The sequence below is a fragment of the Pseudomonas sp. GW822-FHT03F08 genome (assembly GCF_058801265.1).
The window spans coordinates 1-52376 of sequence record NZ_JBXANC010000018.1 but is presented as its reverse complement, the minus strand read 5'-3'; the positions used below and the strand labels follow the sequence as shown (position 1 = coordinate 52376).

The 52376-nt window shown below is 60.4% G+C and carries 50 protein-coding genes and 1 pseudogene; 21 read left to right on the top strand and 30 right to left on the bottom strand.

Annotated elements, in window-relative coordinates:
- Nucleotides 1-235 precede the first annotated feature (235 nt).
- Nucleotides 236-1006 (top strand): annotated as a pseudogene (locus AC1RME_RS29490) (MCP four helix bundle domain-containing protein); the annotation flags it as partial.
- On the top strand, nucleotides 998-1861 hold the full coding sequence (locus AC1RME_RS29485; protein ID WP_493092120.1) for a methyl-accepting chemotaxis protein: 864 nt from the start codon (nucleotides 998-1000) through the stop codon (nucleotides 1859-1861). The pseudogene AC1RME_RS29490 and the gene AC1RME_RS29485, both read left to right, overlap by 9 nt.
- A gap of 74 nt (nucleotides 1862-1935) precedes the next feature.
- Here the strand turns inward: AC1RME_RS29485 and AC1RME_RS29480 are convergent, their stop codons facing one another.
- From AC1RME_RS29480 to AC1RME_RS29465, 4 genes are all read right to left on the bottom strand, one after another.
- Nucleotides 1936-2343, bottom strand: a complete 408-nt coding sequence (locus AC1RME_RS29480) for an HvfA family oxazolone/thioamide-modified RiPP metallophore (protein ID WP_096820884.1) — start codon at nucleotides 2341-2343, stop codon at nucleotides 1936-1938.
- A gap of 214 nt (nucleotides 2344-2557) precedes the next feature.
- Nucleotides 2558-3856: an NAD(P)/FAD-dependent oxidoreductase gene (locus tag AC1RME_RS29475; protein WP_096820885.1), complete on the bottom strand. Its 1299-nt coding sequence runs from the start codon at nucleotides 3854-3856 to the stop codon at nucleotides 2558-2560.
- Between the two features lie 66 nt (nucleotides 3857-3922).
- Entirely contained in the window at nucleotides 3923-4096 is a 174-nt protein-coding gene (locus AC1RME_RS29470) for a DUF3094 domain-containing protein (RefSeq protein WP_096820886.1), read from the bottom strand.
- Nucleotides 4097-4240: 144 nt separating this feature from the next.
- The gene (locus AC1RME_RS29465; protein WP_493092119.1) at nucleotides 4241-4867 is read right to left on the bottom strand and encodes a DUF1780 domain-containing protein; all 627 of its coding nucleotides are present in this window, start codon (nucleotides 4865-4867) and stop codon (nucleotides 4241-4243) included.
- 133 nt (nucleotides 4868-5000) lie between these two features.
- Between AC1RME_RS29465 and AC1RME_RS29460 the strand changes: the two genes are divergently transcribed.
- Complete coding sequence (locus AC1RME_RS29460) at nucleotides 5001-5690, top strand: energy-coupling factor ABC transporter permease (RefSeq protein WP_096820887.1); 690 nt, start codon at nucleotides 5001-5003, stop codon at nucleotides 5688-5690.
- A gap of 65 nt (nucleotides 5691-5755) precedes the next feature.
- On the top strand, nucleotides 5756-5971 hold the full coding sequence (locus tag AC1RME_RS29455; protein ID WP_096820888.1) for a hypothetical protein: 216 nt from the start codon (nucleotides 5756-5758) through the stop codon (nucleotides 5969-5971).
- An 8-nt stretch (nucleotides 5972-5979) separates the two neighbouring features.
- Here the strand turns inward: AC1RME_RS29455 and yacG are convergent, their stop codons facing one another.
- Genes yacG through pilB form a run of 5 tightly spaced genes read right to left on the bottom strand, consistent with a single transcriptional unit; the run spans nucleotide 5980 to nucleotide 10591 of the window.
- Nucleotides 5980-6180: a DNA gyrase inhibitor YacG gene (yacG, locus tag AC1RME_RS29450; RefSeq protein WP_096820889.1), complete on the bottom strand. Its 201-nt coding sequence runs from the start codon at nucleotides 6178-6180 to the stop codon at nucleotides 5980-5982.
- Complete coding sequence (gene coaE, locus AC1RME_RS29445; RefSeq protein WP_096820890.1) at nucleotides 6177-6800, bottom strand: dephospho-CoA kinase; 624 nt, start codon at nucleotides 6798-6800, stop codon at nucleotides 6177-6179. Before coaE ends, yacG begins: the two co-directional genes overlap by 4 nt.
- Entirely contained in the window at nucleotides 6797-7669 is an 873-nt protein-coding gene (locus AC1RME_RS29440) for a prepilin peptidase (RefSeq protein WP_273539013.1), read from the bottom strand. Before AC1RME_RS29440 ends, coaE begins: the two co-directional genes overlap by 4 nt.
- Nucleotide 7670: 1 nt before the next feature.
- Complete coding sequence (locus tag AC1RME_RS29435; protein ID WP_493073027.1) at nucleotides 7671-8888, bottom strand: type II secretion system F family protein; 1218 nt, start codon at nucleotides 8886-8888, stop codon at nucleotides 7671-7673.
- A 2-nt stretch (nucleotides 8889-8890) separates the two neighbouring features.
- Nucleotides 8891-10591, bottom strand: coding sequence for a type IV-A pilus assembly ATPase PilB (gene pilB, locus AC1RME_RS29430; RefSeq protein WP_096820893.1), 1701 nt, complete (start codon nucleotides 10589-10591; stop codon nucleotides 8891-8893).
- A gap of 226 nt (nucleotides 10592-10817) precedes the next feature.
- Between pilB and AC1RME_RS29425 the strand changes: the two genes are divergently transcribed.
- Nucleotides 10818-11258, top strand: a complete 441-nt coding sequence (locus tag AC1RME_RS29425) for a pilin (RefSeq protein ID WP_096820894.1) — start codon at nucleotides 10818-10820, stop codon at nucleotides 11256-11258.
- A 298-nt stretch (nucleotides 11259-11556) separates the two neighbouring features.
- Complete coding sequence (locus AC1RME_RS29420) at nucleotides 11557-11913, top strand: BON domain-containing protein (RefSeq protein ID WP_096820895.1); 357 nt, start codon at nucleotides 11557-11559, stop codon at nucleotides 11911-11913.
- A gap of 167 nt (nucleotides 11914-12080) precedes the next feature.
- Here the strand turns inward: AC1RME_RS29420 and AC1RME_RS29415 are convergent, their stop codons facing one another.
- The 15 genes from AC1RME_RS29415 to dksA all read right to left on the bottom strand — a co-directional run bounded on the left by AC1RME_RS29415 (nucleotide 12081) and on the right by dksA (nucleotide 32193).
- Nucleotides 12081-12377: a DUF2845 domain-containing protein gene (locus AC1RME_RS29415; protein ID WP_493073028.1), complete on the bottom strand. Its 297-nt coding sequence runs from the start codon at nucleotides 12375-12377 to the stop codon at nucleotides 12081-12083.
- Complete coding sequence (locus tag AC1RME_RS29410) at nucleotides 12377-15328, bottom strand: DUF748 domain-containing protein (RefSeq protein ID WP_493092118.1); 2952 nt, start codon at nucleotides 15326-15328, stop codon at nucleotides 12377-12379. Before AC1RME_RS29410 ends, AC1RME_RS29415 begins: the two co-directional genes overlap by 1 nt.
- A gap of 122 nt (nucleotides 15329-15450) precedes the next feature.
- Nucleotides 15451-16467: a class I SAM-dependent rRNA methyltransferase gene (locus AC1RME_RS29405; RefSeq protein ID WP_096820898.1), complete on the bottom strand. Its 1017-nt coding sequence runs from the start codon at nucleotides 16465-16467 to the stop codon at nucleotides 15451-15453.
- A 54-nt stretch (nucleotides 16468-16521) separates the two neighbouring features.
- Nucleotides 16522-17391: an oxygenase MpaB family protein gene (locus AC1RME_RS29400; protein WP_102621084.1), complete on the bottom strand. Its 870-nt coding sequence runs from the start codon at nucleotides 17389-17391 to the stop codon at nucleotides 16522-16524.
- A gap of 50 nt (nucleotides 17392-17441) precedes the next feature.
- Nucleotides 17442-19379 (bottom strand): acetate--CoA ligase, encoded by a 1938-nt coding sequence (gene acs / locus AC1RME_RS29395; protein ID WP_493092117.1) that lies wholly within the window; start codon nucleotides 19377-19379, stop codon nucleotides 17442-17444.
- A gap of 114 nt (nucleotides 19380-19493) precedes the next feature.
- The gene (gene pgi, locus AC1RME_RS29390) at nucleotides 19494-21158 is read right to left on the bottom strand and encodes a glucose-6-phosphate isomerase (protein WP_096820901.1); all 1665 of its coding nucleotides are present in this window, start codon (nucleotides 21156-21158) and stop codon (nucleotides 19494-19496) included.
- A gap of 358 nt (nucleotides 21159-21516) precedes the next feature.
- Nucleotides 21517-22377 (bottom strand): pantoate--beta-alanine ligase, encoded by an 861-nt coding sequence (gene panC, locus AC1RME_RS29385; RefSeq protein ID WP_493092115.1) that lies wholly within the window; start codon nucleotides 22375-22377, stop codon nucleotides 21517-21519.
- On the bottom strand, nucleotides 22374-23174 hold the full coding sequence (gene panB, locus AC1RME_RS29380; protein WP_096820903.1) for a 3-methyl-2-oxobutanoate hydroxymethyltransferase: 801 nt from the start codon (nucleotides 23172-23174) through the stop codon (nucleotides 22374-22376). The genes panC and panB overlap by 4 nt, the downstream gene beginning before the upstream one ends.
- Nucleotides 23175-23494: 320 nt before the next feature.
- Complete coding sequence (folK, locus tag AC1RME_RS29375; protein WP_102621081.1) at nucleotides 23495-23980, bottom strand: 2-amino-4-hydroxy-6-hydroxymethyldihydropteridine diphosphokinase; 486 nt, start codon at nucleotides 23978-23980, stop codon at nucleotides 23495-23497.
- A 3-nt stretch (nucleotides 23981-23983) separates the two neighbouring features.
- On the bottom strand, nucleotides 23984-25384 hold the full coding sequence (locus tag AC1RME_RS29370) for a polynucleotide adenylyltransferase PcnB (RefSeq protein WP_493073033.1): 1401 nt from the start codon (nucleotides 25382-25384) through the stop codon (nucleotides 23984-23986).
- A 734-nt stretch (nucleotides 25385-26118) separates the two neighbouring features.
- Nucleotides 26119-27555 carry a sigma-54-dependent transcriptional regulator gene (locus AC1RME_RS29365; protein WP_096820907.1) on the bottom strand — a complete coding sequence of 479 codons (1437 nt, stop codon included), beginning with the start codon at nucleotides 27553-27555 and terminating at the stop codon, nucleotides 26119-26121.
- A 22-nt stretch (nucleotides 27556-27577) separates the two neighbouring features.
- A complete protein-coding gene (locus AC1RME_RS29360; RefSeq protein ID WP_173861356.1) occupies nucleotides 27578-30532 on the bottom strand; it encodes a sensor histidine kinase in 2955 nt (984 codons plus the stop codon).
- Nucleotides 30516-30692 (bottom strand): hypothetical protein, encoded by a 177-nt coding sequence (locus AC1RME_RS29355; RefSeq protein WP_003176118.1) that lies wholly within the window; start codon nucleotides 30690-30692, stop codon nucleotides 30516-30518. Before AC1RME_RS29355 ends, AC1RME_RS29360 begins: the two co-directional genes overlap by 17 nt.
- 77 nt (nucleotides 30693-30769) lie before the next feature.
- Nucleotides 30770-31666 carry a tRNA glutamyl-Q(34) synthetase GluQRS gene (gluQRS, locus tag AC1RME_RS29350; protein ID WP_096820909.1) on the bottom strand — a complete coding sequence of 299 codons (897 nt, stop codon included), beginning with the start codon at nucleotides 31664-31666 and terminating at the stop codon, nucleotides 30770-30772.
- Nucleotides 31667-31749: 83 nt separating this feature from the next.
- Nucleotides 31750-32193, bottom strand: a complete 444-nt coding sequence (gene dksA, locus AC1RME_RS29345) for an RNA polymerase-binding protein DksA (protein ID WP_085712147.1) — start codon at nucleotides 32191-32193, stop codon at nucleotides 31750-31752.
- 333 nt (nucleotides 32194-32526) lie between these two features.
- Here dksA and AC1RME_RS29340 point away from each other — a divergent pair, with 333 nt between their 5' ends.
- Nucleotides 32527-33699 (top strand): pyridoxal phosphate-dependent aminotransferase, encoded by a 1173-nt coding sequence (locus tag AC1RME_RS29340; RefSeq protein WP_096820910.1) that lies wholly within the window; start codon nucleotides 32527-32529, stop codon nucleotides 33697-33699.
- Nucleotides 33699-34412: a DNA/RNA nuclease SfsA gene (gene sfsA, locus AC1RME_RS29335; protein ID WP_493092114.1), complete on the top strand. Its 714-nt coding sequence runs from the start codon at nucleotides 33699-33701 to the stop codon at nucleotides 34410-34412. Before AC1RME_RS29340 ends, sfsA begins: the two co-directional genes overlap by 1 nt.
- Here the strand turns inward: sfsA and AC1RME_RS29330 are convergent.
- Entirely contained in the window at nucleotides 34409-34726 is a 318-nt protein-coding gene (locus AC1RME_RS29330; protein WP_493092112.1) for a Rieske (2Fe-2S) protein, read from the bottom strand. The two genes, sfsA and AC1RME_RS29330, sit on opposite strands and share 4 nt — an antisense overlap.
- Before the next feature lie 162 nt (nucleotides 34727-34888).
- Between AC1RME_RS29330 and AC1RME_RS29325 the strand changes: the two genes are divergently transcribed.
- The 4 genes from AC1RME_RS29325 to AC1RME_RS29310 are packed head-to-tail and all read left to right on the top strand — an operon-like array spanning nucleotide 34889 to nucleotide 38432.
- Nucleotides 34889-35761 (top strand): heme/hemin ABC transporter substrate-binding protein, encoded by an 873-nt coding sequence (locus AC1RME_RS29325; protein ID WP_493092111.1) that lies wholly within the window; start codon nucleotides 34889-34891, stop codon nucleotides 35759-35761.
- Nucleotides 35762-35811: 50 nt separating this feature from the next.
- Nucleotides 35812-36795, top strand: a complete 984-nt coding sequence (locus tag AC1RME_RS29320) for a FecCD family ABC transporter permease (protein ID WP_170931651.1) — start codon at nucleotides 35812-35814, stop codon at nucleotides 36793-36795.
- On the top strand, nucleotides 36795-37562 hold the full coding sequence (locus AC1RME_RS29315; protein WP_493092109.1) for a heme ABC transporter ATP-binding protein: 768 nt from the start codon (nucleotides 36795-36797) through the stop codon (nucleotides 37560-37562). Before AC1RME_RS29320 ends, AC1RME_RS29315 begins: the two co-directional genes overlap by 1 nt.
- A gap of 21 nt (nucleotides 37563-37583) precedes the next feature.
- The gene (locus AC1RME_RS29310) at nucleotides 37584-38432 is read left to right on the top strand and encodes a ChaN family lipoprotein (RefSeq protein ID WP_493092108.1); all 849 of its coding nucleotides are present in this window, start codon (nucleotides 37584-37586) and stop codon (nucleotides 38430-38432) included.
- A gap of 227 nt (nucleotides 38433-38659) precedes the next feature.
- Here the strand turns inward: AC1RME_RS29310 and AC1RME_RS29305 are convergent, their stop codons facing one another.
- The 4 genes from AC1RME_RS29305 to AC1RME_RS29290 all read right to left on the bottom strand — a co-directional run bounded on the left by AC1RME_RS29305 (nucleotide 38660) and on the right by AC1RME_RS29290 (nucleotide 41952).
- Entirely contained in the window at nucleotides 38660-39451 is a 792-nt protein-coding gene (locus AC1RME_RS29305) for a Crp/Fnr family transcriptional regulator (RefSeq protein WP_493073039.1), read from the bottom strand.
- Nucleotides 39452-39466: 15 nt separating this feature from the next.
- A complete protein-coding gene (locus AC1RME_RS29300) occupies nucleotides 39467-39739 on the bottom strand; it encodes a TfoX/Sxy family protein (RefSeq protein ID WP_003228231.1) in 273 nt (90 codons plus the stop codon).
- Nucleotides 39740-39959: 220 nt separating this feature from the next.
- Complete coding sequence (locus AC1RME_RS29295) at nucleotides 39960-40304, bottom strand: pentapeptide repeat-containing protein (protein WP_096820917.1); 345 nt, start codon at nucleotides 40302-40304, stop codon at nucleotides 39960-39962.
- Nucleotides 40305-40395: 91 nt separating this feature from the next.
- Complete coding sequence (locus AC1RME_RS29290) at nucleotides 40396-41952, bottom strand: bifunctional aminoglycoside phosphotransferase/ATP-binding protein (protein ID WP_493092107.1); 1557 nt, start codon at nucleotides 41950-41952, stop codon at nucleotides 40396-40398.
- A 117-nt stretch (nucleotides 41953-42069) separates the two neighbouring features.
- Here AC1RME_RS29290 and mrcB point away from each other — a divergent pair, with 117 nt between their 5' ends.
- Genes mrcB through AC1RME_RS29275 form a run of 3 tightly spaced genes read left to right on the top strand, consistent with a single transcriptional unit; the run spans nucleotide 42070 to nucleotide 45492 of the window.
- Nucleotides 42070-44394 carry a penicillin-binding protein 1B gene (gene mrcB, locus AC1RME_RS29285; protein WP_493092105.1) on the top strand — a complete coding sequence of 775 codons (2325 nt, stop codon included), beginning with the start codon at nucleotides 42070-42072 and terminating at the stop codon, nucleotides 44392-44394.
- Between the two features lie 16 nt (nucleotides 44395-44410).
- A complete protein-coding gene (locus tag AC1RME_RS29280; RefSeq protein WP_493092103.1) occupies nucleotides 44411-45157 on the top strand; it encodes a tetratricopeptide repeat protein in 747 nt (248 codons plus the stop codon).
- Nucleotides 45157-45492, top strand: a complete 336-nt coding sequence (locus AC1RME_RS29275; RefSeq protein ID WP_249483681.1) for a YqcC family protein — start codon at nucleotides 45157-45159, stop codon at nucleotides 45490-45492. The genes AC1RME_RS29280 and AC1RME_RS29275 overlap by 1 nt, the downstream gene beginning before the upstream one ends.
- 18 nt (nucleotides 45493-45510) lie before the next feature.
- Here the strand turns inward: AC1RME_RS29275 and AC1RME_RS29270 are convergent, their stop codons facing one another.
- Complete coding sequence (locus AC1RME_RS29270) at nucleotides 45511-45927, bottom strand: DUF4124 domain-containing protein (protein WP_493092101.1); 417 nt, start codon at nucleotides 45925-45927, stop codon at nucleotides 45511-45513.
- A 400-nt stretch (nucleotides 45928-46327) separates the two neighbouring features.
- Between AC1RME_RS29270 and AC1RME_RS29265 the strand changes: the two genes are divergently transcribed.
- The 6 genes from AC1RME_RS29265 to msrQ all read left to right on the top strand — a co-directional run bounded on the left by AC1RME_RS29265 (nucleotide 46328) and on the right by msrQ (nucleotide 52316).
- Nucleotides 46328-48052, top strand: a complete 1725-nt coding sequence (locus AC1RME_RS29265; protein ID WP_493092100.1) for an acetolactate synthase 3 large subunit — start codon at nucleotides 46328-46330, stop codon at nucleotides 48050-48052.
- A 2-nt stretch (nucleotides 48053-48054) separates the two neighbouring features.
- Nucleotides 48055-48546, top strand: a complete 492-nt coding sequence (gene ilvN / locus AC1RME_RS29260) for an acetolactate synthase small subunit (protein ID WP_003205610.1) — start codon at nucleotides 48055-48057, stop codon at nucleotides 48544-48546.
- Nucleotides 48547-48594: 48 nt separating this feature from the next.
- Nucleotides 48595-49611 carry a ketol-acid reductoisomerase gene (gene ilvC / locus AC1RME_RS29255; RefSeq protein ID WP_003228216.1) on the top strand — a complete coding sequence of 339 codons (1017 nt, stop codon included), beginning with the start codon at nucleotides 48595-48597 and terminating at the stop codon, nucleotides 49609-49611.
- Between the two features lie 147 nt (nucleotides 49612-49758).
- A complete protein-coding gene (pssA, locus tag AC1RME_RS29250) occupies nucleotides 49759-50616 on the top strand; it encodes a CDP-diacylglycerol--serine O-phosphatidyltransferase (protein ID WP_096820923.1) in 858 nt (285 codons plus the stop codon).
- Between the two features lie 63 nt (nucleotides 50617-50679).
- Complete coding sequence (msrP, locus tag AC1RME_RS29245; protein ID WP_493073043.1) at nucleotides 50680-51693, top strand: protein-methionine-sulfoxide reductase catalytic subunit MsrP; 1014 nt, start codon at nucleotides 50680-50682, stop codon at nucleotides 51691-51693.
- Entirely contained in the window at nucleotides 51693-52316 is a 624-nt protein-coding gene (gene msrQ / locus AC1RME_RS29240; RefSeq protein WP_096820925.1) for a protein-methionine-sulfoxide reductase heme-binding subunit MsrQ, read from the top strand. The genes msrP and msrQ overlap by 1 nt, the downstream gene beginning before the upstream one ends.
- The last annotated feature ends 60 nt before the right edge of the window (nucleotides 52317-52376 follow it).

The following is a 52376-nucleotide window of genomic DNA, read 5'->3' as shown; positions in this document are numbered from 1 at the left end:
GGGGTATAGCGCAGTCCGGTAGCGCGCCTGCTTTGGGAGCAGGATGTCAGGAGTTCGAATCCCCTTACCCCGACCATATTAAAAATCCTCGTATCGAAAGATACGGGGATTTTTTTTGCCCTCCAAAAATGTTTCATTCAAGTCATCGTACAACTTGCCGATAGCCCGCTAACGAAAAGGGGCTGCCGTCGATCGCCCCTTGAATCCGGCCAATACAAGAAAAAGGGCGTTCGTCATGTTGCTTCGTCAGTTGAATATTGCTCCCCGTGCCGCCCTGGGCTTTGCCCTGATCGCTGTGCTGGTGGCGTTGCTCGGCGTGTTTGCCCTGGGGCAGATGTCGAGCATCCGCGAGAGCGAAGTCGCCGTGGAGAATCAGTGGCTGCCGAGCATCCGCGGTGGTGACGAGATCCGCGAAATCATGCTGCGCATCCGCACCATCTCCCTGCGCATGGCCCTGGATCAGGACCCGAACAACGTCGCCACCTACCGCAGCCAGATGGACACCCGCGACAAGGAGTTGAGCGAAAAAATCGCCGCGTACGACCGACTGGTCACCACCCCGGAAGGCCAGCAGTTATACGATCAGTTCAAGAAAACCTTCGCGGCCTACCGCGCCGGCATCACTCAATCTTTCGCATTGGCTGAGCAAGGCAATCGTGACGAGCTGACCAAACTGCTGCTGGTCGACATGAAAACCGTGGTCGACGGCTCCGGCAAGCAACTCAACGACCTGGCAGATCTGTTCGCCAAACAGGTCGCCGCAGAAAGCCGCAACTCCGCCGCGCACTACGAAACCTCACGCACCATCGTCAGCCTGTTCATCGCACTGGCGGCATTGGCGACCGTGGCCCTGGCGATGCTGCTGACGCGCAGCATCGTTCGCCCCCTGAGCGTCGCTGTGGATGCTGCGGAAAACGTCGCAAGAGGCGATCTGACGCGTCCGATCGAGACCGATGGCAATGATGAGGTCAGCCGTTTGCTCAAGGCGCTGGCGACCATGCAACAGAACCTGCGTGAAACCCTGCAAGGCATCAACGGTTCGGCCACGCAACTGGCGACCGCCGCCGATGAACTCAATGCCGTCACGCTCGACAGCACCCAGGGCCTGCAACAACAGAACAACGAAATCGAACAGGCCGCCACCGCCGTCAACGAGATGACCACGGCGGTCGAGGAAGTCGCACGCAATGCAGTGTCGACCTCCGACGCGACGCGCCAGTCCAGCGAATCGGCGCATCTGGGGCAAGAGCGGGTCAGTGAAACCGCCAGCGCCATCAACGCGCTGGCCAGTGAGGTGCAACACACCGGCGAGTTGGTGCAATCACTGGCCAATCAATCTCAAGACATCGGCAAGGTGCTGGACGTGATCCGGGCGATCGCCGAGCAGACCAACCTGCTGGCGCTCAACGCCGCCATCGAAGCCGCGCGAGCCGGGGAGAGCGGACGCGGTTTTGCCGTGGTCGCCGACGAAGTCCGAGCACTGGCCTATCGCACGCAGCAATCGACCCAGGAAATCGAACAGATGGTGCAGGGCATGCGCAACGGCTCGAGCCGGGCACTGGAATCGATGCAGGCCAGTGCCTCGCGTGCGTCCACCACGCTGGTGCTGGCCGAACGGGCCGGTGAGGCGCTGCAAACCATCACCGCGTCGGTGCATGAGATCCACGAACGCAACCTGGTGATCGCCAGCGCCGCCGAAGAGCAGGCGCAAGTCGCGCGGGAAGTGGATCGCAACCTGGTGAATATTCGTGACCTGTCGGTGCGTTCGGCGGCCGGCGCCGATCAAACCAGCGCTTCCAGTCATGAGCTATCGAAACTGGCCAATGCATTGCAGGGCATGGTGCGACGCTTCCAGCTGTAATCCCGGCAGACGTAAAAAAGCCGCGCTCCTCGTGAGAGAAAGCGCGGCTTTGTTTTGTCGGGACAGAATGAAAATCAGGCACCGTCCTGGTCTTTCAGGTGTTCGAACAGGCCTTTCGGCATTTTCTTGCCGTTGGCTTCGAAGTTGGCTTTGACGTTGTTGTAAGCCTCTTGCTCGTCGATGAAGCCGTCATGGTTGGTGTCGATCTTGTCGAAGTCGGACTTCGGCGCAACCTTCAGGAACTCGGCGCGCGAGACTTTGCCGTCGCCATCGGTGTCGGTCTTGGCCATCGACGCGTCGCCGCATTTGCCTTCACCGCATTTGCCTTCCGGGGTTTTCACCGAGGTTTCAGCCGAGGCAACCATGTAGCCCTGGGCCAGCGGTTGTGCGGCGAACACCGAGCCGGACAGCATCAGGCCGCCAGCCAGTACGGCACCGACCAGGCCAAGGGAGGTTTTGCCAATTTTCGAAGTGCGGGTCATTTCATTCTCCTTCGGTTGCGCTGCGCAACCACACGTTAAGGGTGATCAGCCGGAGCAGGTGTGCTCGGGTGTGGCCATTAAGCGGTGGCGGTGTATCGCGTCTGTGTCGAGGAGCGGGGGCGTTTGTAAGCGAAGGTGGGGAAAGCGGGGGGCAGATACAGTAAAAGACAAAACCCTGTGGGAGCGAGCAGGCCCGCCCCCACAGCGTTTTACATCAGTGCAGCTTCAGGCGCGGCTCGGTGCCGCGTCCGATCTTGCTGCCCAGCATCAGCATGGCGGTGCGGAACGGACCGTACAGCGCCATCTGGTGCATGCGGTACAGCGACACGTAAAACATCCGCGCCAGCCAGCCTTCGAGCATCACGCTGCCGGTCAGGTTGCCCATCAAGTTACCCACAGCCGAAAAACGCGACAGCGAAATCAGCGAGCCGTAGTCGGTGTACTTATACTCCGGCAGGGTCTTGCCTTCGATCCGCAGTTTCAGCGACTTGGCCAGCAGCGACGCCTGTTGGTGCGCAGCCTGGGCCCGTGGCGGAACGTTGCGATCCGAGCCCGGTTGCGGGCAGGCGGCGCAGTCACCGAAGGCGAAAATGTTTTCGTCGCGGGTGGTCTGTAAGGTCGGCAGCACTTGCAGCTGGTTGATGCGGTTGGTTTCCAGGCCATCGATGTCTTTGAGGAAACCCGGCGCGCGGATCCCGGCAGCCCAGACTTTCAGGCTGGCCTTGATCTCGTTGCCATCGGCGGTGATCAGGCTGTCTGCGGTGACCTGGCTGACCGACGCGTTGGTCATCACATTGACCCCGAGTTTTTCCAGAGTCTTGTGCACTGGCCCGCTGATACGTTCCGGCAGGGCTGGCAGCACCCGTGGCCCGGCTTCGATCAGGGTGATGTGCATGTTTTCCGGTTTGATCCGGTCCAGACCGTAGGCCGCCAGCTCATGAGCGGCGTTGTGCAGCTCGGCCGCCAGTTCGACGCCCGTGGCGCCGGCGCCGACGATAGCCACGCTGATCTGCTGGACCACATCGGTTTGCCCGGCGTGAGCACGCAGATAGTGATTGAGCAATTGCTGGTGGAAACGCTCGGCCTGTTTGCGGGTGTCGAGGAACAGGCAGTGCTGCGCTGCGCCCTGGGTACCGAAATCGTTGGTGGTACTGCCGACCGAGATCACCAGCGAGTCGTAGGGCACTTCCCGCGCCGGCACCAGTTCCACGCCGTTTTCGTCGTAGGTGGCGGCGAGCTGAATTTTCTTCTGCTCACGATCGAGCCCGCTCATGCGCCCCAGCTGGAACTCGAAGTGGTTCCATTTGGCCTGGGCGACATAGTTGAGTTCGTCTTCGGAGGAGTTCAGCGATCCGGCGGCCACTTCGTGCAACAGCGGTTTCCAGATGTGCGTGAGGTTCGCGTCGACCAGCATGATGCTGGCAGTGCCGCGTTTGCCCAGAGTCTTACCCAGACGGGTAGCCAACTCCAGACCGCCGGCGCCGCCGCCGACAATGACAATACGATGGGACATGGGAATAGCTCGCAAGGTTTTTAAAGGAAATCGTTGTCGTCGTAACCCGAGCGAGCGCGATGCAGCTCATAGCGTCAGGTAACTGATAAATCGGCTCAACAGGCCCAGACCAATGGTCACTGCCAGCACCACCACCAGGAGCATCCACGGCCGGAATGGCCGGCGCTCGACACGGTGTTGGGACAACTGCAGGTACTCTTCGACATGCTTCTGGTCATCGGGGTTCAGGCGGCTGGTCATATGAGGCCTCGTCAGGGATAGACGTTGCTGAATGCGCAGACGTTACAGCGGTTTGCCTGCGAGCGTTGAACGGCGCATGTCATCCGGGCGAATGATTGCGCTTTTGTAACATCCGGCCAGTGTTTGCGCCATCCTGCTTAGGGATTACAGGCTGATCCCGACATCGAACACGATGCTGCGACCCAGGTTGCTGCGCAGGAAATCCGGTGCATCGGGGTGGGCGAACAAGACGCGGGCGAACGTCGGTCCGACCAGTGACAGCGAGCGCCAGCCCTGTCGCAAATATTCGGTGGGCGGAGGAAAGTGGCTGTTGAGGTCGAGCACTTCGCGCTTGAGGCTGGCGAAGGCGATGATGTCCAGTTCGCCCAGGTCCATGCCGCGTTCCTTGTAGTTGTGCGCTTTCTTGCGCAAGGTCGGCGCCAGCCTGAGCAGAAATTCATTGGCCTGAATCCGCCGTGGCTTGGCCTCGCGGCGCACCAGTTGGCTCAGGGAAAAGGCGCTGCGTCGACGTTGCAGCTCATCGCGCCATTCATCGTTGAGGCGGCGGCCTTCGTCGAGAACGAAAAACACCTCAAAGTTGGCATCGCGAAACAACACGTCCGGTGGCTCGCCGGCCGGGGCGAATTCGTCGGCGCGATACGGAATATTCAGGCCTTGCAGCAGGCGCTGGCAGACCCAACGCTCACGCTCCCATTTGCGGGCATTGGACAGGAACGCGTTGGCTTGCTCGGCCGCGATGGTCAGCAGGCGTAAATAATCTGAGTCATCCATAGGCCCAAGCTTAGCGTTCAATTGCGACAAGCAGAAAGCTTTGCATCGGCAGTTTCACCTGGGTGGCGGTGTAGACTTCGACACAGGAGCGCCAATCAAAGGAGTCTGCGGTGCGAATGAAGGTGATGGGATCATGATCGGTGCAGAACTGCTGTCATCGACAAGTCTGACCCTTGGCTGGCTGATCTACCTGCCCGTGCTGCTCTGGGCGATCTGCCGCTCGCCGTGGGTCGAATTGTTCAGCGACAGCCGTCGTCAGCACTTGCTGTTCGGCACCGTGTTCGCGCTGTTTCTGTTGTGGATGGTGCGCAGGGATTTCGACACGGGTGTGTCGTATCACTTCATTGGCATGACCGCCGTGACGTTGCTGCTCGACTGGCCGTTGGCGATTGTGGGCGGGCTGGTGGCGCAGATCGGGCTGGTCCTGCTGGGACGCCAGGATCTGGCGGCGGTCGGGGTCAACGGTGCGTTGCTGATCCTGCTGCCGGTGCTGATCACCGAGGGCGTGGCGATCCTGGTCGAGCGGGCGCAACCGCGTAATCCGTTTGTGTATATCTTTTGCTCCGGCTTCTTCGCGGCGGCCTTGTCGGCGCTGTCATGCCTGGTGCTGAGCCTGACCTTGCTCTGGTACGACGGCCTCTTCGCCATGCCCGAATGGCTGGAAGATTTCATCGGTTACCTGTGGCTGCTGATTTTTCCGGAAGCGTTCATCAACGGTATGGTGATCAGCGCACTGGTGGTGTTCAGCCCGGAATGGCTGGAGACCTTCAACCGCACCCGCTACCTTTCGGCGCCCTGGAAGGACGACGATCCCAAGTCTTGATCTACATCAAATCCACCCCATGCGCGGCATTTCATGCTCGGCCAAATCCCTTCAGGAGCAGCGGCATGAGTGTTTACGAGTGGGCGAGGCAGGAAACCCGGCAAAGTCTGGAGATGGCGCAGGAGGTGGGGTTCGATCCTGGATTGAGCCTGCGCGCCTTGCTCAGTGCCGTGGTGCAGCAGAGCAAGGCGGTGCGCAACGCCGAAGACCTGGCCGACGAGTTGCGCTTTCTGGCAGAAAACCTCGACGACAATCAGGACTACGGCTTCATGCGGCCCTGATCAGAGGATCAGTGGCGCGGGTCGAAGTCGCCGGAAAACAGTTCGTCCTCGGCATCCGGGGCGACCGGGATCTTGTGTTCTTCCGACGCCCAGGCGCCGAGGTCGATCAGTTTGCAGCGGTCCGAGCAGAACGGCCGGAATTTGTTCTCGGGGGTGAATTCCACCGGGGCGCCGCAGGTCGGGCATTCAACGGTCGGGATCGGGCTCATGACTGGCCTCCAGATAAAGTCAGGTAAAAGTGATGCAGGCGCTCGACCTCGCCGTGCAGCCAGGCGAGGTCGCGGTCGTTGACCACCACATCGTCGGCGCGGCTGACGCGGTCTTCGCGGCTGGATTGAGCCTTGAGGATGGCCTGGACCTGCTGTTCGCTGGTCTGGTCACGCTGCAAGGTGCGTTCGATCTGCAGTTGCTGCGGAGCATCGATCACCAGGATCCGCTGGGTCATCGCGTACTGTCCGGACTCGATCAACAGCGGCGAAACCAGAATCGCGTAAGGCGATTTTGCCAGCGCCAAGTGATGGGCGATTTCCTCGGCGATCAGCGGATGCAGCAGCGCTTCGAGCCAGCGGCGTTGCTCCGGTACTTCGAAGATCAGCTTGCGCAACGCTGCGCGATCCAGCGTGCCATCGGCCTGCAGGACATCCGGACCGAAGTGCTCGGCGATTTTTGCCAGCGCCGGGCGCCCCGGCTCAACCACCCAGCGTGCCGCATGATCGGCGTCCACCACATGGATGCCGAGGTCGATGAAGTGCTGGGCGGCTGCGCTTTTTCCGCTGCCGATGCCGCCGGTCAGGCCGAGAATCCAGGGTTTTTCCACAGGGGTATTCATTTCAAACCGACAAACTGCCAATAGAAGTCGGTTATTTGACCACCCCAGAGCAAGGCAATCCAGCCGGCAATTGCCAGATACGGCCCGAAGGGGATTGGCGTCGAGGTTTTCTGGTCGCGCAGCTTGAGCATAATCACCCCGAGCACGGCGCCCACCAGCGAGGACAGCAGGATGGTCAGCGGCAGAATCTGCCAGCCACCCCAGGCCCCGAGCAGCGCCAGCAACTTGAAATCACCGTGACCGATGCCGTCCTTGCCGGTGAGCAGCTTGAACAGCCAGAACACCGACCACAGCGCCATATAACCGGCCACTGCCCCCCACAACGCGTCGTGCAGTGAGACGAACAGGCCGAAGCTGTTGACGATCAATCCCAGCCACAGCAGCGGCAGCACCAGCACGTCGGGCAACAGCTGATGCTCGGTGTCGATCAGACTCATCGCCAGCAAGCCCCAGGTCAGGACGATCATCAGACAGGCCGGCCAGCCAAAACCCAAATGCCAGGCGATGAACGCCGACAGCACGCCGCAGGCCAGTTCGGTCAACGGATAACGCTTGCTGATCGGCGCCGCGCATGACGAGCAGCGGCCGCGCAAAAACAGGTAGCTGAGCAGCGGAATGTTTTCCCACGCACGAATGCGGTGGGCGCAATGCGGGCACTGCGAGTGCGGCAGCATCAGATTGTAGACCGGCAGCGGCGTTTCGACGGGCAGCCCGAGCACGTCGTGGGCCTGCTGGCGCCATTCGCGTTCGAGCATTTTCGGCAGGCGCCAGATCACGACATTGAGGAAGCTTCCGACCACCAGCCCGAGCACCAGAGCGGTGAAGACAAAGGCCAGCGGATAGAGGGCGAAGAGTTCGTCGATGGGCATGTCAGATCGCTGAGCCGAGTTGGAAGATCGGCAGGTACATGGCCACGACCAGCCCGCCGACGATCACCCCGAGTACCACCATGACGAAAGGCTCCATCAGGCTGGTGAGGTTGTCGACCATGTTATCCACTTCTTCCTCGTAGAACCCGGCAACCTTGTCGAGCATATCGTCCAGGGCGCCGGACTCTTCGCCGATGGCGGTCATCTGCACGGCCATGTTCGGAAAGATTCCGGTGGTGCGCATCGAAAAGTTCAGTTGCATGCCGGTGGCCACGTCCTGGCGAATGCGCAGCACCGCACGTTTGAACACCACGTTGCCGGTGGCCCCGGCAACCGAGTCCAGCGCTTCGACCAGCGGCACGCCGGCGGCAAACGTGGTCGACAGGGTTCGGGCGAAACGGGCCACGGCGGACTTGTACATCATGGTGCCCACCAGCGGCAGTTTCAGCAGCCAGGTATCACGCCGGTCACGCAGGGCCTGGGATTTCTTCAGGGCATGGCGGGTGCCGAAAAACGCCGCGACCAGCACGCCGAGAATCGCCCACCACCACTGCTGCATGAACTCCGAGAGGCCGATCACCATCAGGGTGAACGCCGGCAGTTCGGCACCGAACCCGGAAAACACCGACTGGAACTGCGGCACCACTTTCACCAGCAGAATCCCGGTGACGACCGCCGCCACCAGGATCACGGCGGTGGGGTAGGTCATGGCTTTCTTGATCTTGGCCTTGAGGCTTTCGCTTTTTTCCTTGTAGGTCGCTACGCGTTCCAAAAGGGTATCGAGGGCGCCGGATTGCTCGCCGGCATCGACCAGGTTGCAATACAACTCGTCGAAGTATTGCGGTTTCTTGCGCAGGGCCGCAGCGAAGCTGTTACCGGCGGCGACTTCCTGTTTCACCTCGTCCACCAGTTTGCGCATCGCCGGGTTTTCAAAACCTTCGCCGATGATGTCGAACGACTGCAGCAACGGCACGCCGGCCTTCATCATGGTTGCCATCTGCCGGGTGAAGAGGGCGATGTCCAGCGGCTTGATGCGTTTGCCGAAATTCAGCAACGACGCGGATTTCTTGCGCACCTTGCCGGGGTTGATGCCCTGCTTGCGCAACTGTGCCTTGATCAGCGCGGGGTTTTGTCCGCTCAACTCGCCGGTGATCCTGCTGCCTTTCTTGTCCGTGCCTTCCCAGGCATAGACGCTGATTTTCGCTGCCTTGACGGCCATGTTCAGTCCTTGGTGACCCGGTTGATTTCTTCAAGGCTGGTGATGCCTTGCATCGCCTTGATCAGTCCCGAGGTGCGCAGGTCGTTGAAGCCGTCCAGGCGCATCTGGCTGTCGATTTCCAATGAGTTGCCCTCGGCCATGATCAGCCGTTGCAGCTCGGGGGTGTTTTTCACTACTTCATAAATCCCGGTGCGTCCCTTGTAGCCGCCGTTGCATTGATCGCAACCGGCGGGCTCATAGATCGTGAAACTGCCGATGCGTTCCTCGGGGAAGCCTTCCTTGAGCAAGGTTTCGCGGGGAATCTCGATGGGTTTCTTGCAGTGGCTGCAGAGTTTTCGCGCCAGACGCTGGGCGATGATCAGGCTGACCGACGTGGCGATGTTGAAGCCGGGAATGCCCATGTTGTGCAAGCGGGTGAGTGTCTCCGCGGCGCTGTTGGTGTGCAGCGTGGAGAGCACAAGGTGACCGGTCTGCGCTGCCTTGATGGCGATTTCCGCAGTCTCGAGATCGCGGATCTCGCCGACCATGATCACGTCCGGGTCCTGACGCAGGAACGAGCGCAGGGCCTGGGCGAAGTCCAGCCCCTGCTTAGGATTGACGTTGACCTGATTGATGCCTTCCATGTTGATCTCCACCGGGTCTTCGGCAGTGGAGATGTTGATGTCGACGGTATTGAGAATGTTGAGCCCGGTGTACAGCGACACGGTCTTGCCGGAACCGGTGGGACCGGTGACCAGGATCATGCCTTGTGGTTGCTTCAGGGCAGCGAGGTACAGGTCTTTCTGCTCCGGCTCGTAGCCGAGGGCGTCGATGCCTATCTGCGCGCTGGACGGGTCGAGGATCCGGATCACCACTTTCTCGCCCCACAGGGTTGGCAAGGTGTTGACCCGGAAATCGATCGACTTGCTCTTCGACAGGCGCATCTTCAGTCGCCCGTCCTGAGGTTTGCGGCGTTCCGAAATGTCGAGGCTGGCCATGACCTTCAGGCGTGCGGCGATGCGCCCGGCGAGTTGAATCGGCGGCTTGGCCACTTCGCGCAGGATGCCGTCGGTACGGACCCGAACCCGATAGTTTTTCTCGTAGGGTTCGAAGTGCAGGTCGGAGGAGCCGCTTTTGATCGCATCCAGCAGCATCTTGTGGACGAACCTCACCACCGGCGCATCGTCGGCGTCCAGCCCACCGATGGCGTCCTGCTTGCTGTCATCGATGGACTCGACGTCCAGCCCGTCGAGGTCGACATCGGCCATGTCTTCCAGGCCGGAGGCGTGGGTGTCGAAGAACTTCTCGATGGCGTCGGTGAGCTTGTCGTCCTCCACCAGAATCGCTTCGGTGGTCAGCCCGGTGCTGAACTGAATATCGTTGATTGCCTGATGATTGCTCGGGTCGGAAATCCCCACGAACAACTTGTTGCCGCGCCGCCACAGGGGCAGCGCGTGGTGCTGGCGCACCAGTTTTTCGCTGACCAGGCCCTTGGGCTGGGTTTCCTTGTCCAGGCAGTTGAGATCGAGGAACGCCATGCCGAAATGCTCCGAGGCGATCTCGGCAACCTGCGAACTCTTCACCAGTTTGTTCTGTACCAGATAGCTGACCAGCGACAGGCGATTGCGCTGGGCCTGCTGCCAGGCTTGCTGGGCGCTTTTTTCCGTGAGCAGTTCGGCCTGTACCAATTGCTTGGCCAGACCGCTCAGAGCGATGTCATTCATGGGAATCCCGGATGCAGACAGTTCATGACTTATAGCCTAGTCAAGTGACAGCGCCAAACGGCCTCGGTGCAGGTGACAAAAAGTGTCAGATAGTGCGGTTACAGGTTGTAGGAAACACCGCGATAGCGTGATCGCGCCCAGACTGCGCGGGTACGGGCGCCTTGGCACGGGCTGTGCTGAGTCCTGTTCAGATCATGAGATTCCGACTCATGCATGGAGCGTGTCTATGAAGAAACAACAAGGTTTCACTCTGATCGAGCTGCTGATCGTCGTGGCGATCATCGGCATCCTGGCCACCATCGCGTTGCCGCAATACACCAAGTACCAGGCACGGTCGAAGGTGACGGCAGGGCTGGCGGAAATCAGCGCCCTCAAAGTGCCGTTCGAGGACACCATTAATCAAGGTACCGACCCGACCCTGTTACTGGTGGCCGGTAACGCGGCAGCCACCACCTCCAACTGCACGTTGGCGGCGTCGGGCACGGCTTCGACAGGGGCCGGCACGATCACCTGCACGCTGGTGAACGCACCAGGCCCGGTACTGGGCAAGACCATCACGCTCTCCCGCACGGGTGCTGCTACCGGCAACACCGCCGGTGTCTGGAGTTGCGCCTCCACGGTCAACCCGGACTACGCGCCTAAAGGTTGCCCGGGCAGCGGTGCCTGACCGGCGAGCCAGGCGTCATGAAATGCCCCGCTTTGCGGGGCATTTTCTTTTGCCCGGCACTTCACAAAAGCTTCAATCATTTCAGCGTGTTAGGAACTTTTCCAAAAGCCGCAACTTGCATGCAGATAATTCGAACGTCATGCAATTTGCATGATTCCGAAAATGTTCATGATTTATAACTTATTGATTTATAAAGAATTATTTTCTTTTGAAAACTTGGCACAGCGTTCGCAATATCTCCAGTAACCCTGCTGACAAGACACGCAGCAGACTTTCCAGAAAAACAGGAGTTACTCGTATGAAGAAGTTCGCTATCACTGCCGCTGCTGCTACCGCGCTGACCCTGACCATGGCCACCGGCGCATTCGCACAATCCACTCAGGCAACCCAGGCGCCAATGACCCTGGCCGCCGGTGAAATGACCAAGGCGAAAGAGGCCACTTCCGACACCTGGATCACCACTAAAGTCAAAAGCGACCTGGTTACCGAAAAAGGCATTCCAGGCACTGATATCAAAGTAGAAACCAACAAAGGCGTCGTTTCCCTGTCTTCGACCGTTGCCATCACCGAAGCTCAGAAAACCACCGCCGTGGCCATCGCCAAGAAAATCAAAGGCGTGAAAGCGGTCTCCGCTGACGGCCTGAAAGCCGAGTAAGGCAAGACTTCTCGCCTGGACCGGGAGAAGACGCGACAGGCGGGCCGAGTCATACGTCTGCCGCACTTTAGAGTTCATGCGAACGGCCACAGGGAGTGGCCATTACAGGCCCCGGCATTCGTGTCGGGGCCTGTTCTATTTCAGGGACGGGAAAACCAATGGGGAGGTCAGTTACCGCGTTTGCTGTTGATCTGCCGCAGGCGATTGCCTTCAAAGCGCAGGTATTGGTACATGCCGTTGCTCGGGCCGTAGGTCCATTCCTCGACCTGAAACTCTTCCCGGCGATTGGCGCTGCGCTTGTAGCCCAGCACGTCACGGCTGACCGGTTCACCGCACTTTTGCAGCACCTCGCTGGAACGGTCACCAAGGCTGACCAACTGACTGCCGCAGCGCAGCGTATCGGACGCCGAGGCCTGGCTGGCGATGAGCGCCAGCACTATTGCCGCCAGCCATTGGCTGTTCATCACTCGGCGTCCAGATGCATTTGCGTCACCACGCGGCCGTCGCTCTCCGCTTCGCCGAGATTGGCGTCGATGAAGTACACGCGGTCGTCGGCCAGTTGGCCTTTGTCCACCAGATAATCTTTGATGCTGCTGGCACGGTCCTGACCCAGTTGGCGCAGCAGCACATCGCTGGAGCTCCAGAACTTGATCACGTCCGCACGCATTTTCGCGGTGCGCTCTTCCTTGCCCAGATCTTTCCATTCAGCCGGCGGCTGGGTTTTCAGACGAGTGCGGTAGATGCCTTCGAGCAGCGGGCCTTTTTCGTCATCCGGGACCTGGATCAGTGATGCCTGAGCCGGCACCTTGTCGCCACGGCGCTGCAGCATCTTGTAGTAGTTGTACTGGTATTCACGTTCCAGACGCTGTTCGGCAATCAGCGGGCCGTCGCTGCTTTGGGCAGCGGTGCCTTCGATTTCCAGGCGCAGGGCCGGACGTTCCTTCAAGGCCTGGGACAGTTTGACCAGCGCGGCTTCGGCGTCCTTGTTCAGTTCGCTGGAACCCGGTGCGAATGACACTGTGCCGAGGTCTTCGGAACCGCCCCCGTTGATCAGCCCGCCAATCATCTTGAACGGTGCGGCGGCGGCTTTGACGACCAGATTGCGCAGGGTCTGCCAGATAATCGGCATCACGCTGAATTGCGGGTTATTGAGGTCGCCGGTGACAGGCAGCTCGATGGAAATCTTGCCGTCCACGTCCTTGAGCAACGCAATCGCCAGTTTCAGCGGCAGGCTCACGGCATCCGGGCTGTCGACTTTCTCACCCAGTTGCAGCTGCTCGACCACCACTTTGTTCTCGGCCTTGAGCTGGCCCTTGGTGATCAGGTAGTGCAGGTCGAGATTGAGCCGGCCCTTGCGGATCCGGTAACCGGCGAACTTGCCGGAGTAGGGCGTCAGGGTGGTCAATTCGACCCGTTTGAAACTGGTGGCGATGTCGAGGCTGGCCATCGGATCGAACGGGTTGACCGCGCCCTTGATGGTCACCGGCGCATAGCGGTCGACCTTGCCTTTGACGTCGACGCTGGCGGGTTTCGCCTGACGGCTGTCGATGGTGCCGATCTGGCCGTTGAGCTGCTGGACTGCGGTGGCGAAATTCGGGGTCAGGCTGAAGTCGGCGAAGTTGGCCGAGCCGTCATTGATCGCGATACCGCCGATATGAATGCCCAGCGGTTTCGAGTTGCCGGCTGGTTTGGCCGCTGCGGTTTTCGCCCCGGAATCGGCAGGTTGCGGAATCAGCAAGTCGTCGATGTTGGTGGTGCGGTCATCGTTGATCATGAACCGCACATACGGCTGGAACAGGTTGATCTTGTCGATCGACAGGTTGTCGCCGTGCTGATAGTTCAGGCCTTCGACCACCACTTGCTGCCACTTGAGGAAGTCGCGGGTCTTCAAGGTGTCGAGGGTGTGCAACTGATCGACCTGGGCGCGACCGGTGACACTGAGTGCCAGAGGTGTGACGCTTTTCAGATTCACTTTCAGATCGCTGCCGAGCATGCCGCTGCGCAGTTCCAGGCGAATGAACGGGTTGATGTAGGACTGGGCGACGCGAAGGTCGATGTCCTGCGTCTTCACGTTGAGTTGGGCCGTGACCGGTGCCAGATTGACCACGCCGTCGGCGCTGATCTTGCCTTGCTTGCCCAGGCCGGTGTCCAGTTTGACGTTGAAGGGCGAGCCGTTGAGGCTGTCGAAATTCTGCAGGTCGAGGTTCAGCGGCGTGACATCCAGCGTGACTTCCGGCTTCGCCGAGCGGTCGGCCAGATGCACTTTGTAGTCACGCAGTTGCACGTCCTTGAGCAGCACCTGCCACGGTTTGCCCGGTGCGGCCGGTTCCGGTTTCGGTGAGTCGGCAGCCGCCGGCGTGCTTTTCGGTTCCGCCGCCGCCTTGGCGGCCGGTTTCGACGGCTGACTGGCGAACAGTTTCTGCCAGTCCAGTTGCCCGTCCGCCTCAAGGGCGGCCCAGGTTTCGAGTTTCTGGCTGCGGATCTTGCCGACCACCACTTGCTGTTTGGCCAGGTCCACCGTGGTTTCGCTGACGTCGAGGCGGTCGAGTTTCGCCAGCGGGCGCCCGTCCGGGGCCTTGATCGCAAACGGCGCAACACTGACCGAGACGTTGCTCAACAGCAATTCGGTTTCCTTGGACAGGTTGAGCTTGTAGTCGGTGCTCAGGCTGACCACGCCGTTTTCCAGCACCAATGGCACGGCGTCGCGCACGTAGGGCCAGAAGGCTTTCATCTGGCCATCGGTGACTTTGAGCGTGCCTTCGGAGGCGATCGGGATCAGGCTGAAGTTGCCTTTCCAGTCGATCTGTCCACCGGCCGGGCCGATGGCGACCAGGGTCATGTCGGCGTTGTCGTCGGGCAGGGTGCTGAGGTTGTTCAGTTCGAAATCGAGCTTGTCGTAGAGGAACTCGATCGGTTCGCTCGGGCGTGCATCCTCGAAATGCACGTTGCCGCCGGCCAGTTTGATCCGGTCGATGCGCAGCGGAAACGGTTTGGCATTCGGATCGGCCGGCGTCGGTTCACTGGCCGGCAACTTGAACAGACCCAACAGATTGAGTTTGCCGTCCTGGGCGAACAGGACTTCGGTCTTGGGTTTGTCCAGTTCGATGTCGGACAGGTGCAGCGCTTTTGTCCACAGGCTGTCGAGTTGCAGGTTGGCGTACAGGCGTTCGAAACCGACCTGTTCCTTGCCTGGCTCGCCGATGACCAGGCCCCAAAGCGTAACTTCGAGGCTGAACGGATTGAGTTCGATACGCTGAATGTGCGCAGGCACCGTCGCGTAGTTGGCCAGTTGCTGGTTGGCGACCCGGAGCGCAATGCCCGGCAAAATCAGAAACCCCAGCAGGCTGTAGAGGGCCAGAGCGGTCAACAAGGCGCCAATCGCGCGAATCAATCCTTTGGGCATGTGCGGCTTCATCTGTCTGAATCGGAGTGCCTTGGAGTATGGCACGCGATTCCGGTTCCGAAGTAATAGCCTGTGATCAGGATTGTTCAGATTTTTCTGTGGGAAATTTCCTGCGCGACTTTAGAGCCAGAAAATCAGAGCTGAAGAATCAGGGTCTTCAGCGGCGGTTGTTGATCCAGCGAAGGGAAGTCGGCACCCGGCGTCATCACACTCCATTCGCGTACCGGGCGCCCGGCTTTCTCGGCGCAGCGCAGCACCTGTTCGCGCCAGTCGTCCATGCTGACTTTCGCCAGGTTGTTGCAGCAGATCAGCACGCCATTGTCGGCAGTGGTCAGCAAGGCTGGCTTGAGCAGGCTTTGATAATCACGCAGCAGATCGACCGTGCCGAACGCACTTTTGGCCCACGCGGGAGGGTCGAGCAGCACCAGATCGTATTGGCGCTGTTCGAGGCGCTGATAGCTCGGCAGTTTCTGCCCGCGACGCTGACTGATCGGCAGACCGGCCAACTGGCGGATCGCCGGGAAGTAGTCGGACTGGATGAACTCCATGGTTGGCAGTTGCGGATTGAGCAAGCCGTTCTCGCGGCCGACCGCCAGATTGCCCTCGGCGAAGTCCAGGTTGCATACCTCGCGGGCACCGCCGGCGGCCGCACTGAGACCGACGCCACAGGTGTAGGCGAACAGGTTGAGCACGCTTTTGCCCTTGGCGTGATCCTTGACCCAGCCGCGGGTGTTGCGCAGGTCGAGGAACAGCAGCGGATCCTGTCCGGCGTGGCGCCCGCGCACACGGTAGTTCAGGCCCCATTCGTGGCCGACCAGATCAACCAACGCAGCATCGTCGGCGCGGTAGACGCTGTCTTCACGATCGATGCGTGAGTTGCCACGGGAGCGGTCGTTGTAAACCAGCAAGGTTTGCAATCCCAGCGTTTCATTCACCGTGGCGTGCAGTTGCAGCAGGTCGGCGAGTTCCAGCGTCTGGTGGAAACTCTGCACCATCAGTTGCGGGCCGTAGCGGTCGATAGTCAGGCCGCCGGCACCTTCCTGGCTGCCGTGGAACAGGCGATAGCAGTCGGTGCCCTGGCGGTGCAGCTCGGCGAGCAGATCCTGGCGTTGATCGAGGGCGGCGCGCAGCGCCTGATTCAGGGAAGACATGCTTGCGCCTTGCTGGAGGGAATCGGGGCGCGGGAGTTTAGCAGTTACTGAGCTTCAGCTCAGCCCCATCCGCCGCTGGGCCCGCTGAACCGATCCATTGCGCATCGCCCAGCGCAGCATTGGCGCGCTGCGTTTGACGCTGGCGCGGATCAACTGGCGTTGCAGCGGGTTCTGGCGGGCATCCAGCATGTCGCTGGCCCAGTCCGGCAGCAGGTCGATCCCGGCCTTCATCATCAGGTCGCCAAACGGCCGCGCCAGAACGCTGGGTGCCGGGGCATCGAGCAACAGGCGCAGGACTTCGCGGCTGCGCTCGTCACACAGCAACTGCGGACGCATGCGCTGCAGGTAATCGGCCACGGCCTGGCGCGACTTCGGCACATCCCGGGCACCCAGTCGTTCAGCGACCACGGCGATCTCCGCGTAGTAACGATCCTGGTCTACCGGCGACAACTGCGGGTTGCGGTAACGCAAATGGGCGGCGAGAAAATTGCTGACTTCGGCCACGTGCACCCAGGTCAGCAGATCCGGATCGCTGGCCGCATAAGGCCGGCCATCCGGCGCGGTGCCGACGACTTGCAGGTGAATGGTGCGGACTTTTTCGATCAGCCATTCGGCGTCCCGTTTCGAGCCGAACGTAGTGCCGGAGACAAACTGGCTGGTACGGCGCAAGCGGCCGAGCATGTCCTGGCGAAAGTTCGAGTGGTCCCAGACGCCGGCCAGTGCCAGTGGGTGCAAGGCTTGCAGCAACAAGGCACTGATGCCGCCGATCAACATGCTGCTGAAGTCGCCGTGCACTTGCCAACTGATCGAGTCCGGGCCGAACAGGCCGGGATCGCCCTTGGGGTTTTCCAGATCGAGCTGGCCGAGGGAGAGACCGGTCAGGCTCATGAGTTGGTTTTCGATACGGCTGCGGATGAATTCCATGGCAACTCAGTGATGAAGGGCGGCGCGGCCGGTTGACCGCGCCCATGATTCTACTGGTTAAGGCGCTTGTCGATCAGCCCCTGCACCACGCTCGGGTCGGCCAGGGTCGAGGTGTCGCCGAGGCTGTCGAGTTCGTTGCAGGCAATCTTGCGCAGGATCCGCCGCATGATCTTGCCCGAACGGGTTTTCGGCAGGGCCGGGGCCCACTGGATCAGGTCCGGTTTGGCGAAACTGCCGATCTCCTTGCTGACGTGGGCCAGCAGTTCCTTTTTCAGTTCGTCGTTGGGTTCGGCACCGTTCATGGGCGTGACGAAGGCATAGATGCCCTGGCCTTTGACGTCATGGGGATAACCGACCACGGCGGCCTCGGCAATGCTGTCGTGCAGCACCAGCGCGCTCTCGACCTCGGCGGTGCCGATGCGGTGGCCGGAGACATTGATCACGTCGTCGATGCGCCCGGTGATCCAGTAGTCGCCGTCCTCGTCGCGGCGGGCGCCGTCGCCGGTGAAGTAGTAGCCGGGGTAGGGCTTGAAGTAGGTGTCGACCATGCGCTGCGGATCACCGTAGACGCTGCGGATCTGCGCCGGCCAGCTCGACTTGATCGCTAGCACGCCGCTGCCGGCGCCTTTGATTTCCTTGCCATGCTCATCGAGCAGCACCGGTTGCACGCCGAACATCGGTTGGGTGGCGCAGCCCGGTTTGATCCGTTGGGCGCTGACCAGCGGGCTGAGCATGATGCCGCCGGTTTCGGTCTGCCACCAGGTATCGACTATCGGGCAGCGCTGTTCGCCTACGACGTTGAAATACCATTCCCACGCTTCCGGGTTGATCGGCTCACCGACGCTGCCGAGCAATCTGAGGCTCTGTCGCGACGTTTCCTGCAAGGGACCTGCTCCTTCGCGCATCAGTGCGCGCAGGGCAGTGGGGGCGGTGTAGAAGATGTTGACCTTGTGTTTGTCGATCACCTGCCAGAACCGCGACGTGCTTGGGTAGCTTGGTACGCCTTCGAAGATCAGCGTCGTCGCGCCGTTGGCCAGCGGGCCATAGACGATGTAACTGTGGCCGGTGACCCAGCCGACGTCGGCGGTACACCAGAACACTTCGCCATCGCGGTAGTCGAGGACGTACTTGAAGGTCATCGCCGCTTGCAGCAGGTAACCGCCGGTGGTGTGCAGCACGCCCTTGGGTTTGCCGGTGCTGCCGGAGGTGTAGAGGATGAACAGCGGATCTTCGGCGTCCATCGGTTCCGGAGGGCAATCGTCGCTGACGTCGCGCACGGCCTGGTGATACCAGAGGTCGCGGCCTTCGACCCAGTCAATCTTGTTCTGGGTGCGCTCGACTACTACGACGGTGCTGACGTCCGGGCAACTCTGCAGGGCCTTGTCGACATTCTGTTTCAGCGGCACGAACTTGCCACCGCGCACGCCCTCGTCGGCGGTGATCACGGTGCGGCAGTCGGCGTCGAGAATGCGGTCGCGCAACGAGTCCGGGGAGAAACCGCCAAACACCACCGAGTGAATCGCGCCGATCCGCGTGCAGGCGAGCATGGCGTAGGCCGCTTCGGGGATCATCGGCATGTAGATGCACACCCGATCGCCTTTCTTCACGCCACGGCTTTTCAGCACGTTGGCCAGGCGGCAGACGTGGTGATGGAGTTTGTTGTAGGTGATTTGCGTCGATTCGGCAGGGTCGTCGCCTTCCCAGAGAATGGCGGTCTGATCGCCGCGCTTTTCCAGGTGACGGTCGATGCAGTTGTAGCTGACGTTCAGTTTCGCCCCGGCAAACCAGGAAGCCTCGCCGGTCTTCAGGTCATAGCGCTGGACGGTCTGCCACGGCGTGCTCCAGTCGAGGAAGCGCGTGGCCTGTTCGGCCCAGAAGGTGCTGGGGTGTTCAATGGATTCGCGGTACAGGCGATGGTAGTCGTCCTGACTCAACTGGGCAGCCCGGCGGACGGCATCGGCTTTGGGGAACGTGCTGATATCGAACATGACGGTTCCTTATTCTTGTTATGCGACAAGGATAAAGATGCGCCGAGAGCGGGGAGGGTTCAAGACCCGTAAACAAACACCCCCTCATGGCGAGGGGGTGTGTTCAGTGCAGGATCAGCCGCGGTGACGGCCGCGGAAGTAGTTGATCAGGCCCTGGGTGGAAGCATCTTCGGCGGCCGTTTCTTCGCTGCCGACCAGGCGGTTGTAGACGCCCTTGCCCAGTTCCTTGCCCAGTTCCACGCCCCACTGGTCGAAGGCGTTGATGCCCCAGACCACGCTTTGCACGAAGACTTTGTGTTCGTACATCGCCACCAGTGCGCCGAGACGACGCGGGCTGATGCGCTCGACCACGATGGTGTTGCTCGGACGGTTGCCCGGGATCACCTTGTGCGGTGCCAGTTTCTGCACTTCGGCTTCGCTCATGCCTTTGTCGCGCAGTTCGGCTTCGGCTTCCGGCAGGGTCTTGCCGAGCATCAGTGCCTGACTCTGGGACAGGCAGTTGGCGTACAGCCACTGATGGTGGTCGGACACCGGGTTGAAGCTGACGATCGGCACGATGAAGTCGGCCGGGATCAGTTGGGTGCCTTGGTGCAGCAACTGGTGGTAAGCATGCTGACCGTTGCAACCTACGCCACCCCAGATCACCGGACCGGTATCGGTCGACACCGGGGTGCCGTCCTGACGTACGCTCTTGCCGTTGGATTCCATGTCCAGCTGTTGCAAGTGCTTGGTGATGTTACGCAGGTAGTGGTCGTACGGCAGGATCGCGTGACTCTGCGCGCCCCAGAAGTTGCCGTACCACACGCCGAGCAGGGCCAGCAGCACCGGCATGTTCTGTTCGAACGGCGCGCTCTGGAAATGCTGGTCCATGGTGTAGGCACCGGACAGCAGTTCCTTGAAGTTGGACATGCCGATGGCCAGGGCAATCGGCAGGCCGATGGCCGACCACAGCGAGTAACGACCGCCGACCCAGTCCCACATCGGGAAGATGTTCTCTTCACGGATACCGAACGCCACAGCTGCCGCGTTGTTGCTCGATACGGCGATGAAGTGACGATACAGCTCGGCTTCCGAACCGCCCTGAGCCAGGTACCAGGCACGCGCGGCCTGGGCGTTTTTCAGGGTTTCGAGGGTGTTGAACGACTTCGACGAAACGATGAACAGCGTGGTCTCAGCGCGCAGTTTTTGCGTCAGCTCGTGGAATTCGCTGCCGTCGATGTTTGCCAGGTAATGGCAACGCACGCCTTTCTGGGCGTAGGACAGCAGGGCTTCGGAGACCAGCTCAGGGCCGAGGAAGGAACCACCGATGCCGATGTTCACCACGTCAGTGATCGGCTTCTCGGTGTAACCGCGCCACAGACCGTCGTGGATACGGCCCACGAGATCGGTGATCTGGTTCAGCACCTTGTGTACTTCAGGCATCACGTTGACGCCGTTGACCGACAGCTTGTCGCCGACCGGGCGACGCAGGGCGGTGTGCAGCGCCGGGCGGCCTTCGGAGGAGTTGACGATTTCGCCGTCGAACAGCGCCTTGATCGCGCCCTTGAGATCGACTTCATTGGCCAGGCCCACCAGCAGGTTGCGGGTCTCGGCGTTGATCAGATTCTTCGAATAGTCGAGAAACAGTCCGCAGCTGCTGAGGGTGAACTGATTGAAGCGCTGCGGATCGGCGTTGAAGGCTTCGCGCATGCTGAAATCCTGCATGGCTTGGCGGTGGTCTTTCAACGCTTGCCAGGCAGGCAGAGCGGTAACGTCATGAGGAGTGCGGTAGTACGCCATCGCTGCGGTTTTCCTTTTTACTTGAACGGCCTTTTGAACACTGAAAAGACCTCCCCGCCATGTTTGGGCGAGGGGGCAACTGCGTCGACACGATTACACGGGCGCAGGGCGAATACAGTAAACCTAGCGCTGCGATCTGTCTTGGCTTCTTCTGACCTGTTACCTGTACTTTTTTAACATCGATAACAGCAGACGCCGACAGACGGCGGGTAATACGAGCAAGTCCCTGCTTTTCGCGCGCAGTGGATCGGCGGGCAGTTTGCCCGATGGTCTGGTGGTCAGCAATACGGTTTGGAAGGGGAGGTGACACGAATGTGAGAGCGAGCAGGCTCACTCTCACATTCTGATATTGCGGTGCTCAGGCGGGGGTATCGAGATTCAGGTGCAGGTTGTCGATCAACCGGGTGGTGCCGAGGAACGCAGCCACCAGAATCACCAGGTCACGATCTTCCGCCGTCGCCGGACGCAGGGTCAGGGCGTGGCGGATTTCCAGGTAGTCCGGACGCAGGCCGGCGCTTTCCAGCTGTTGCCGCTGTGCCTGGATCAGGGCCGGGAAGTCGCGCTCGCCCTGCTTGATCGACTCGGCGATGCTGCTCAGGGCGCGATAGACCACGGGCGCCACGGCACGTTGTTCCTCGCTGAGGAAACCGTTGCGCGACGACAGCGCCAAGCCGTCGGCGGCACGCACGGTCGGCTCGCCAATGATCTGGATCGGCATGTTCAGGTCATGCACCAGCGCACGGATCACCGCCAGTTGCTGGTAGTCCTTCTGACCGAAGATCGCCAGATCCGGCTGAACCATGTTGAACAGTTTGCTGACCACGGTCGCCACGCCTTCGAAGTGCCCCGGACGGCTGGCACCGCACAGGCCTTCGGACAAGTGCGGCACGCTGACCCGAGTCTGGCCGGCCATGCCGTCGGGGTACATCTCTTCGACGGTCGGGGCGAACAGCAGGGAGCAGCCGGCTTCCAGCAGCTTTTCCTGATCCGCCGCCAGGGTGCGCGGGTATTTGTCGAGGTCTTCGCCGGCGCCGAACTGCAGCGGGTTGACGAAAATGCTCGCGACCACGAAGTCCACTCGCTGCCTGGCCTTGGTGATCAGTGCGATGTGGCCGCTGTGCAGGTTGCCCATGGTCGGCACGAAGCCGATGCGCTTGCCTTCGCTGCGGGCGCGCGCCACGGCAGCGCGCAGTTCACGTACGGTTTTAACGGTGTTCATGCAGAGAATCCGTGTTCGATCCCAGGGAAAGTGGCGGCTTTGACTTCGCTGACGTACGCCTTCAATGCGGACTGGATGCTGTCCTGACCCTGCATGAAGTTCTTGACGAATTTCGGTACGCGGCCGCTGATCGACAGGCCGAGCATGTCGTGCAGCACCAGGACCTGACCGTCGGTGTCGGCGCCGGCGCCGATGCCGATCACCGGGATTTTTACTGCGCTGGTGATTTCGGCAGCCAGTTCGCTCGGCACGCATTCCAGCAGCAACATGGCCGCGCCGGCCTGCTCCAGGGAAATCGCGTCGGCGCGCATCTGGCGTGCCTGGTTTTCGTTGCGACCCTGCACTTTATAGCCACCGAGAATGTTCACGGCTTGCGGGGTCAGGCCCATGTGGGCGCAGACCGGAACGCCACGTTCGGCCAGCAGGCGGATCGACTCCGCCAGCCACAGCGCGCCTTCGACCTTGACCATGTGTGCGCCGGCCTGCATCAGCATGGCGCTGTTGGTCATGGTTTGTTCAAGGGTGGCGTTGGCCATGAAAGGCAGGTCGGCCAGGATCAGGGCGTCGGTGTTGCCGCGCTTGACGCTGGCGGTGTGGTAGGCCATTTCCGCAATGGTCACCGGCAGGGTGCTGTCGTGACCTTGCAGGACCATGCCGAGGGAGTCGCCCACCAGCAGCACTTCGACACCGGCCTCGTTGCAGGCGTGGGCGAAGGTCGCGTCATAGCAGGTCAGCATGGTGATCTTTTCACCTTTCTGCTTGAGGCTCTGGAGCGTGGTCAGGGTGATGGCTGGCATGTAAGAAATCCTCGTTCAGGCGCTTTGGAAACTACTGCGAGTAACGCGCGTGATTCGTCATCTACTCAGGCGCACGCTCTTTTGTCGTGCTTATAAGGCCTGGATTGCGCCCTTGTATGCCGGGTTGGCGGCAGCGGGACGCCTATAGTCGTGATGAGGCCTCAGGAAGTCAATTGCATGTGTTACCGCATTGTTACGACGGGAGTGTTACCGGCGTTACTGATGCGATTCAGCGGGCCGGCGGGCCTGATCTGCGGAGTTTTTGTCCTACAAGAACGCAAAATGCGGGAGCCAGTTTGCTCCCGCATCGGCGGTTTGGGTCAGGCGTGGGCGAGGCGTTCGAGGCCGACGAACGGGCAGGCTTTCAGAAGATCGGCAAGGGTGCGGCCATCAGCCAGGTGCAGATCTTCGGGGGCCAGTTCGGCCAGGGGGTACAGGACGAACGCGCGTTCCTGCATGTGGTAATGCGGGACTTTGAGGCGCGGCTCGTCGATCAGTCGGTCACCGAACAACAGGATGTCCAGGTCCAGCGTGCGCGGGCCCCAGCGCTCCAGGCGTTCGCGGCCCTGACCGTTTTCGATGGCTTGCAGGGCATCGAGCAGTTCCAGTGGGGCGAGTGTGCTGTCGAGCGCCGCGACCGCGTTGGTGTAACGCGGTTGGCCCGGCAGCAACGAATCGCTCTGGTAAAAGGCCGAGACGCCGACCAGCGCGCTGTCTGGCAATTGCCCCAGCGCGTCGACCGCGCTGCGCAGTTGTTCGGCGGGGTCAGCCAGATTGCTGCCCATGCCGATGTAGATGCGTTCCATGCCTTATTCGCCCGTGGCGCTCGGTGCGCCGGCGCGTTTGCGCTTGGAACCGCTGCTGCGGCGACGCTTGCGCGGAGCACCGCTGGCGCCGTCTTCCTTGCCGCTGAGGTCGCGGATCATGTCGCGGCGCTCGCTGTCATTGGCGTCCTGATAATCGGTCCACCATTCGCCCAGGCCATCGGTCTGCTCGCCGGCGCTTTCACGCAGCAGCAGGAAATCGTAGCCGGCGCGGAAGCGCGGATTGTCCAGCAACAGGTCGGCGCGTTTGCCGCTGCGGCGTGGCAGGCGTTCCTGCATGTCCCAGATCTCGCGGATCGGCATGGTGAAGCGTTTTGGAATCGCAATGCGCTGGCACTGTTCGGCGATCAACTCGTGGGCGGCTTCCTGCATCGCCGGAATCGGCGGCATGCCACGCTCTTGCAGACGCAACACGCGGGCCGGCAGGGCAGGCCACAGCAGTGCGGCAAACAGGAACGCCGGGGTCACCGGTTTGTTCTGCTTGATCCGCAGATCAGTGTTGGTCAGCGCTTCGCTGATCAGCGTGTGGGTGTATTCCGGGTTGTATTCCAGCGCATCGGCACTGGCCGGGAACAACGGCGCGAACAGTTGCAGGTCGACCAGCATTTCGAAGGTGATGGCGCCATGTCCGGAGAGGAACAGCTTGAGCACTTCCTCGAACAGCCGGGCCGATGGAATCTCGCGCAGCATCGGCGCCAGTTCGCGGATCGGCTGGACGGTGTGCTTTTCGATGCCGAAGTTGAGCTTGGCGGCGAAACGCACGGCTCGCAGCATCCGCACCGGGTCTTCCTGGTAACGCTGCTTCGGGTCGCCGATCAGGCGGATCAGATGATTGCGGATGTCGTGCACGCCGTTGGCGTAATCGAGAATGCGCTCGCTGACCGGATCGTAATACAGGGCGTTGATGGTGAAGTCGCGGCGTTGTGCGTCTTCTTCCAGCGTGCCGTAGACGTTGTCGCGCAGAATGCGCCCGCTCTCGTTGCGCGAAGACTGGTTGCTGTCTTCGTCATCTTCGTTTTGCGGGTGATTGGCGCGGAAGGTCGCGACCTCGATGATTTCGCGACCGAAATGGATGTGCACCAGCTTGAAGCGGCGGCCGATAATCCGCGCATTGCGGAATTCGGCGCGGACCTGCTCGGGGGTAGCGCTGGTGGCAACGTCAAAGTCTTTGGGCGTGATGCCCAGCAGCATGTCGCGCACGCAACCGCCGACCAGATAAGCCTGGTAACCGGCGCCTTGCAGACGTTCGACGATATTGACCGCGTAACGGCTGAATTGGCCCTTTTGCAGCGAATGTTGGCCGCTGTTGAGGACTTCAGGCGTGCTACGGATGTGTTGAGTACGACGAACGGGAGTTCGGAATGACTGGAACAACTTCTTCAGCATGGGATGCACTGTTTGAAGGAATGTTCGGCCAGACCAAAGAATGACCGCATGATGGGCCGGGATTCTAGCATTTAGTCGAGTGATGGTGTAGGACGCAGGCATTTTGCGCTGCAAGCCGCAGGCTAAAGGCGTCGAAAAGGATGAGTGAGGGGGATTTTGCTGCGGGGGAGAAACTACAAGGGGAGCCGAAGCTCCCCAAGAAGTAGTTGCGTGCTCTTTTTATTATTGATTCGGGCTTCTTGTTTTTGTTGAGTGCCCTCGCCATGAAGCTTTTCCTTCATGACCCTCCCAATCGGGAGCCAAGAGCAAACGGATTGCTTTGGTCGCTGAATTGCAGTGATCTCTCGATCCAACCAGTACAGGCTCTGTCTTAAGACAGTTTTTGTTGTTCTCGGCCTGGTCGTGGGGCAAGCCCCAAATACAACGCCTCTCCAAAAGAATCAGTTAGCTGCGCCTCTCGCCGTCTTGTTTTTATTGTGCGTGAGTCGATTCGTCTTATTTTTATTGTCTTGTGCATTGCTTGTTATTGTTCTTGTACCAAACATATAGCAGGTGCCGTGCCAACTTTTGCGAACCCCAATAAAACAAGGGGTTAGGTCGATATAACCGTTTTCGCAGGGCGAAAAAAAGCCGGGGTTTCGTTACCGATAACCCCGGCTTCTGTTACGTGAAAAGACTGAGGTAACAGTTTTTTCACATCCTCAACCGTTACCCGCACACTCGACAGGTAACGTTCAGCTCTCGCTGGCGACCCCGGTCTTGCGCCGTGGAATGCCCAGACGCTGACGGCGCTCCCACAGGCATTTGCGGCTGACGCCCAGTTTGCGCGCCAGTTCGGTCTCGGTCATGTGGTCCTGATGCTCGAGCACGAAATGCTGGAAGTAATCTTCCAGCGACAGATCTTCGGTCGGCTCGTGGCTGCTGTTGCTGGCGTTACCGGCCGGTTGCGCCGGCAGACCGATGAACTCATCGTCCTCCAGGTCACCCAGCTCGATGTCGATGCCCAGCAGGTCGGCAGAGATTTCCGGGCTTTCGCTCAGAATCACGGCGCGCTCGACGGCGTTTTCCAGCTCCCGCACGTTGCCCGGCCAGGAATAGTGCCGGATGGCCTGTTCGGCATCGGCGGCAAATTTCAGGTCGGTGCGGTTGATGCGTGCGCTCTGGCGAGCGAGGAACGCATTGGCGATTTCGTTGACGTCGGCGCCACGCTCGCGCAGGGCCGGCAGTTTCAACGCGATCACGTGGAGGCGGTAGTACAAGTCCTCACGGAACTGGCCGATTTTCGCCAGGCTCTTGAGGTCGCGGTGGGTTGCGGCGATCAGTCGAACATCGACCTTCTGCGACTGGACCGAGCCAACCCGGCGAATTTCGCCTTCCTGCAATACGCGCAGCAGGCGGGCCTGTGCTTCCAGTGGCAATTCGCCGATCTCGTCGAGGAACAGCGTGCCGCCGTCCGCCGCTTCCACCAGGCCGGCGCGACCGGCGCTGGCACCGGTGAACGCGCCTTTCTCGTGACCGAACAGTTCGGACTCGATCAGGCTTTCCGGAATGGCGGCGCAGTTCACCGAGATCATCGGTGCCTTGGCGCGTTTCGACAGGTTGTGCAGGGCGCGGGCCACCAGTTCTTTACCGGTGCCGGACTCACCCTGGATCAATACATTGGAATCCGTCGGGGCGACTTTACGGATCTTGCCGTAAAGGTCCTGCATGGGTGGGCAGGAGCCGATGATGCCGATCTCGCCGTTGCTGTTGTCGACGGCGGATTTGCCGTTACCGTTGGCAGTTTTGCCGGTAACAACTTCGCCGGCAGCCGGCGCCGACTGGCGATCACGCAGGATCCGCGCGACAGCTTGAAGCATCTCGTCGTGGTCGAAAGGCTTGGCGATGTAGTCCACCGCGCCCATCTTCATCGAGTCGACCGCCGAGCGCAGGCTGGCGTAGCTGGTCATGATCAGCACCGGCGTGCCCTGGCCGAGCTTGATCAGCTCGGTGCCCGGAGCACCCGGCAGACGCAGGTCGCTGACGATCAGATCGAAAGTGGGAATACTGAAGCGTTCTTGTGCTTCCTGCACTGAACCGGCTTCGCTGACCTGGTACTGGTTGCGTTCCAGCAGGCGGCGCAAGGCGGAGCGGATAATGGTTTCGTCTTCGACGATCAAAATGTGCGGCATTGATTCGATACTCTCGACGGTCTCAGTTCACAGCGGACGTCGCTTCGACATGACGCGGCAATGTCACCCGGATACGGGTGCCGCGCTGGCTCTGAACATCAGCCGGGCTGTCGATGGTGATTTGTCCATAATGCTCTTCAACGATGGAATAGACCAGTGCAAGGCCCAGACCGGTGCCTTCGCCAGGATCCTTGGTGGTGAAGAAGGGTTCGAACAATCGATCCATGATGCTCGATGGGATGCCGCTGCCTTCGTCCTCGACGATCAGATCGACCGTGTGTTCGCCGGCTTCGCTCTTGACCCGCACCGCACTGCCGGCAGGCGAGGCGTCACGGGCGTTGGAGAGCAGATTGATCAGGACCTGGGCGAGCCGCTGCGGGTCGCCTTCGACCCAGTGGTCGGGGTCGCACAGGTTGTAGAACTGGACTTCGAAGTTGCGTCGGTTCAGGGCCAGCAGGCCGATGGCGTCCTGAGCCACTTCCGCCAGACAGACGGGCTCGTCGCTGTGCTGATGGCTGCCGGCGTGGGCGAAGCTCATCAGCGACTGCACGATGCGCGACACGCGTTTGGTCTGCTCGAGGATCTGGCCGCTGATTTCCGTCAGTTCGCCGTCGTCTTCGCGTTCTTCACGCAGGTTTTGCGCAAGACAGGCGATACCGGTGATCGGGTTGCCGATTTCATGGGCCACGCCGGCCGCGAGTCGGCCAATGCTGGCCAGGCGCTCGGAGTGCACCAGTTTGTCTTCGAGCATCTGGGTTTCGGTCAGGTCTTCCACCAGCAGCACGAGGCCGCTGTTACCCGGCGCCAGGGGCTCGTCGATGGCCGCTTTGTGCAGGTTCAGCCAGCGGGTCTGGCCGTCGAGGGCCAGGTGCTGTTTGTGCAAATGTTCGTCGGGCAGGTTGATGAAGCCTTGCAGCAACTCTTTCCACGGATTGGCGATGGTGCTCAAGCGCGATCCGACGACCCGTTGCGCGGCAATCCCGGTCAGCTCTTCCATGGCCTTGTTCCACATCAGGATCTCCTGATCCTTGGCCAGCGAGCAGACGCCCATCGGCAGTTCCTGCAAGGTCTGGCGGTGGTAGCGGCGCAGGGCATCGAGTTCGGCGGCGAGGCCGGTGAGGCGCGAGTGGTAGTCCTCAAGGCGACTTTCAATGAAGTGAATGTCTTCGGTGACGTAGTTTTCACCGCCCGCCTTGTACGGCAGGAAGGTTTCCACCATGTCCTGGGCGACGCTCGGGCCCATCAGGCCGGAGAGGTTGGCTTCGATCCGGTCACGCAAACGGCGCAAGGCATAAGGGCGGCGCTCGTCGAACGGTAGATAAAGATCGCGCAGGGCCTGTTCGACCTCTTTCTGCGCAGCCTTGGCACCCAGTGGTTTGGCCAGTTGCGTGGCGAATTCCTGCGGCGAGGCGGCGTGCAGTTCCCGGCGTTGCGGGCGACGCACGTTGTCCACCGCGCAGGCTTCGGCGGCGCTGGCCTCTTCCGGGCTGGCATTGGTGAACAGCGAGATCAGGGTGAACATCAAGACGTTGGCCGCCAGCGAGGCGATGGCCGCCATGTGCCAGCTGGTGTCGTCGAGCACGTAGATCATGTTCAGCAGCGGGATATAGAAACCTTGCAGATTGCCGACCAGCGGCAGCAGCATGGTCACCACCCACACCAGAATCCCCGCCAGCAGACCGGCGATGAAACCGCGGCGGTTAGCGGTCGGCCAGTACAGTACCGACAGCACGCCAGGCAGGAATTGCAGGGTCGCGACGAAGGCGACGATGCCGAGGTTGGCCAGATCCTGTTCCGCGCCGAGCATCAGGTAGAAGCAGAAACCGGCCATGATGATCGCGACGATCAGCGCCCGGCGGGTCCATTTCAGCCAGCGGTAGATGTTGCCTTCAGCCGGAGGCTGGTAGAGCGGCAGCACCAGATGGTTCAGGGCCATGCCAGAAAGCGCCAGCGTGGTGACGATGATCAGGCCGCTGGCCGCCGACAGACCGCCGACGTACGCCAGCAGCGCCAGCGCCTTGCTGTTGGCAGCAATGCCGATGCCGAGGGTGAAGTATTCCGGATTGGTGGTGGCACCGAGTTTCAGGCCGGCCCAGAGAATCAGCGGCACGGCGAGACTCATCAGCAGCAGGAACAGCGGCAGGCCCCAGCTCGCACTCACCAGCGAACGCGGGTTGAGGTTCTCGGTAAAGGTCATGTGATACATGTGCGGCATCACGATCGCCGAGGCGAAAAACACCAGCAGCAACGTGCGCCACGGGCCTTCCTGCAAAGGGGTGTGCAGGGCGGCGAGGGCGGTCTGGTTCTGCAGCAGCCACAGTTCGAGCTGTTGCGGGCCGTCGAACACACCATACAAGGCGTAGAGGCCGACGCCGCCGAGAGCGGCCAGTTTGATCACCGATTCGAAGGCGATCGCAAACACCAGCCCTTCGTGCTTTTCACGGGTGGCGATATGGCGGGAGCCGAAGAAGATCGTGAACAGAATGATCAGCGCACAAAACGCCAGGGCCACGCGATTCTGCACCGGTTCGCCGGTAAGAATGCCGATGGAATCGGCCACGGCCTGGATCTGCAACGCCAGCAACGGCAATACGCCGATCAGCATGAAAATCGTGGTCAGCGCACCAGCCCAGGTGCTGCGGAAGCGGAACGCGAACAAGTCCGCCAGCGACGACAGTTGATAAGTGCGAGTGATCTTCAGGATCGGATAAAGCAGCACCGGCGCCAGCAGAAACGCGCCGGACACCCCGAGATAACTGGACAGAAAGCCGTAGCCGTACTGATAAGCCAGACCGACCGTACCGTAGAACGCCCACGCACTGGCGTAGACCCCCAGCGACAGGGTGTAGGTCAGCGGATGGCGAATGATCGCCCGCGGGATCATGCCCCGTTCACTGATCCAGGCCACTCCGAACAGCGCGGCCAAGTAGGCGGCGCTGATCAGCAGCATCTGGGTCAGGCTAAAGCTCATCGGCATCTTTTTGGCTCTGAAGGATGAAGGTCACGACGATCAGGATCAGCCAGAGCAGATAAGGGCGATACCAGGCGCCCGTGGCGTCGATCCACCAATCCATGATGGCGGGAGAAAACAGGTAGATCCCCACGACCAGAAGCAGGACCAAGCGATAGATGTACATCCCGGCCTCTCTTTTTTATGCGCGTGCCCGAAAACGTGCGGCGATGGTAACGGATGGGCGCGCCACTGCAAGTGTCGTCACAGCAGTTGCGCTTCAGGCAGGGTCAGTGTGCGCGGGATTTTCGAGGCATCCCAGTGGGCGCTGCCCCAATTCAACAGTTCTTGCGGCGAGGCGTGGGCCAGTTCGGCGCCGGGATTTTGCCCCAGCGCGCGCAAGGCGCGCAGCAGCAGTGGCGTGGCCTGATCGGCTTCCAGCGGTGGCGAGCGGTAGGACTTGCCGAGCTTGTTGCCGTCGGGCTGGGTAATCAGCGGCAGGTGCAGATAACGCGGCTGGCGCAGGCCCAGCAGTTCTTGCAGGTAGAGTTGGCGCGGCGTCGAGTCGAGCAGATCGGCGCCGCGCACGATGTCGGTGATGCCCTGCCAGGCGTCGTCCAGCACCACCGCCAGTTGATAGGCGTACAGGCCGTCGCGGCGGCGGATCACGAAATCACCCACGTCACGGCCCAGGTGCTGACGGTATTCGCCCTGCACCCGGTCGATGAAGTGATATTCCAGCTCGGGCACGCGCAGGCGGATCGCGGCGTCTTCCTGACCATGGCCGGCATTGCGGCACAGTCCCGGATAAATGCCGTGATAGGGCTCCAGTTGTTTGCGCGAGCAGGTGCAGGCGTACGCCAGACCGTGATTGAACAGACTGTCGAGCACTTGCGCGTAGGCGTCATGCCGGTCGCTCTGGCGGACCATTTCGCCGTCCCATTCGAAGCCGTAGCTTTCCAGCGCCTTGAGAATCGCGGCTTGCGCCCCCGGCTCTTCCCGGGGCGGATCGAGATCTTCCATGCGCACCAGCCAGCGGCCATTTACCGAGCGGGCGTCCAGATAAGAAGCCAGTGCAGCCACCAGCGAACCGAAGTGCAGGTGTCCACTGGGTGTAGGCGCAAAGCGGCCGATGTAGGCGGGGGAGGTGTTGGCAGTCATGAGAGCGATGCTACTAGAGAGTCAAAAAACAGCAGAAACAAAAACGGAGCGTTCGCACGCTCCGTTTCTCGTTCAGGTCGGGATTACTTGCCGACCTGCTTTTCCTTGATTTCCGCAAGGTTCTTGCAGTCGACGCACATGTCGGCAGTCGGGCGGGCTTCGAGGCGCTTGACGCCGATCTCGATGCCGCAGGAATCACACCAGCCGTACTCTTCGTCTTCGATCAGTTGCAGCGTCTTGTCGATCTTCTTGATCAACTTGCGCTCGCGGTCGCGGGCACGCAGCTCAAGGGCGAATTCTTCTTCCTGGCTGGCACGGTCGGCCGGATCAGGGAAGTTGGCTGCTTCGTCTTTCATGTGATCAACAGTGCGGTCGACTTCCTGCATCAAGTCCAGTTTCCACTTGGTCAGGATCTTGGTGAAGTGCGCGCGCATGGGCTTGCCCATGTACTCTTCGCCTTCGGCCGGAACGTAAGGTTCGAAACCGCTGATCGCCTGTTGCTGCTGTTGCTTTGCTTGGGTGGGCATGAAATGGACCGCCTCTACTCTTGTAATCCATTGCGCAGGATTGCTCCATCACCGACACCTGCCGGCCCTGCGGCTGCAAGCGGGCGAACTTACCAGATCAATTCGGCCCGCGCTACTCCCGGATGTCGAGCCCGCGGCCGGTGGTGCTTGCAAATGTTTGCCAAGCCATGTCTGGTGGTGCTGGAGACCTGACAATCAATCATTTTAGTCAATCCTGGAGCGTACGCTTGTGTCGTTACAGTCCAGTGTTCTTGAGGCTGTGACCGCTACGGGTTCTCGCTCGTTCCGGCAGATGGGTAGAATCGTTTCTTTTCCCTCGTTGAAGGAAGGCCAATGGCTCAGCCCTACAGTGCGCGCAGTCGTGCGATCGAACCGTTCCATGTGATGGCGTTGCTGGCGCGGGCCAATGAATTGCAGGCTGACGGCCACGACGTGATCCACCTGGAAATCGGCGAACCGGACTTCACGACCGCCGAACCGATCATCCGCGCCGGCCAGGCCGCGCTGACGGCGGGGAAAACCCGTTACACCGCCGCCCGTGGCATTCCTGAGCTGCGAGAGGCGATTTCCGGTTTCTACCAGACCCGCTATGGCCTGAATATTGATCCGCGACGGATTCTGATCACGCCGGGCGGCTCCGGGGCGCTGCTGCTGGCCAGTGCGTTGCTGGTGGATCCGGGCAAGCACTGGTTGCTGGCCGATCCCGGTTATCCGTGCAACCGGCATTTCTTGCGGTTGGTCGAGGGCGCGGCGCAACTGGTTCCTGTCGGGCCGGATGTACGCTATCAACTGACGCCTGATCTGGTGGAACGCCACTGGGATCACGACAGTGTCGGCGCACTGGTCGCCTCGCCGGCCAACCCGACCGGTACGATTCTGACCCGCGATGAGCTTTTGGGGTTATCCACAGCCATCAAGGCGCGGCACGGGCATCTGGTGGTGGACGAGATCTACCACGGCCTGACTTACGGCACCGATGCCGCCAGCGTGCTGGAAGTCGACGACAGTGCGTTTGTCCTCAACAGTTTCTCCAAATATTTCGGCATGACCGGATGGCGCCTCGGCTGGCTGGTGGCGCCGGATGCGGCGGTCAGTGAGCTGGAAAAACTCGCGCAGAACCTCTACATCAGTGCGCCGAGCATGGCCCAGTATGCGGCGCTGGCCTGTTTCGAGCCGGATACCATTGCGATCCTCGAGGAGCGCCGCGCCGAATTCGGCCGTCGTCGCGATTTCCTGCTGCCCGCACTGCGGGAGCTGGGCTTCAATATCGCCGTGGAGCCGGAAGGCGCGTTCTACTTGTATGCCGATATCAGCCAGTTCGGCGGTGATGCCTTCGCGTTCTGCCGTCACTTCCTTGAAACCGAGCACGTAGCGTTCACCCCGGGCCTGGATTTCGGACGCTATCAGGCCAGTCATCACGTGCGCTTTGCCTACACGCAAAACCTTCCTCGCCTACAGGAGGCGGTGGAGCGCATCGCCCGTGGCTTGAAGAGCTGGCAAGGCTGATGCGCTTTCATCCTCCTCTTGAAGAGGGCCGGTTGATCCGCCGTTACAAACGCTTTCTCGCCGACATCGAAACTGTTGGCGGCGAATTGCTGACGATTCATTGCCCGAACACCGGTTCGATGCTCAATTGTCAGGTCGAGGGAGGTCAGGTCTGGTTCAGCCGCTCCAATGACCCCAAGCGCAAGCTGCCCGGCACCTGGGAAATTGGCGAAACCCCGCAGGGCCGGTTGTTCTGTGTGAACACCGGGCGCGCCAACGCGCTGGTCGAAGAAGCCTTGCAAGGCGGCGTCATCAGCGAGCTGAACGGGTTCACCGCGCTGAAGCGTGAAGTGGCCTACGGACAGGAAAAAAGCCGCATCGACTTTCGCCTCGAATACCCGACAGGGCCGGCGTACGTGGAAGTGAAAAGTGTCACGCTGGGTTTCGACGGTACGGCGGTGGCGGCCTTTCCCGATGCGGTGACAGAGCGCGGCGCCAAGCATTTGCGTGAGCTCGCGCATCTGGCGCGCGACGGGATTCGGGCGGTGCAGTTGTACTGCGTGAACCTGACCGGCATCGAGGCGGTGCGCCCAGCCGTGGAAATCGATTCGGCCTACGCCGATGCCTTGCGTGAGGCGGTGGCGTCCGGGGTCGAGGTGCTGGCTTATGGTGTGCGGTTAAATCATGAGGAAATGTTGATCGATCGTCGGCTGGACGTATTGCTCGACGGTTAAACGTCGACCCACAGCCCTTGTGCGTCCTCACGGCAATCGATGACCGTCAGCGATTGCCCGGCGCAGGGGCCCGCCACGCATTCACCGTCCTCGATCAGAAACAGTGCGCCGTGAGTGGCGCACTGGATCAGGCTGTTGCTCGGGTCGAGAAACTGGTCGGGTTGCCATTCGAGCCCGACGCCCCGGTGCGGGCAACGGTTGAGGTAGACGTACACCTGGCCGGCCCGGCGTACGGCGAACAGTCTTTTCCCGTCGATCTCGAAACCGCGGCTGGCGGCCTCGGCCAGATCGGCGCCCGTGCACAGAAACTTCATGGCTATCCTCAAGTGTCAGCGCGTGTCCGGATATGTCCGAGCTTGACGTTTAAATGCAAACAATTATCAAATGGCCTCCTTCGCCCGCTGCGCGGTGACCGCTGCCGAGGATACTTGGCCTGCCGTCCCGATGCCCGGGAAAATCCTTCAAGGAAGCTGTCTATGCGCCTGAGTACCCGCGTTGCCGTGCTGTGTGTCGGACTTTTTGTCAGCCACCAGGCTGCAGCGGCCCAATTGCCGCAACGTTGGGTCAGTGCCGGCGGTGCCTTGTCGGAGTGGGTGAGTGCCTTGGGCGGCAAGGCGAAACTGGTGGGCGTCGACACCACCAGCCAGCATCCCGAATCCCTCAAGTCGCTGCCGAGCATTGGTTACCAGCGCAGTCTGTCGGCGGAAGGCATCCTCAGCCTGCGTCCGGACATCCTGATCGGCACTGAGGAAATGGGCCCGCCTCCGGTGATCACGCAGGTTCGCGGTGCCAAGGTGCAGGTGGAATTGTTCTCCGCTCAGCCGGATCTGCCGACGCTGGAAAAAAACGTTACTCATCTGGGCCAGTTGCTGGGCGCCGAGATTCAGGCGACGCAACTGCTGCAAAGTTATCAACAGCAACTTGATGCACAGAAGGCTCGGGTGGTTGCGGTGCAGTCAAAACACAAGGCTCCCGGTGTGTTGTTGCTGCTCGGGCATGCCGGCGGCAAACCATTGATTGCCGGCAAGGACACCGCTGCCGATTGGCTGCTGCAACAGGCGGGCGGGCACAACCTGGCCACTCACATCGGTTACAAACCGTTTTCCGTGGAGTCCCTGGCCGGGCTCGACCCCGAAGTGTTGGTGTTTGCTGACCGCGCACTGACCGGCGAAGCGGCGAAAGCGGCGCTGTTCAAGGAGAACCCGATCCTCAATTCCAGCCGTGCGGCCAAGTCCGGACGCGTGCTGGAGCTGGACCCGACGCTGCTGGTCGGCGGGCTCGGGCCGCGTTTGCCGGGAGCGCTGAAAACCCTGTCTGACGGTTTCTACCCGACCCAGAGCGGCCAATGACCACGCTGGTCAAACCCCGTGGCTTGTTCATCGGCCTGATCCTGCTGTGTCTGTTGGCGATCTGGCTGTCGCTGGCCTTGGGGCCGGTCAGCCTGCCGCTGTTTGATACCTTACGGGCGGCTTTGCGCATGATCGGCGTGCCGTTGGCACCGGACGGGCTGGAACAGGCTGAGCTGATTCTTGGGCAGATTCGCTTGCCGAGGACTTTGCTCGGGTTGGCCGTCGGCGGCGTGCTGGCGTTGTCCGGTGTGGCGATGCAGGGCTTGTTTCGCAATCCGCTGGCCGATCCCGGGTTGGTTGGCGTCTCCAGTGGCGCTGCTTTAGGCGCGGCGGTGGCGATTGTCGGCGGTTCGTTTTTCGGCGGTTTGCCGGAGTGGTTCGGGCCGTATCTGCTGTCTGTGTGTGCATTTCTCGGTGGTCTTGGTGTGACGGCGCTGGTCTACCGGCTCGGCCGTCGCAACGGGCAGACCAATGTCGCGACCATGTTGCTGGCAGGCATCGCCCTGACTGCGCTCGCCAGTTCTGCTGTGGGGCTTTTTACCTATCTGGCGGACGACGCGACCCTGCGAACCCTGACTTTCTGGAACCTTGGCAGTCTCAACGGCGCGAGTTATGCGCGGTTGTGGCCGCTGCTGATCATCAGCGCCGGTGTCGCGTTATGGCTTCCGCGTCGGGCCAAAGCGCTGAATGCGTTGCTGCTCGGGGAGTCGGAAGCCGGGCATCTGGGGATCGATGTCGAGCGACTCAAGCGTGAGCTGGTGTTCTGCACCGCGCTGGGTGTCGGGGCTGCAGTGGCGGCGGCCGGGATGATCGGATTTGTCGGGCTGGTGGTGCCGCATCTGGTGCGTTTGCTCGCCGGGCCGGATCATCGCGTGTTGTTGCCGGCTTCGGTGCTGGCCGGTGCCAGTCTGTTGTTGCTGGCGGATCTGGTGGCGCGGCTGGCGCTGGCACCGGCAGAGTTGCCAATTGGCATTGTCACTGCATTCATCGGCGCGCCGTTCTTCCTTTATTTGCTGCTGCGAGGACGTGCCTGATGCTGCGTGCGCACAATCTGCACATCCGTCGTGGCCGCAAGACGGTACTGGCTGACATCAATCTGCAACTGGAGTCGGGTGAAGTGCTCGGTGTGCTCGGCCCCAATGGCGCCGGCAAAAGCACTTTGCTCGGGGCATTGTGCGGGGAACTGACGGCCAGTGAAGGCAGCGTTTCTCTCGACGGCGAAGCCTTGAGCCATTGGAGTGGCAGTCAGCGCGCTCAGCGGTTGGCGGTATTGCCCCAGGTGTCGACGCTGGATTTTGCCTTTCGCGTCGAAGAAGTGGTCGGGATGGGGCGTTTGCCGTATCAGACCGGCAGAGTGCGCGACGACGAGATTGTTACCGCCGCGTTGCTGGCAGCGGATGCCGGTCATCTGAGCGGACGCAGTTATCTGGCGTTGTCCGGTGGCGAGCGCCAGCGGGTGCATCTGGCCCGCGTGCTGGCGCAGTTGTGGCCGGGGCAGGCCGGGCAGACCTTGTTGCTGGATGAGCCGACTTCGATGCTCGATCCACTGCATCAACACACCACCCTTCAAGCCGTGCGTGAGTTTGCCGATCGTGGCGCTGCAGTGATGGTGATCCTGCATGATCTGAACCTGGCGGCGCGCTATTGTGATCGCATCCTGCTGCTTGAAGGCGGGCGCCCGGTGGCGCTGGACACGCCGCAGCAGGTGTTGCGTCCGGAGTCGCTCAAGGCCGTGTTCGGTCTGGAGGTTTTGGTGCAGTCGCACCCGGAGCGCGGGCATCCGCTGATCATCGCCCGCTGATTTCGTCATCGAGGTGAAAGCATGCGTGGGATTTTGCTGTTTGCGGTGTTGTTGCTTGGCGGTTGCCAACATGTCGCTCCGCCACCGGTCAGTGGCGAGATTCGCGACCTGCGCAGCGGAACACTGATTACCCCGCACGAATTGCTGACGCGTCTGGGCAAGCCGGCACGGGTGATCGTCGGTGAGCAACATGACAACGCCGATCATCATGCTGTGCAATTGTGGCTGTTGCAGACGCTGGGCGAAGCGCGTCCCCAGGGCAGTCTCCTGCTTGAAATGCTGACACCCGATCAACAATCGCGGGTTGATGACGTACACCATTCCCCAAAGCCTCCTGTCGATCTTCCGGTCGAGCTGGCGTGGCAGGACGGTTGGGACTGGAAACTCTACGGGCCGATTGTGCGGTTTGCTTTCACGCAACCGTATCCACTGTTGGCGGCCAATCTCGATAACATTGAAATTCGTGCGTTCTATCGCGACCCTCCGGTATTGAAGGGGGATCGCAGCAACGCCGAGTCGGTGAAAAACGAGCTGGCCGGGCAGATCAACGATTCTCACTGCGGCTTGCTGCCCCAATCGCAAATGCCGGCGATGCTGGCGGTGCAGCAGCAACGGGATCGGCGGATGGCCTCACGGTTGATGGCGGCGCCTGCGCCAGCGTTGTTGTTCGCGGGTGCGTTCCATGCGCGCAAGGATGTTGGTGTGCCGCTGCATGTGCTGGATCTGGGCGCGCCCGAAGCGCCGACGGTGCTGATGCTGGCGGAGCAGGGCAGCGAGGTCACGGCGGCCATGGCCGATTATGTCTGGTTCACGCCGGCCACACCGAAACCGGATTACTGCGCCGAGATGCGTAAACAGTTCGGCCAATGACTTTCTCGCAGGCAAAAAAAGACCCGGTAAAAACCGGGTCAAATAACCGTGATTAGCCTGATGAGGAGATAATCTGAGAGTCCGAACCAAGGGCTTTTCAGAATATCGACTGATCTCGCGACCAGTTGTGATAATCATAGCGATTCTCATTAACAAGTCAACGTGTGTTTTTCCATTTCTTCGTTTTTGTTTGGGGAATGGCTGAAAAGTCCTGCAAACACTGGGCTTCAGACTGGACGGTCAAGTGCCGTGAGCTGCTTGTTGAGCTGGTCGATGCGCCGGGCCATGCTTTCGATCAGGCTGTGGGCGATTTTCGGATTGCTGCGGGTCATGCTCAAAAACTGATCGCCTGGAATCAGCATCACCGTGCTCGGCTCGCAGGTAACGACGGTAGCGTTGCGCGGTTCGCCGGTAAATATCGCCATGGCGCCGAAAATCTCGTCCTTGGGCACTTCCCCAACCTTGTGCCCGTCGACGAATGCCTGCGCGTGTCCCTCGATGATCACGAACACGTGATCGGCGGGGTCGCCCTCGCGGATCAACACTTCTCCGGCCTCGACCCGTTTAAAGCCATTGGTACTGCGAAACTCCCGTGGCTTCAGCTCGGCAACTGCATGGGCCAGGAGCGCCATTTGCCCGAGCAGATAATGCAGAAATTGCTCCGAACGTACGGGTTCCGAATGCACATGCTGAAACAAATCGCGTCGACGATAGGGCAGGAGGCTCAGCGGGCCTTCCGAACGCAGGATGCAATCCGTCCAGTCCGGGCTTTGCTGCAGACCGATCAGATCACCTTCCTGCCAATAGAAAAGCGCCCGGCCACCGAACTGGCCGTTGATGATGCCCTCTGTCAATAAAAACAGCTGATCACCCGGCAACTGCGCCTTCAGATCATCCGTGGCCTCCAGTTCCAGCACGGGCCCGCACGGTTCAAGGTCCCGCAGAAATTGACCGGGCAGACTCTGCAAACGGTTGATCATTGCTTCGGCCGGCGCCGATTGTTCCCCGAGCAGATACATGAAGGTGGGTGCCCGTCAGTTCTTGTGGCGAGAGGAAATGGCTTCGAGCTGTTTGTTCAGTGCGTCCTTGCGTTCAGCGGGGATGTCATTCCAGTGCACATCCATCAAGGCGCCTTCGATTGCATACAACAACACCTTCGACGCCCGGAACCCGCGCGTGCGCACGGCCCGATAGGCATCCACGGCGCCCAGGCGACGCAGATCCGAGGCGCTGTGGATGCCCACGGCATGCAGCCATTGCGCCGACGTCTTGCCAAGATTCTTCAGGTGTTGCAGTTCATCATTCATCAAGCCTCCTTGCGACGGCCGAATGGTGCGTGGGCGAGCTTCTCAGGAGTGTAGCCATCAGTAGGAAAAGCGTGGTTGTTTGGTCGGATTCGACGCAAACGCTTCTAAGAAAGGTCAGGTTTTCGCTGATGAATCAGGACGGGGAGGGCGTGGGAAAAGCGCGAATAGCACGCAGTCCAGCGCAAAGCGGGGGCGCTGGACGGGTCAGCCTCTCGGTGGCTTAGCGAGTGCGATAGCGCAGGCGTGTACCGAAGTTCATCGACATCAGGATTTCGTCTGCACTCAGTTCCGGCGGGAAGTAAGCGCCGGAAATCTGCGCGTGGGCCAGGCTCGCACCTTCCAGCGCCGCATTGCGAAAGTCGATGCCACGCAGATCAGCGGAACGGAAGTAGGCGTCCCGGAAATCCACGCCATCGGCGTTCAGTTCACGCAGGTCGAGGCCGCGAAAATCACCGCCGACCATATCGATCGGACCGTCTTTCGGACGTTCTTTGTTGAAACCGGTTATGTCGTCTTTGTGCAGCAAGGCATAAAGCGGGGTATCGAGAAGTTTCGGCTGGCTCATGTCAGATCACCTGTTGGTTTTATGACGCCAGTATAGTGCCACTATTTGACGGCCGTGAAGCGAGCGAGGGCTTCACGGCCGAAATAGTTTCTTACAGACCTGGCAGGCGCTGGCGGATTTGCGCCACGACAGTGTCCAGGGTGCCGGACTCATTGGTCTGCACGCGCTTGCTGCGCAGGATTTCGTCCGGGGTCAACGCTTCACGATTGGCTTGTTGCGCTTCGATCACAGCCAGCGTGGCGTCGGACGGATCCTTTTTGTCTGCCTGACGCAGGGCCAGCCAGCTCTCGATCACCGCTTGTGGCGCGTTGCAGTCGAGGATCAGGAACGGCGCGCCAGTGGCCTCGGCGACCTTGGCTGCGCTGTCACGTTGTTCGCGCTTGAGGTAAGTGGCATCGATCACTACCGGGAAACCGGCGTGCAGGATCACTTCGGCGATTTCATGCAGGCGAGCATAAGTCGCTATGCTGGCGTCGGCGCTGTAAATCCCGGCCTGAACATCATTGGCAACGGTTTGCTCGCCGAACAGACGCTTGCGTTCAACATCGGAACGCAGGCGAATTGCGCCCAGCGCCTCGACCAGACGCATGGCTACGTGGCTTTTGCCTACAGCGGATACGCCGTGGGTGATCGCCATGAAGCGCGAAGGAATGGTGCTGTAGCTTTCCGCCAGGTTGGCGTAGTTGCGGTACTGCCGCAGGGTGGTGGCGCGCTGCACCGGGGTTGCGTCGGCCGGCATGCTGAACAGCGCAACTTTCGCGCGAACCAATGCGCGGTAAGCCTTGTAGAAGTTCAGTACTTCCAGGCCCTGATAGTCGCCGGTCAGCTCCAGGTATTGGCTGATGAAACGACGGGCCAGGGATTTCAGGCCGCGGTCTTCCAGGTCCATCGCGAGGAAGCCGGTGTCGGCCCAGACGTCGGTGAAGCGGAACGGCTCGTTGAATTCGATGCAGTCGAAAATCACCACTTTGCCGTCGATCAGCGTGGCGTTGCCCAGGTGAATGTCACCGTGGCATTCGCGGGTGAAACCTTGTGCCTTGCGCTGGGCGAACAGTGGCTTCAAGCGTTCGAAGCTGCTTTCGGCCCAGGCTTGCAGGGCATCCAGTTGCAGCAGGTCGGCTTTGTCGCTGAGGAATGGCAGGATTTGTTCGAAGTTCTGGCGTACCGGCGCCATCACGCTTTCAGGCGTGCCGGCATCGTGCTCGGCCGGGACTATCGGCGCGCTGAGGTGGAAACGAGCGATCTGCTCGGCCATTTCGTCGATGTGTGTGGTGGTCAGCTCGCCATTGGCTTGCAGGGTGCTCAGCAGGCCGGTCTGCGGGAACTGGCGCATTTTCAGCACGTATTCGATGGCCGGGCCTTCGCCACCCAGTTGCGGGGCTTCGACAGTGCCGGTGACTGGAATCACTTCCAGATACAAATCGTCGGTCAGGCGCTGGTTGAGGCGCAGCTCTTCGCCGCAGAAGTGCTCGCGGGATTCGAGGCTGGTGAAGTCGAGAAAGCCGAAGTTCACCGGCTTCTTCACTTTATAAGCGTAAGGACCAGTGAGCAGGACCCACGAGATATGGGTTTCGATGACCTGAAACCCTTCGACAGGGTGCGCAAACAGGGCCGGGTTTTGCAGGGCGGCGATCAGGGACTGGCTCACAGGCGATCCTTCAGAGACTGGGGAAATTCGAGGTCGCCATTATGGCCGCTCGCCAGCCCGACGCAAACCTCGGAGCGCTCCTGTTGAGTATGAATAAAGTGCGTATAATCCGCCGCCATGACTCGTACTCGATCCCCCCGCACCCCTAAAAAACCACCTTCCCGGGGCCTGCGCCCATGGTTGGGCTGGGCCCTTAAACTCAGTCTGGTCGGCCTTGTGGTGCTGGCTGGCTTCGCCGTTTACCTCGATGCCGTGGTGCAGGAGAAATTCTCCGGCAAGCGCTGGACCATCCCGGCCAAGGTATACGCGCGTCCGCTCGAGCTGTTCGTCGGACAGAAACTGAGCAAGGACGATTTCCTCACCGAACTCGACGGCCTGGGCTATCGCCGCGAGGCCGTGAGCAATGGCCCCGGCGCTGCAGCCGTCAACGGCAATACCGTCGATCTGAACACCCGTGGCTTCCAGTTCTATGAAGGCCTCGAGAAACCGCAGCCGGTGCGCGTGCGTTTCTCCGGTGATTACGTGGCCGAGCTTTCGGCGACGAACGGTTCGAAGTTGTCGGTGGTGCGCCTGGAGCCGCTGATGATCGGCGGGATCTACCCGAAAAACCTTGAAGACCGGATTCTGATCAAGCTCGATCAGGTGCCGCCGTACCTGCTGGAAACCCTGGTCGCTGTGGAAGACCGGGATTACTACAGTCACTGGGGTGTGTCGCCGAAGTCGATTGCCCGGGCGATCTGGGTCAACACCTCTGGCGGCAAGATGACTCAGGGCGGCAGTACGCTGACCCAGCAACTGGTCAAGAACTTCTACCTCACCAACGAACGCAGCCTGACCCGCAAGCTCACCGAAGCGATGATGGCGCTGTTGCTCGAGGTGCATTACGACAAGAAGGAAATTCTTGAGGCCTACCTCAATGAAGTCTTCGTCGGTCAGGACGGTCAGCGTGCGGTACACGGTTTCGGCCTGGCCAGTCAGTTCTTCTTCGGCCAGCCATTGTCCGAGCTGAAACTGCATCAGGTCGCGCTGTTGGTCGGCATGGTCAAGGGCCCTTCCTATTACAACCCGCGTCGCAACCCGGAGCGGGCGCTGGAGCGACGCAACCTGGTGCTCGATGTACTTGAGCAACAAGGTGTCGCCTCTGCCGAGCAGGTGGAAGCCGCGAAAAAAATGCCTCTGGGCGTAACCTCGCGCGGCAAACTGGCCGACAGTTCGTTCCCGGGCTTCATCGATCTGGTCAAACGCCAGTTGCGTGAGGACTACCGCGACGAAGACTTGACCGAGGAAGGTCTGCGGATCTTCACCAGTTTCGACCCGATCCTGCAGATGAAAGCCGAAGCTTCGGTCAATGACACCTTCAAGCGTCTTTCCGGCCGCAAGGGTTCCGATGACGTGGAAGCGGCGATGGTCGTGACCAATCCGGAAACCGGCGAAGTCCAGGCGATGATCGGCAGCCGTCAGGCCAGTTACGCCGGGTTCAACCGGGCACTGGATGCGGTGCGACCGATCGGCTCGCTGGTCAAACCTGCGGTTTATCTGACGGCACTGGAGAAACCGAGCCAGTACACGCTGACCAGTTGGCTGTCGGACGATCCGCTTTCCATCAAGGGCGCGGATGGCCAGGTCTGGAAACCGCAGAACTATGATCGTCGCTCCCACGGTACGGTGTTCCTCTATCAAGGGCTGGCGCACTCCTACAACCTGTCGACCTCGCGTCTCGGGCTGGCGGTGGGTGTTCCGAATGTCCTCAAGACCATCGGGCGTCTGGGCGTAACTCGCGAGTTCCCGGCCTTCCCGTCGATGCTGCTGGGTGCCGGTGGCATGACGCCGATCGAAGTCGCGACCATGTACCAGACCCTCGCCAACGGTGGTTTCAATACGCCGATGCGCGGGATTCGCAGCGTGCTGACCGCCGAGGGCGAGCCGCTCAAGCGTTATCCGTTCCAGATCGAGCAGCGTTTCGATCCGGCCTCGATCTACCTGATCCAGAACGCCATGCAGCGCGTCATGCGTGAAGGTACCGGCAGCTCGGTCTACAACGTGTTGCCCAAGACACTGACACTGGCCGGCAAGACCGGTACCAGTAACGATTCGCGCGACAGCTGGTTCGCCGGCTTCAGTCAGGATCTGCTGGCGGTGGTCTGGCTCGGTCGCGACGATAACGGCAAGACGCCGTTCACCGGTGCTACCGGTGCGTTGCAGGTCTGGACCAGTTTCATGCGCAAGGCCGATCCGCTGCCGCTGGACATGCCGCAGCCGGACAACGTGGTTCAGGCGTGGGTCGATTCGCGTACCGGCCAGGGCTCTGATGCCAACTGTCCGGGCGCCGTGCAGATGCCGTATATTCGCGGCAGCGAACCGCCACCCGGCGCCTCCTGCGCGGGCGAAAGCCCGGCGTCGAGCGAGTCGGTGATGGATTGGGTCAAGGGCTGGATGAATTAAGCGAAGAGGGTTTCAAGTGAACAAGTGGTTGATTCCAGCGGTGACCGCCGTGGCTTTGCTCAGCGGCTGCTCCACCGTACAGCGTGGTTCGATCCCGGTTGTCGATTCGGGCACGGCTGTGTCCAACAGTGAACGCATTTCGGCCAATGGCGGCTTCCGGCAGACGACGGTGAAACGTCCTGTGCAGGGCCAGACTCAGGCTATCCCGCAGGGCGATACCGGTGTGGTGGTGATGGTGCCGGGTGGCGCTGCGACGTCGACGCCGATCAGCAGCTCGCCGATTGTTCCGGGCCCGGCGTCCGGTGGTATCACTGCGGGGCCATACAACCCTTCGCCGGTCGAATCGGCACCGATCAGCTCCGGTAGTTACAGCATGTCTTCGACGCCTAGCGGCATTCCTTCGGCCAGCAGCGGTGGCGGTCTGTCCGCCGACGAGCAACTGGACGGCCCGGTGCTCGCCTTGTTGACCACCGCGCAGCAACAGCAGGCCGGTGGTGATCTGAACGGTGCGTCCTCCAGCCTTGAGCGCGCTCAGCGTGTTGCCCCGCGTGAGCCACAAGTGCTTTACCGTCTGGCGCAGGTGCGCATGGCTCAGGGCGATGCCCCGCAAGCCGAGCAAACCGCCCGCCGCGCGCTGACCATGGCCAACGGTCGTCCGGACTTGCAGGCCAGCCTGTGGGAACTGATTGCCCAGGCTCGCGAAAAACAGGGTGATTCCGCCGGCGCCGCACTGGCCCGTCAGAAGGCCAAGGTTTCGCTGTGATGGACGCGCGTTTCTCGAAAGTTGCCGATCAACTGCTGTTGATCGAGCGCGAACTGCGCGCCCAGGGCTGGTGGGATGACGTCCAGCCTTCGGCTGAAGCCTTGAGCAGTGTCGAGCCGTTCTCGGTCGACACGCTCGATTTCGAGCAGTGGCTGCAATGGATCTTCCTGCCGCGGATGAAGATGATCCTCGAACAGGACCTGCCATTGCCCAATGCCTCGGGCATTCAGGAAATGGCCGAAATGGTCTTTGCCCAACGCAATCTGCAGGGCAAGGATCGGCAGTTGCAGGTATTGCTCAAAGAGTTCGACCTGCTGATCACTGCTTCGCGCTGAACGGCCGACTGCCAGTGATCACTGGCAGTTCTCGGCAATCTGCTTCTGCGTCTCTGCGATACGCTCCTGACGTTGCGTATCGCTCAGCCGCCGCAATTCCCCCTCGGTCTCTTCCCTCAAGCGCGGATTGTTCTGTAACTGCGCCAGGTTCGTGCGTGTCTGTTCGCAGAAGGTCTTGAGCTGAGTCTGTTGCTCGGCGACCTGTTTCCTGACCTTGTCATCGATGGCTTTCTGATCGCCCAACGCGCCGCTGCCGGGCATCGCGGTGGGGCGCGGAGCAGGTGAGGGCTGCGTTTGCACTGTGGTCGCCGTTTGACCTTGTGGCGGCTGCGCATCGAAATGCGTGACACCTTGAGCATCGACCCATTTGTAGATCTGACCGGCCATGCACCAGGTGCTGAGGCCGATCAGCAGGATGACGAGGAGCGTTCGCATGCTGATTCCTTGGCAAAATTGCGCAATTGACGCTAACAGAGTAGCGCTTTTCAGGTTTTTTCTTGCGTTCTCATGTGCTTACCCACAATTAAGCACATTGACGGCTTGACTTGGAGAGGGCGAAACAGAAGAATCCAAAGTCCGCTGTACAGGGACTGCCAGAAGCAGACCCTCTCGGCAGATCATGAGGCGCATATCCGCGTCGACCTGTTACACCCGCAACGCGTTACCTCGCGCTGGGTGGGAAAGGCCCGCAACACTTGGGACGATCCCAATACTTGCTCAGTCAGTGCTGACGTAGTCGGCGACCACCGTCGCTCATGCTCTGCCGAGAAGTAAACCTATTAAGACCCGTTCGCTTTTTTGTGGACGGTATTCTGGCGTTTTAGAGGTGAACAACGTGGAGCTTTTATCTGGCGGTGAGATGCTCGTCCGCTTCTTGCGTGACGAAGGCGTCAAATATATCTACGGGTACCCGGGTGGTGCTCTTCTTCATGTTTACGATGCCCTGTTCAAAGAACCGGAAGTGACCCACATCCTGGTTCGTCACGAACAAGCGGCTACCCATATGGCTGACGGCTACGCCCGTGCCACCGGTAAAGCCGGCGTGGTATTGGTGACTTCCGGTCCAGGCGCCACAAACGCCATCACCGGTATTGCCACGGCCTACATGGACTCGATTCCGATGGTGATCATTTCCGGTCAGGTGCCAAGCACCATGGTCGGCACCGACGCGTTCCAGGAAACCGACATGATCGGTATCTCCCGGCCGATCGTGAAGCACAGCTTCATGATCAAGCACGCGTCCGAAATCCCGGAAGTCATGAAGAAAGCCTTCTATCTGGCGCAATCCGGTCGTCCGGGCCCGGTCGTGGTCGATATCCCGAAAGACATGACCAACCCGGCCGAGAAGTTCGAATACATCTTCCCGAAGAAAGCCAAACTGCGTTCCTACAGCCCGGCCGTTCGCGGTCACTCCGGGCAAATCCGCAAGGCGGCAGAAATGCTCCTGGCGGCCAAGCGTCCCGTGTTGTACTCCGGCGGTGGCGTGATTCTCGGCAACGGCTCCGCGCCGCTGACCGAACTGGCGCAAATGCTCAACCTGCCGGTCACCAATACCTTGATGGGCCTGGGTGGCTACCCTGGCACTGACCGTCAGTTCATCGGCATGCTCGGCATGCACGGCAGTTACACCGCCAACCTGGCGATGCACCATGCCGATGTGATCCTGGCGGTCGGTGCGCGTTTCGACGATCGCGTGATCAACGGCGCGCCGAAGTTCTGCCCGAACGCCAAGATCATTCACATCGACATCGACCCGGCTTCGATTTCCAAAACCATCAAGGCCGACGTGCCAATCGTTGGACCGGTGGAGAGCGTCCTGACCGAAATGGTCGCGATCCTCAAGGAAATCGGCGAAACCCCGAACAAGGAAGCGGTCGCCAGCTGGTGGAAGCAAGTTGACGAGTGGCGCGGTGATCGCGGCCTGTTCCCTTACGACAAGGGCGACGGCAGCAAGATCAAGCCGCAGACCGTGATCGAAACCCTGTGCGAAGTGACCAAGGGCGATGCCTTTGTGACCTCCGACGTGGGCCAGCACCAGATGTTTGCTGCGCAGTACTACAAGTTCAACAAGCCGAACCGCTGGATCAACTCCGGTGGTCTGGGCACGATGGGCTTCGGTCTGCCGGCCGCGATGGGTATCGCCTTGAGCTTCCCTGAGTCTGACGTTGCGTGCGTCACCGGTGAAGGCAGCATCCAGATGAACATCCAGGAGCTGTCGACCTGCCTGCAATACGGTTTGCCGGTCAAGATCGTGATCTTGAACAACGGTGTACTGGGCATGGTTCGTCAGTGGCAAGACATGAGTTACGGCAGCCGTCACTCGCACTCCTACATGGAATCGCTGCCTGATTTCGTCAAGCTGGCCGAGGCCTATGGTCACGTCGGCGTGCGCATCACCGAATCGAAAGATTTGAAGTCAAAGATGGAAGACGCGTTCGCCCTGAAGGATCGCCTGGTGGTGCTCGACATTTCGGTCGACACCAGCGAGCACGTCTACCCGATGCAGATCAAAGACGGCTCCATGCGCGATATGTGGCTGAGCAAGACGGAGCGTACCTAATCATGCGGCACATTATTTCCTTGCTTCTGGAAAACGAACCCGGTGCTTTGTCTCGCGTAGTCGGCCTGTTCTCGCAGCGCAACTACAACATTGAAAGCCTGACCGTGGCGCCAACCGAAGACCCGACCCTGTCGCGTCTGACGCTGACCACTGTCGGCCACGATGAAATCATCGAGCAGATCACCAAAAACCTGAACAAGCTGATCGAAGTGGTCAAGCTGGTGGACCTGTCGGAAAGTGCTCACATCGAGCGCGAACTGATGCTGGTCAAGGTCAAGGCCACTGGCGCCCAGCGCGCCGAGATCAAACGCACCACCGATATTTACCGTGGACAGATCGTCGACGTCAGCGCCAGCGTGTATACCGTTCAACTGACCGGTACCAGCGACAAGCTCGACAGCTTCATTCAGTCCATCGGCACCGCATCGATTCTGGAAACCGTCCGTAGTGGCGTCACCGGTATTGCCCGCGGCGACAAAGTACTCAGCATCTAAACCAAATTAGCGAATGGCCTGAACGGCCTGGATATAAAGGGGAAATTCATGAAAGTTTTCTACGATAAAGACTGCGACCTGTCGATCATCCAGGGCAAGAAAGTTGCCATCATCGGTTACGGCTCTCAGGGCCACGCTCAAGCGTGCAACCTGAAAGACTCCGGTGTCGACGTTACCGTCGGTCTGCGTAAAGGTTCGGCTACCGTTGCCAAGGCTGAAGCCCACGGCCTGAAAGTGACTGACGTTGCTTCCGCCGTTGCTGCTGCCGACCTGGTCATGATCCTGACCCCGGACGAGTTCCAGTCTTCCCTGTACAAGAACGAAATCGAGCCGAACATCAAGAAAGGCGCCACCCTGGCCTTCTCCCACGGCTTCGCGATCCACTACAACCAGGTTGTTCCGCGTGCCGACCTCGACGTGATCATGATCGCGCCGAAAGCCCCGGGCCACACCGTACGTTCCGAGTTCGTGAAAGGCGGCGGTATCCCTGACCTGATCGCGATCTACCAGGACGCCTCGGGCAACGCCAAGAACGTTGCTCTGTCCTACGCCGCCGGTGTTGGTGGCGGTCGTACCGGCATCATCGAAACCACCTTCAAGGACGAGACCGAAACCGACCTGTTCGGCGAACAAGCCGTTCTGTGCGGCGGTACCGTTGAACTGGTAAAAGCCGGTTTCGAAACCCTGGTTGAAGCTGGCTACGCGCCGGAAATGGCCTACTTCGAGTGCCTGCACGAACTGAAACTGATCGTTGACCTCATGTACGAAGGCGGTATCGCCAACATGAACTACTCGATCTCCAACAACGCTGAGTACGGCGAGTACGTGACTGGCCCGGAAGTGATCAACGCCGAGTCCCGTCAGGCCATGCGCAACGCCCTGAAACGTATTCAGGACGGCGAATACGCCAAAATGTTCATCAGCGAAGGCGCAACCGGCTACCCTTCGATGACCGCCAAGCGTCGTAACAACGCCGCTCACGGTATCGAAATCATCGGCGAGCAACTGCGCTCCATGATGCCGTGGATCGGTGCCAACAAGATCGTCGACAAAGCCAAAAACTAAGTCGTCGACCCTTGTATGAAAAAACGCGGCCTCGGCCGCGTTTTTTCGTATGGGCGGGCGGTTCTGGTATAAAGCTGCATCGTTTGTGGCCGAACCGTCGTCCCAGACACCTGTCGAAAATGTCCAATCCGTTGCAAGGTAATGTCCATGAGCGAACGTCCCGAAGAGCCGAACCAGGCTTCAGACGCCGAAAGCCTGCTGCCCATCGATGAGCATGTCGAAGAAGGGCATGACGCAGAAGGTCGTAAAGTCCGGCATCGTGGTATCTATCTTTTGCCGAATCTGTTCACCACTGCGAACCTGTTTGCAGGGTTCTATTCCATCATCAATTCGATGAGTGCCCAGGCTGCGTTGAGCGCCGGGGATTCGGCGAGTGCGAGCAAGTACTTCGCCTTCGCGGCTATCGCGATTTTTGTCGCCATGGTGCTCGATGGTCTCGACGGCCGTGTGGCACGCATGACCAATACCCAAAGTGCATTCGGTGCCGAGTACGACTCGCTGTCGGACATGGTTGCCTTTGGCGTCGCGCCGGCATTGCTGGCATTCGGTTGGGCCTTGGGTGACATGGGCAAGGTCGGCTGGATGGTCGCCTTCATCTATGTGGCTGGCGCAGCGTTGCGTCTGGCGCGCTTCAATACTCAGGTGGGCACCGCAGACAAGCGCTACTTCATCGGTCTGGCCAGTCCGGCAGCTGCCGGTGTGGTCGCGGGGATTGTCTGGGCGTTCAGCGATTACGGGATCCAGGGTTCGAAGATGTCGTTCCTGGTTGCACTGATGGTGGCGGCTGCCGGCATGCTGATGGTCAGCAACATCAAGTACAACAGCTTCAAGGAGCTGGACCTGAAAGGGCGCGTACCATTCGTGGCGATCCTGGCGGTGGTGCTGGTGTTCGCCGTGGTGTTCAGTGATCCTCCGCGTATTCTGCTGTTGGTGTTCCTTGCCTATGCGGCCTCGGGCCCTGTGCAGTACCTGTTGCATCTTCGTCGCCACAAAAACGTCGAGTGATGTAATTTCCCTCATACTCCGCAGTCTATGGGTGCATCTGTCCTCCAAAACTGCGGAGTTGTCATGCTGATCAAAATCCCCAAAGCGTCCGACTGCCACGAGTCGGACGTCACGCCTGAATCCATTTATCTCTCTCGCCGGCAATTGCTCGGAGCAACTGCGGCAGGCTTGGCCGTGAGCAGCTTGCCGCGTTGGGCCAGTGCCGAAGAGGCCGCCCGTTATGCCGATGTCGAGTCTGGCAATGCGCCCGCCTGGTTTACCGAGAAGCAGCCTTCTATTAAATGGGGCGCCGTGAACGTCAAGGATGAGGCGATCACGCCTTATAAGGACGCGACCCACTACAACAACTTCTATGAGTTCGGTACCGACAAGGGGGATCCGGCGGCGAATGCCGGATCGCTGAAGACCGAACCCTGGAGTGTGGTGGTGGACGGGGAGGTGGGGAAACCGGGGCGCTATGCACTGGAAGACTTCATGAAGCCTTATCAGTTGGAGGAGCGCATCTATCGCCTGCGTTGTGTCGAGGCGTGGTCGATGGTCATCCCCTGGATCGGTTTCCCTGTTTCGGCGCTGCTCAAGCAGGTGGAGCCGACGTCCAACGCCAAATACATTCGTTTTGAAACCTTGCAGGATCCGAAGAGCATGCCCGGACAGCGGTCGGGATTTGCCCTGATCGACTGGCCTTATGTAGAAGGCTTGCGTCTGGATGAGGCGATGAATCCATTGGCGATCCTGGCAGTGGGCATGTACGGCCGTGAATTGCCGAATCAGAACGGCGCGCCGTTGCGTCTGGTGGTGCCATGGAAGTATGGCTTCAAGAGTGTCAAATCCATCGTGCGGATCAGTCTGGTCAGTGAGCAGCCAAAGACGACCTGGCAAAGCATTGCAGCGGACGAGTATGGGTTTTATGCCAATGTGAACCCGACGGTTGATCACCCTCGCTGGACTCAGGCTCGGGAACGACGTCTTCCTAATAGTCTGTTCAAGCCGAATGTGCGTGATACGCAGATGTTCAACGGCTACTCGGACGAAGTCGCTTCTTTATATACAGGGCTCGATCTACGGAAGAATTACTGATGCGATATCCGTTCTGGCGTGTGGGCGTTTTTATTGCGGCGGCTATCTGGCCGTTGTGGTGGTTCTATCAGGCCTTTGAGGATCTGCTCGGGCCAGACCCCGGAAAAGTCCTGGTTGATCGACTTGGGCTCGGGACATTGGTATTGCTGTTGATCACTTTGAGCATGACGCCGCTGCAGAAGCTTACGGGGTGGGCAGGGTGGATCGCTGTGCGCCGGCAGTTGGGGCTCTGGTGTTTTGCGTATGTGGTTTTGCATTTATGCAGCTATATGGCGTTCATCCTGGGTTTCGACTGGTCGCAGTTGGGAGTGGAGTTGCGCAAACGCCCGTACATAATTGTCGGTACGCTTGGATTCCTGGGGTTGCTGGCATTGGCGGTGACGTCCAACCGTTATAGCCAGCGCCGTTTGGGCGCGCGCTGGAAGAAGTTGCACCGGCTGGCGTATGTGATTCTCGGGCTTGGATTGCTGCATATGCTGTGGATTGTGCGCGCCGATCTCAAGGAGTGGGCGGTCTATGCCTCTATAGGTGGGCTGCTGCTTGTGCTGCGGCTTCCGCTGGTAGCCCGCCGAATCCCGCGTTTGCCGGGTAAAAGGCAGGTTTTGCAAGAAAAGCGTAATTAAGAGTTGACGGCAGATTCTGGAGGCCTATAATTCGCCCCACTTCCGGCGCAGTCGAAACGG

What these genes read in the sequence shown, in the direction of transcription:
- msrP (WP_493073043.1), top strand. Translation starts at nt 50,680, where the DNA reads ATGCTGATCAAAATCCCCAAAGCGTCCGACTGCCACGAGTCGGACGTC.
- pilB (WP_096820893.1), bottom strand. Translation starts at nt 10,591, where the DNA reads ATGAATGACATCGCTCTGAGCGGTCTGGCCAAGCAATTGGTACAGGCC.
- AC1RME_RS29330 (WP_493092112.1), bottom strand. Translation starts at nt 34,726, where the DNA reads ATGAAGTTTCTGTGCACGGGCGCCGATCTGGCCGAGGCCGCCAGCCGC.
- yacG (WP_096820889.1), bottom strand. Translation starts at nt 6,180, where the DNA reads ATGAGCCCGATCCCGACCGTTGAATGCCCGACCTGCGGCGCCCCGGTG.
- gluQRS (WP_096820909.1), bottom strand. Translation starts at nt 31,666, where the DNA reads ATGACTGCCAACACCTCCCCCGCCTACATCGGCCGCTTTGCGCCTACA.
- AC1RME_RS29325 (WP_493092111.1), top strand. Translation starts at nt 34,889, where the DNA reads ATGCGCCTGAGTACCCGCGTTGCCGTGCTGTGTGTCGGACTTTTTGTC.
- AC1RME_RS29340 (WP_096820910.1), top strand. Translation starts at nt 32,527, where the DNA reads ATGGCTCAGCCCTACAGTGCGCGCAGTCGTGCGATCGAACCGTTCCAT.
- AC1RME_RS29365 (WP_096820907.1), bottom strand. Translation starts at nt 27,555, where the DNA reads ATGCCGCACATTTTGATCGTCGAAGACGAAACCATTATCCGCTCCGCC.
- msrQ (WP_096820925.1), top strand. Translation starts at nt 51,693, where the DNA reads ATGCGATATCCGTTCTGGCGTGTGGGCGTTTTTATTGCGGCGGCTATC.
- pgi (WP_096820901.1), bottom strand. Translation starts at nt 21,158, where the DNA reads ATGGCGTACTACCGCACTCCTCATGACGTTACCGCTCTGCCTGCCTGG.
- AC1RME_RS29465 (WP_493092119.1), bottom strand. Translation starts at nt 4,867, where the DNA reads ATGGATGACTCAGATTATTTACGCCTGCTGACCATCGCGGCCGAGCAA.
- sfsA (WP_493092114.1), top strand. Translation starts at nt 33,699, where the DNA reads ATGCGCTTTCATCCTCCTCTTGAAGAGGGCCGGTTGATCCGCCGTTAC.
- AC1RME_RS29370 (WP_493073033.1), bottom strand. Translation starts at nt 25,384, where the DNA reads ATGCTGAAGAAGTTGTTCCAGTCATTCCGAACTCCCGTTCGTCGTACT.
- acs (WP_493092117.1), bottom strand. Translation starts at nt 19,379, where the DNA reads ATGTTCGATATCAGCACGTTCCCCAAAGCCGATGCCGTCCGCCGGGCT.
- AC1RME_RS29360 (WP_173861356.1), bottom strand. Translation starts at nt 30,532, where the DNA reads ATGCCGATGAGCTTTAGCCTGACCCAGATGCTGCTGATCAGCGCCGCC.
- AC1RME_RS29485 (WP_493092120.1), top strand. Translation starts at nt 998, where the DNA reads ATGCAACAGAACCTGCGTGAAACCCTGCAAGGCATCAACGGTTCGGCC.
- AC1RME_RS29405 (WP_096820898.1), bottom strand. Translation starts at nt 16,467, where the DNA reads ATGTCTTCCCTGAATCAGGCGCTGCGCGCCGCCCTCGATCAACGCCAG.
- AC1RME_RS29475 (WP_096820885.1), bottom strand. Translation starts at nt 3,856, where the DNA reads ATGTCCCATCGTATTGTCATTGTCGGCGGCGGCGCCGGCGGTCTGGAG.
- coaE (WP_096820890.1), bottom strand. Translation starts at nt 6,800, where the DNA reads ATGAATACCCCTGTGGAAAAACCCTGGATTCTCGGCCTGACCGGCGGC.
- AC1RME_RS29425 (WP_096820894.1), top strand. Translation starts at nt 10,818, where the DNA reads ATGAAGAAACAACAAGGTTTCACTCTGATCGAGCTGCTGATCGTCGTG.
- AC1RME_RS29270 (WP_493092101.1), bottom strand. Translation starts at nt 45,927, where the DNA reads ATGCGAACGCTCCTCGTCATCCTGCTGATCGGCCTCAGCACCTGGTGC.
- AC1RME_RS29460 (WP_096820887.1), top strand. Translation starts at nt 5,001, where the DNA reads ATGATCGGTGCAGAACTGCTGTCATCGACAAGTCTGACCCTTGGCTGG.
- ilvC (WP_003228216.1), top strand. Translation starts at nt 48,595, where the DNA reads ATGAAAGTTTTCTACGATAAAGACTGCGACCTGTCGATCATCCAGGGC.
- AC1RME_RS29310 (WP_493092108.1), top strand. Translation starts at nt 37,584, where the DNA reads ATGCGTGGGATTTTGCTGTTTGCGGTGTTGTTGCTTGGCGGTTGCCAA.
- AC1RME_RS29400 (WP_102621084.1), bottom strand. Translation starts at nt 17,391, where the DNA reads ATGGAATTCATCCGCAGCCGTATCGAAAACCAACTCATGAGCCTGACC.
- AC1RME_RS29435 (WP_493073027.1), bottom strand. Translation starts at nt 8,888, where the DNA reads ATGGCCGTCAAGGCAGCGAAAATCAGCGTCTATGCCTGGGAAGGCACG.
- AC1RME_RS29470 (WP_096820886.1), bottom strand. Translation starts at nt 4,096, where the DNA reads ATGACCAGCCGCCTGAACCCCGATGACCAGAAGCATGTCGAAGAGTAC.
- AC1RME_RS29420 (WP_096820895.1), top strand. Translation starts at nt 11,557, where the DNA reads ATGAAGAAGTTCGCTATCACTGCCGCTGCTGCTACCGCGCTGACCCTG.
- AC1RME_RS29300 (WP_003228231.1), bottom strand. Translation starts at nt 39,739, where the DNA reads ATGAATGATGAACTGCAACACCTGAAGAATCTTGGCAAGACGTCGGCG.
- mrcB (WP_493092105.1), top strand. Translation starts at nt 42,070, where the DNA reads ATGACTCGTACTCGATCCCCCCGCACCCCTAAAAAACCACCTTCCCGG.
- pssA (WP_096820923.1), top strand. Translation starts at nt 49,759, where the DNA reads ATGAGCGAACGTCCCGAAGAGCCGAACCAGGCTTCAGACGCCGAAAGC.
- panB (WP_096820903.1), bottom strand. Translation starts at nt 23,174, where the DNA reads ATGCCAGCCATCACCCTGACCACGCTCCAGAGCCTCAAGCAGAAAGGT.
- AC1RME_RS29440 (WP_273539013.1), bottom strand. Translation starts at nt 7,669, where the DNA reads ATGCCCATCGACGAACTCTTCGCCCTCTATCCGCTGGCCTTTGTCTTC.
- dksA (WP_085712147.1), bottom strand. Translation starts at nt 32,193, where the DNA reads ATGCCCACCCAAGCAAAGCAACAGCAGCAACAGGCGATCAGCGGTTTC.
- AC1RME_RS29480 (WP_096820884.1), bottom strand. Translation starts at nt 2,343, where the DNA reads ATGACCCGCACTTCGAAAATTGGCAAAACCTCCCTTGGCCTGGTCGGT.
- AC1RME_RS29275 (WP_249483681.1), top strand. Translation starts at nt 45,157, where the DNA reads ATGGACGCGCGTTTCTCGAAAGTTGCCGATCAACTGCTGTTGATCGAG.
- AC1RME_RS29415 (WP_493073028.1), bottom strand. Translation starts at nt 12,377, where the DNA reads ATGAACAGCCAATGGCTGGCGGCAATAGTGCTGGCGCTCATCGCCAGC.
- AC1RME_RS29355 (WP_003176118.1), bottom strand. Translation starts at nt 30,692, where the DNA reads ATGTACATCTATCGCTTGGTCCTGCTTCTGGTCGTGGGGATCTACCTG.
- ilvN (WP_003205610.1), top strand. Translation starts at nt 48,055, where the DNA reads ATGCGGCACATTATTTCCTTGCTTCTGGAAAACGAACCCGGTGCTTTG.
- AC1RME_RS29410 (WP_493092118.1), bottom strand. Translation starts at nt 15,328, where the DNA reads ATGAAGCCGCACATGCCCAAAGGATTGATTCGCGCGATTGGCGCCTTG.
- AC1RME_RS29295 (WP_096820917.1), bottom strand. Translation starts at nt 40,304, where the DNA reads ATGAGCCAGCCGAAACTTCTCGATACCCCGCTTTATGCCTTGCTGCAC.
- panC (WP_493092115.1), bottom strand. Translation starts at nt 22,377, where the DNA reads ATGAACACCGTTAAAACCGTACGTGAACTGCGCGCTGCCGTGGCGCGC.
- AC1RME_RS29315 (WP_493092109.1), top strand. Translation starts at nt 36,795, where the DNA reads ATGCTGCGTGCGCACAATCTGCACATCCGTCGTGGCCGCAAGACGGTA.
- AC1RME_RS29305 (WP_493073039.1), bottom strand. Translation starts at nt 39,451, where the DNA reads ATGTATCTGCTCGGGGAACAATCGGCGCCGGCCGAAGCAATGATCAAC.
- folK (WP_102621081.1), bottom strand. Translation starts at nt 23,980, where the DNA reads ATGGAACGCATCTACATCGGCATGGGCAGCAATCTGGCTGACCCCGCC.
- AC1RME_RS29455 (WP_096820888.1), top strand. Translation starts at nt 5,756, where the DNA reads ATGAGTGTTTACGAGTGGGCGAGGCAGGAAACCCGGCAAAGTCTGGAG.